Origin of the sequence: Shewanella sp. 4_MG-2023 (genome assembly GCF_030548015.1) — a bacterium.
Taxonomy (GTDB): Bacteria; Pseudomonadota; Gammaproteobacteria; order Enterobacterales; family Shewanellaceae; genus Shewanella.
This window is the reverse complement of sequence record NZ_JAUORL010000016.1, coordinates 1-57671: the sequence shown is the minus strand read 5'-3', so window position 1 is coordinate 57671 and position 57671 is coordinate 1. Positions and strand designations below refer to the sequence as shown.

The window sequence follows — 57671 nt, the reverse complement described above, 5'->3', positions numbered from 1 at the left end:
AATAACCTTTATCTGGCAATGTTCTTTTTGATGGTTTCAACAACACGAAGTTGAGCTAATGATTTAGCTAATTCAATTGTTGCAGCTTCATAATCAAAGTCAGCACCAGCATTAGCGATATTCGCTTCAGCCTTTTGCTTAGCTTCTAATGCAGCTTGCTCATCAATATCATCGGCACGCAAAGCGACGTCAGCAAGAACAGAGATTGAAGCAGGTTGTACTTCCAGGATTCCACCTGAAAGATACATCACTTCTTCACTACCATCTTGCTTGATCATGCGCGCCATGCCAGGTTTGATTCTAGTAAGTAATGGAGCATGGTTAGGCATAATGCCTAACTCACCCTCGGTGCCGCTCACTTCTAAGAAGCTTACTTCACCGCTGAACATGCTGTTTTCAGCACTTACTATATCAAGTTGGACTGTCATGGCTGCCATCAAGTTCTCCTAAAATACTAAGCTAATGCTCAGTTATTTTGCTTTGTTAGCTTTCTCGACAGCTTCGTCGATTGAACCAACCATGTAGAACGCTTGCTCAGGAATGTGATCGAACTCACCATTCAAGATACCCTTAAAGCCACGGATGGTGTCTTTAAGAGAAACGTATTTACCTGGAGAACCTGTAAATACTTCAGCAACGAAGAAAGGCTGTGAAAGATATTTTTCAATCTTACGAGCACGGAATACAGTTGTTTTATCTTCATCAGATAATTCATCCATACCTAGGATCGCAATAATATCTTTCAGCTCTTTGTAGCGCTGAAGTACAGTTTGAACGCCGTTCGCAACATCATAATGCTCTTGACCAACTACTAATGGATCTAATTGACGTGAAGTCGAATCCAATGGGTCAACCGCAGGGTAAATACCTAGCGATGCAATGTTACGAGACAGTACAACAGTCGCATCTAAGTGAGCGAAGGTTGTTGCTGGTGACGGATCGGTTAAGTCATCCGCAGGTACATATACCGCTTGTACAGAGGTAATAGAACCAGACTTAGTTGAAGTAATACGTTCTTGTAGAACACCCATTTCTTCAGCTAGTGTTGGTTGGTAACCTACTGCAGAAGGCATACGACCTAACAGTGCAGATACTTCAGTACCGGCTAAGGTATAACGGTAGATGTTATCAACAAATAACAGTACGTCACGACCTTCGTCACGGAATTTCTCAGCCATTGTCAAACCAGACAATGCAACACGTAAACGGTTACCTGGAGGCTCGTTCATTTGGCCATAAACCATGGCTACTTTGTCGAGTACGCCAGAATCTTTCATTTCGTAGTAGAAGTCGTTACCCTCACGAGTACGCTCACCAACACCAGCGAATACAGAAAGACCTGAGTGTGCTTTTGCGATGTTGTTGATTAATTCCATCATGTTGACGGTTTTACCAACACCAGCACCACCAAATAAACCAACTTTACCACCCTTAGCGAATGGACATACAAGGTCAATAACCTTGATACCAGTCTCTAAAAGTTCAGTTGAGCTTGATTGATCTTCATATGAAGGAGCTTCACGGTGAATTTCATAACGCTCTTCTTCACCAATTTCGCCACATTCATCAATAGGCTCGCCCAATACATTCATGATACGGCCAAGGGTTGCAACCCCTACCGGAACAGAAATTGGTGAACCTGAGTTTGCTACCTCTAGACCACGACGCAGACCATCAGAAGAACCCATAGCGATGGCACGAACAACACCACCACCTAGTTGTTGCTGAACTTCCAGCACCAAACCATTACAGTCGCCTTCACCTGTGATCTTCAGAGCGTCATATACCTGAGGTACAGCATCTTGTGGAAACTCTACGTCCACAACCGCGCCAATTACTTGGACAACAGTACCTGTGCTCATGATTAATCCTCTAAACTTGTTTTCGTTACCTAACCTAAACCGCTGCAGCACCTGCAACAATTTCCGACAATTCTTGCGTAATCGCAGCTTGTCGTGCCTTGTTGTAGACTAATTGCAGATCATTGATCAGTTCGCCAGCGTTGTCTGTTGCCGCCTTCATCGCTACCATTCTGGCAGCTTGCTCAGAGGCAATATTCTCAACAACACCTTGATAAACTTGAGACTCCACATAACGAGTCAGTAATACTTCCAAAATTTCTTTTGGATCTGGCTCGTAAATATAATCCCAAGGATACTTAGCTACTTCTTCTTCTGACTTAGGCAAAGGTAGCAGCTGCTCGATCACAGGAGTTTGAGTCATTGTGTTAACGAATTTGTTGAACACAATAAACAAACGATCCAATTTACCTTCGTTGTAAGCTTGTAGCATCACACGTACGGTACCGATTAAATCGGCTAATTTAGGCGCATCGCCTAAACCAGATGCATGGGCAGAGATTTCTCCACCAAAGCTTTTGAAGAACTGCACACTTCGTGCACCAATAGGACAAAATTCAACATCTGCCCCTTGGTCTTTCCAGCTCTTCACGTCTGACACAACCTTTTTGAAAAGGTTAACGTTCAAACCACCACAAAGGCCACGGTCGGTTGACACAACAATGTAACCAACCCGCTTGGCATCTCTCACTTCCAAATATGGATGTTTATATTCAAGAGTACCTTGCGCAACGTGACCGATCACCTGACGCATATGCTCTGCATATGGACGACTTGAAGCCATGCGTTCCTGCGCTTTACGCATTTTGCTGGCTGCAACCATTTCCATAGCAGAAGTGATCTTCTGAGTGTTTTTAACACTCGCGATCTTGGTTTTAATCTCTTTAGCGTTGGCCATCTTTACTCTCCAATTCTGGACCGGAGGTGTCTTACGACACCTCTATTCATTACCAGGTTTGGGTTTCAATGAACTTGTCCATGCCCGCTTTTAATTCACTTTCAATGTCTGCATTGTAGTTGCCAGTTGCATTGATAGTTTTAATAAGCTCAGCATGTTCGCTGTTCATATATGAAAGCAGAGCGGCTTCAAAGCTACCGATTTTACTTAATTCTACAGTCTTCAAGTAGCCTTTTTCAGCTGAGAAGATTGAGATAGCTTGATCAGCAACGCTCATTGGAGCATATTGCTTTTGCTTCATAAGTTCGGTAACACGCTCACCATGCTCAAGTTGAGCACGAGTTGCATCATCTAAGTCAGATGCAAATTGTGAGAACGCAGCAAGCTCTCGATACTGTGCTAACGCGGTACGAATACCACCAGACAGTTTCTTGATGATCTTAGTCTGAGCCGCACCACCAACACGAGAAACAGAAATACCTGGGTTAACAGCAGGACGTAGTCCTGAGTTAAACAAGTCAGTCTCAAGGAAGATCTGACCATCTGTAATAGAAATTACGTTGGTCGGTACGAATGCAGATACGTCACCAGCTTGGGTTTCAATAATAGGTAACGCAGTTAAAGAACCGGTTTGACCTTTTACTTCACCGTTAGTGAACTTTTCTACATAGTGCTCGTTTACACGTGAAGCACGCTCTAATAAACGAGAATGTAGATAGAATACATCACCTGGGTATGCTTCACGTCCTGGTGGACGCTTCAATAGTAGCGAGATCTGACGGTAAGCAACTGCTTGCTTAGATAGATCATCATATACGATTAAAGAATCTTCACCGCGGTCACGGAAGTATTCACCCATAGAACAACCTGAGTAAGGTGCTAAGTATTGTAATGCTGCAGCTTCAGAAGCTGTTGCAACTACAACGATAGTGTTAGCTAATGCACCGTGCTCTTCAAGCTTACGTACCACGTTAGCGATTGTAGAAGCTTTTTGCCCTACTGCTACGTATACACATTTAATGCCTGAATCTTTCTGGTTGATAATTGCATCAATAGCCATCGCTGTTTTACCAGTCTGACGGTCACCAATGATCAATTCACGTTGTCCACGACCGATTGGGATCATTGAATCAACGGCTTTATAACCAGTTTGGATAGGTTGATCTACTGACTGACGTTCAATAACACCAGGAGCAATTACTTCAACAGGAGAGAAACCATCGTTGTCGATAGGTCCTTTTCCGTCAATTGGCTCACCAAGAGTGTTAACAACGCGGCCTAATAAACCACGACCTACTGGTACTTCAAGAATACGACCAGTGGTCTTAACTTTTGCGCCTTCTGCTAAATTAGCATAAGGACCCATTACTACGGCACCGACAGAATCACGTTCTAAGTTCAACGCGATTGCAAAACGGCCACCAGGCAGTTCGATCATTTCACCTTGCATTACATCGGCTAGGCCATGAATGCGAATGATGCCGTCACTTACTGCAACGATTGTACCTTCGTTGCGAGCTTCACTAACGACGTCGAACTGCTCGATCCGCTGCTTAATCAGATCGCTGATTTCAGTGGAATTCAGTTGCATGCTCAAACTCCCAATTACGATTGTAGCTTATCAGACAAGCGCGATAAATTACCGCTAACAGAGCCGTCAATGACTAAGTCGCCTGATTTAATAATTACACCACCAATCAGTGATGCATCTACGCTACAATTCAGCTTTACTTTGCGTGCGAGACGTTTCTCAAGAGAAACACTAATTTGCGTTTGTTGCTCAGAGCTTAGCTCAGTCGCTGAAACAACATCGGCTTCAACTTCTTTTGCCCACTCATTGCGATATTCAGCAAAAAGTAGCGATACTGTAGGTAGTATCTCTAAACGACCGTTTTCGGCCATAACCTTCAAAAGGTTTTGACCTTGCGCGTTCACTTGATCACCACATATTTCTATGAATAATGATGCAAGCTTGGCACTCGCTAATGAGCCACCTAGCAACGGCTTAATTGATTCGTTTTCACTTACCAATGCCGCGAAGTTAAGCATTTCTGCCCAAGCTTCAATTGCTTTGTGCTCAACAGCGAAATCAAAAGCTGCCTTTGCATAAGGACGAGCAATGGTGCTTATTTCAGCCATAACTCCGCTTCCTTAATTAAATTTCAGCAACAAGTTTATTAACTATGTCACTGTGAGCTTCTGGGTCAATCGAACGTTGAAGAATCTTCTCTGCACCAGTGATGGCAAGAGTAGCAACTTGCTTACGCAAGTCATCTTTAACGCGATTACGTTCGTTTTCAATTTCAGCTTGACCTTGAGCAATGATTTTCGCACGCTCTGTATCAGCTTCCATTTTTGCTTCTTCAACTATTTGAGCTTTGCGCTTATTAGCTTGCTCAATAATTTCGTTAGCAGTCGCCTTCGCTTCTTTTAGTTGCTCATTTGCTTTCGCTTGAGCCAACTCTAGATCTTTTGCAGCACGTCCTGCATCAGCTAGTCCATCGGCAATTTTCTTCTGGCGTTCTTCGATAGCGTTCATCAATGGTGGCCATACAAACTTCATGCAAAACCACACGAAGAGAGCAAAAGAAATCGCTTGGCCTAGCAGGGTAGCGTTAATACTCATAACGACAACTCCTTACTAAGAGGGACGATTAACCAACAGCCTGTAACTGACCTACGAATGGGTTAGCGAATACGAAGAATAATGCAACACCAACTGCAATCATTGAGATCGCATCAAGTAGACCAGCTACGATGAACATTTTAGTTTGTAATGCTGGAGCTAGTTCTGGTTGACGAGCAGAAGCTTCTAAGAACTTGCCGCCTAAGATAGCAAAACCAATACCAGTACCTAGCGCTGCTAAGCCAATCATGATTGCAACAGCTATTGCTGTAAAGCTAATTACAGTTTCCATTTTATCTCCGATAAATAACTAATTTTATTAAATTAATGTTCTTCATGTGCCATGCTTAGATATACAATCGTAAGCATCATGAAGATAAACGCCTGCAGCACAATAACCAAAATATGGAAAATAGCCCAAGGCACTGATAGTGCAAACTGAGCCCACCAAGGCATCAGTGCTATCAGAATAAAGATCAACTCACCTGCATACAGGTTACCAAACAGACGAAGCGATAATGAAATCGGCTTCGCAACCAAGGTTACTGTTTCCAATACTAAGTTTACTGGAATTAGTGCCCAATGATTGAAAGGTTGTAAGGTCATTTCTTTTGTGAAACCACCAAATCCTTTAACTTTAATACTGTAAAAAACAATCAACGCAAACACGCTCAAAGCTAAGCCAAGAGTTACGTTTAAGTCAGTTGTTGGTACAATTTTAAGGTAAGGAACACCTAATAATCTGTTTGCGGCTTCAGGTACAAAGTCAACCGGAATTAAGTCCATTAAATTCATCAGGAAAACCCAGACAAAAATAGTCAGACCTAATGGTGCGATAACCGCGTTACGCCCATGGAATGAGTCTTTAACGATTTTATCAACACCTTCCACGCACATTTCAACGAAACATTGAAATTTGCCTGGAACGCCAGTTGTTGCTTTTCGTCCTACTTTGTAGAAAGCCCACAAAAATAGAACCCCAAGACCTACTGAAAACAAAAGTGAGTCAATGTGCCAAGTCCAAAACCCGGCATCTTGACATGCATAGTTAAAAGCGATTCCGCCATCGGCAGAACACATTTTCGCATTAGTCAGGTGATGCTGGATATACTCGGAAGCATTTAATGCTTCACCAGTTGTCGCCATGATTAATCTCACTTAATTTTGCTTGAAGTATAAAGGGGCCGTCCAAGGTATTAATAATGCCAACAGATAGCTGATGAATAACGGCATAAATGACGTATTTAACAGGCCAAATGCACAGGCAAATAACACTATGGTTAGCAGCAACTTTACCGCTTCCCCCAAGAAAAACGACCAAACGACTTTTCTTGATGCTCTAGCTCCCGCATGAGAGAAAGCAAGGGTTGCGAATACAAAATTAGGGAGTACAGCAATGAGACCTCCTGCTAAAGCAGAAAATCCGTACTGAGCTCCCCACAGAGCGAAAAAGAAAATTGAAGTTCCCCCAGCTATCGCCGCCTGTAGCAACACTATCCGATAGGCTGACCATAGGCCACGACGCGCTAAAACCTTACTCAATTTTTTATCTCCGCATTAATACTTAATTTTCCCTTAATTTATTAATGTATTTATTAACAAATCTATTGGGAAAAAAAAGCATGCAAAGTATACCTTTTCACACCTTGTTTGCAACTTTGATATGAGGTTTATCAGTGATATAAGCTGATATTTAACGTTTAATATTCTAAAAGTTAAAAATACGCCTTGTTGCTAAGTTACCTTTGAAATGATTTTGTTGAGGAATTTAGTGAATTTTACTGAGAATACCATCTAATTCAGCAAGATCTTGGTAGTTTATTACAATCTTACCTTTGCCTTTACTGCCATGATTAATGGCAACTTTTGCGCCTAATCGTTCAATTAACTGTTGCTCTAAGCGGCTTACATCATGGTCTTGAGTTACTTTTTCAGGCTCTTTAGCCGGATTTAGCGCTTTATTGACTAATCGTTCAGTTTCACGAACTGTCATTTCTTTAGATGCGACCAATCTAGCTAAGCTAGTTTGCTCCTCACCTTCAATGGCAAGCAAGGCTCTGGCATGACCCATATCAATATCGCCATATTCCAGTAAACGTTTTACAGGCTCATTTAAACTGTTTAAGCGTAATAAATTAGACACACTTGCTCTCGACTTTCCGACGGCATCAGCCGTTTGTTGATGAGTCAGTTCAAACTCTTCGAGTAAACGTTGTAATGCAATGGCTTCTTCCATGGCATTTAAGTCTTCACGTTGAATGTTCTCAATCAAAGCGATGGCAACGGCAGCTTCATCAGCAACCTGTTTAACGATACAAGGTACTTTGTTTAATTGAGCAATTTGAGCGGCTCTCCAGCGGCGTTCACCGGCAATAATCTCATACTTGGTATCATCAACCTTACGCACAACAATCGGTTGAATAACCCCTTGTGAGCGAATCGACTCAGCCAGTTCATCAAGTGCTTCAGGTGACATATCTTTACGAGGTTGATATTTACCTGATTGCAGTAAGTCGAGATCAAGCATCAGTAAACCGTCTTCAGTAACCACTTGTGGCTCACTGATTTCAGCTTTAGGTTGTGTAAGTTCAGCTTTGCGACTCGCAGCACTACTGTTACTCAATAATGCATCTAAGCCTTTTCCTAAACCGCGTTTTTTTAACGTCATTTTATTCCCTTACACTTAATACTTACTTAGATTCTGTTTGTTGCTCAGCACGGCGAATGATTTCACCAGCCAGTGCTAAATAAGCTTTCGCCCCTGCACTGGATTTATCGTAATACATTGCTGGCGCCCCAAAACTTGGCGCTTCAGCTAAACGGATATTACGGGGGATCACGGTGCGATACACTTTTTCACCAAAATGTTGTTTTAATTGATCAGACACGTCATTGGATAAACGATTTCGCGGATCGTACATGGTGCGTAAAATCCCTTCGATGCTAAGGCTAGGATTAACCATAGCCCCCAGTTTAGTGATGGTATCAATTAAGGCGGTCAAGCCTTCCAATGCATAATACTCACATTGCATTGGTACCAGTACCGAGTCAGCAGCTGACATAGCATTGACGGTCAACATATTTAATGAAGGCGGGCAATCAATAAAAATGTAATCGTAATCATCTTTAACAGCTGCAATGGCATTTTTTAAACGAATTTCTCGGGCAAAAAACTCCATTAATTTAATTTCGGCAGCAGTAACATCACCATTGGCTGCGATCAGATCGTATTTACCTGAGGTATTTTTGATCACTATGTCATCGAAGGGCTTTTCTTCGACTAATAATTCATAAGCGGTGTTTTCAACGTCGTATTTATCGACGCCACTGCCCATAGTGGCATTACCTTGTGGATCAAGATCAATTAACAACACTTTGCGCTTTGTGGCTGCAAGTGATGCTGCTAAATTTACACAAGTTGTTGTTTTTCCTACGCCACCTTTTTGATTGGCAACGGCAATTACTTTACCCACAAGTTCACCCTAATGACTGATTTACGATGTCCGATAATATAAATTATTAGCTATGGTTATTTTTTATTAACCAGCTTTAATAGATGTCTTTGTTCATCTAACTTTGGCACATTAAGCACTATCGTTTCTGCTATTTCAAAACCCTGAGGAATTGTCGCTAACTCCGTATCACTAAGCTGACCTTTTAGGGCGTAAAAAATACCATCTGCAGCAGGAAGGTGATGGCACCAGCTGAGCATATCTTCGATTGATGCAAAAGCGCGACTGATGACACCATCAAATTTTTGCTCAGGCTCATACGCTTCTACACGACTTTCAATTGAAGTGATGTTATTTATTTTTAATTCAAATTGAACCTGTTTTTGAAAACGGATCCGTTTGCCTAAACTATCGAGTAATACAAACTCTTTATCCGGATTTAAAATGGCTAATGGGATCCCTGGTAAACCAGGTCCAGTTCCGACATCAATAAAGCGTTGCCCCTTAAGATAAGGAGAAACCACCAAACTGTCCATCACATGTCGGATTAACATCTGTTCAGGATCTCTAACCGAGGTCAAGTTATAGGCTTTATTCCACTTATTCAGCATGGCAACAAAATCAACCAGTTGTTTTTGCTGTGTATCTGTGGCTGAAATATTTGTTTCAGCTAAATAGGTTTTAAGTTGAGTTGCTAGCACGCTGGGTGACCTCGAAAAGCAATGGGAATAATAAAATCATCGGGTATTATGAATGGCGAAAATGACTAAGGGAAGCCTCAAAGCTTCCCTTATTGGTCAAAAGACAACTTTTTGCTGGGATTTATGCGCTTTTACGCAATAAACCACGCTTTTTAAGATGAACCAGCAAGATTGAGATCGCTGCCGGCGTCATTCCTGAAATTCTTGATGCTTGACCAATGGTTTCAGGTTTATGCTCATTCATCTTAGCGATCACTTCATTTGAAAGGCCTGGAACTTCTTGATAATCAAGATCAAGCGGCAAGATTGTGGTTTCATTACGAATCGCTTTATCAATTTCACCTTGCTGTCTTTGAATATAACCAGAGTACTTCACTTGAATTTGAACTTGCTCTGCAGCACGTGGATCTTCAATCCCCGGTCCAAAACCTTCTAAACTCATTAATTTCTTATAATCCATTTCTGGACGACGAAGTAGATCTTCAAATGATGCTTCACGAGAAATTGGGGTATTAAGCTCTGGGTTTAATACATCAAGCAAAGGTGAATTATTATGAACCCAATTACTGCGTAAACGTTGCAACTCAGTTTCAATCGATTCCATTTTTTCACTGAATAATGCCCAGCGATGATCACCAACTAAACCTAATTCACGACCTTTTTCTGTCAAGCGCAAATCAGCATTGTCTTCACGTAGTAGCAAACGATATTCAGCACGACTGGTGAACATACGGTATGGCTCTTTGGTACCTAAGGTTGATAAGTCATCAACTAACACCCCTAGGTAAGCTTGATCACGGCGTGGGCACCAAGCCTCTTTGCCTTGAACTTGCAATGACGCATTCATACCAGCTAGCAATCCTTGAGCACCGGCTTCTTCATAACCGGTAGTACCGTTAATTTGTCCAGCAAAGAACAAACCATTGATATTTTTAGTTTCAAGTGAATTTTTTAAATCTCTTGGATCAAAATAATCATATTCAATAGCGTAACCAGGACGAATGATTTCAGCATTTTCCATGCCTTGAATCGATCGCACCAAATTCAATTGCACATCAAATGGCAAACTGGTTGAGATCCCATTTGGATAGATCTCATTGGTGGTTAAGCCTTCAGGCTCAATAAAGATCTGATGCGATGATTTATCTGCAAAGCGATTTATTTTATCTTCGATCGATGGACAATAACGTGGTCCAATACCTTCGATCACCCCTGAATACATTGGGCTACGATCCATACCTCCACGAATAATATCGTGAGTTTTTTCATTGGTATGAGTGATATAACAAGATACTTGCTCAGGGTGTTGACTAACATCACCAATAAACGACATAACTGGCAAAGGTGAATCACCTTTTTGCTCAGCCATCTTGGAAAAATCAATGCTATTAGCGTCAATTCGTGGTGGGGTACCGGTTTTTAAGCGGCCAACACGAATTGGCAATTCTTTTAGTCGATTTGCTAAGGCAATCGCTGGCGGATCACCTGCTCGGCCACCACTGTAGTTTTCTAAACCAATATGGATTTTACCACTAAGGAATGTGCCTGTAGTTAACACTACGCTTGGCGCTTCAAAAGCGAGTCCCATCTGAGTGACTACACCAATTACTGTATTATTTTCAACAACTAAGTCATCTACTGCTTGTTGGAAAATGCGTAAATTAGGCTGGTGTTGTAAAATCTGTTGGATTTTTTGACGGTAAAGCGCTCTGTCAGCTTGAGCTCGAGTCGCTCTGACTGCTGGGCCCTTACTGGAATTTAATGTTCGAAATTGGATACCTGCAAAATCTGTTGCAGTAGCCATTGCACCACCAAGAGCATCAATTTCTTTAACTAAATGACCTTTTCCAATACCACCGATGGCAGGGTTACAAGACATTTGACCTAAAGTATCAATGTTATGTGTTAACAATAATGTTTTTGCCCCCATTCTTGCGGCTGCTAGGGCAGCTTCAGTTCCGGCATGACCACCACCAACAACAATTACATCAAACCGTTCATGAAAATGCATTTTGTGACCTTGGATAAAAGTAAATTCGATATTGCAAAATTTAACTAGATTTCAAATCTAGGGCTTGCTTGAGCCGAGTATTTTAGCACTTGGTTTGCTTTTCGGGAATGATCAATTTTCTAGTTTCGATCTAACGGGCTTCGCTTAATAGATCTTAAGATCTTTAAATAGATCTTTTTATTACTATTACTATTAGGATCGCACTTTTCTGTGGGTAACTCATTTATTTGTTTATTTTCATAGGTTAACGACAAAACGATCCTGTGATCAATGAAGGATCAAACTCAATATAACTTGGGGATAGATCGGCTAGTTATCCACAGGGGTGATCTTCGAGTAGATCACCTTAAGATCTGTACAGCGTTATGATCGGTAAAAATAATAGCTTATCCACAAAGTTATGATCGTATTTTGCTTTTTGTGGATAAGATAGGTTGTTATTGTGGGTATAAATAAAGATGTTAACCAAGCTCTCTGGCTTTTTGGGGATCTAAATGGAGGATTGCCACTCTGAAAGCCAAGCTAGTGCCGGATCTTCTGGGACAGGATCCTTTTGAACATCAATTTGGATCTTATTCACAAACTGTTTTGCACCGAGCTGATCGAGTCTTGAAATTATTTTTTCAGGCCCAAGACAAAAAGTGTCGTAACTTGAGTCGCCAATTGCGCACAAAGCAAATTTTAACTCGCTTAGATCGCTATTTGAGGTCAATAATTGCTGATAAAAGGGTGCTAAATTGTCTGGAAGATCGCCTGCGCCATGAGTTGAACTGACAATGATCCACAGTGATTTAGGGTCAAGATCATCCAAGTTTGCGGCTAAATGAATGCAGGTTTGGTGGCCTATTTCGTTAAGCTGAGCCGCCATATCGTCGGCCACATATTCGGTTCCGCCTTGAGTTGAGCCCACTAAAATATCTATTTTTGCCATGTTTTATCCTAGATGATTACTGTTAAACACTACTTATAGGGTTAGTTTACGCCTATTTAGCATTGCACAAAGTGGTTTTTATCCGTATTTTCAATAATTACAATTAACAAAAAATTAACTTTTATTATGTCTCTGGTTTCAATTACGGCTCAAATGGCTGATTTAGCATGGGGGCCTCACATGCTGGTTTTACTGGTAGGTGGTGGGCTTTTCTTCCTGATTTATTCACGTTTTATTCCTTTTCGCTACATTGGCCACGCTATAAATATTGTCCGTGGTAAATATCCTGATAAAGGCGCTGTGGGGCATATTAGCCACGCAGGGGCGTTATCCAGTGCCATGGCCGGCACCGTTGGTATGGGTAATATTGGTAGTGTTGCAGTGGCTATTATGGTGGGTGGACCGGGGGCCATCTTTTGGATGTGGATTAGCGCTATTGTGGGAATGGCGACTAAATTTTTCACCTGTACCTTAGCTATTATGTATCGCGGCAAGGATGAAAATGGTGATGTGCAGGGGGGGCCCATGTACATAATCACTCAAGGTTTAAGCAAAAAATGGCACTTTTTAGCGGTATTTTTTTGTGTTGTTGGCCTTGTTGGTAATTTTCCGTTGTTTAATGCCAATCAATTAGTACAGATTATTCGTGAGTGGTTAATTGTTAAACCTGGCTATTTTCCCAGTGATCAATCCACCTTTTGGGTGGATTTAAGCTTAGGGATTGTGGTTATGCTGATCGTTGCCAGCGTGATATTAGGCGGGATTAAACGCATTGCTTCGGTGGCCACTAAAGTCGTGCCGTTAATGATCGTCATTTATATGGGCTGCGCTTTTTATGTTATTGCTGCCAATATTGCTGATATACCGAGTTATTTTAAGCTTATTATCACTGAAGCATTTTCACTTAATTCGGTTGGTGGTGGCATATTGGGCACCATGTTGATCGGTATCCGCCGAGCGGCTTTTTCAAATGAAGCGGGTATTGGCACTGAAGTAATGGCGCATGGTAGTGCCAAAACCAACGAACCAGTAAAAGAAGGCTTAGTGGCCATGCTGGGTCCTGCTATTGATACCTTATTAGTGTGCACTGCCACGGCAATGATCATTTTAATTTCGGGGGTGTGGCAAGGAACTGAAGCTGAGGGGGTTAATTTATCGGCTCAAGCCTTTGAAGTTACTATGCCGGGCGTGGGTCCGTATTTGCTGATCCTTTGCGTGGTATTTTTCAGTATCAGCACCATTTTTACTCAAGCATTTTATGGTGGTCAGTGCTTTGCATTTTTATTTGGTCGCAAAAGATTACGCCTATATCAATTATTTTTCTTGCTGGCGATACTGTTTGCTGCAACAGCAACCATTCAAGAAATCGTTAATATTATTGATGCTGCCTATGCCTTAATGGCGATTCCAACCATGACCTCTGCAATTTTATTAGCCCCTAAAGTCAGAGCCGCTTCTAAGAAGTACTTTGCAAAATTGGCGCAAAATAATTCATAAATGTGTCGTGAATTCTAAAATATATTCATTATAACGGATCAAAAAGGGAGTGATTATTCACTCCCTTTTTGTGTTCGGTCATAACAAATAATGACTTACTTTAATAAGTACTTTGCATGAAACCGAAGATGATCTTCAATAAAGCTACTGATAAAGAAATAACTGTGATCATAGCCTTCCTGCATGCGTAAGGTCAGCGGGTATTGCTGAGCTTTAGCGGCTTCAATTAAGCTTTCAGGTTTTAGTTGTTCAACTAGAAAGTTATCTTCAGTGCCTTGATCCACCAGCATAGGTACCTTAACCATCGAGTTTTTCATTAACTCGCTGCTGTCGTATTCAGCCCAGCTTGTTTGATCTGATCCTAAATAACCGTTAAAAGCCTTTTGCCCCCAAGGGCAATTTATCGGATTACAGATCGGACTAAATGCCGAAATAGATTGATATTGCTGCGGATTTTTAAGCCCGATGGTAATGGCGCCATGACCGCCCATAGAGTGGCCACTGATACTGCGCATGCTTGTCACTGGAAAATGCTGCTCAATAAAGGCTGGCAATTCTTTTACCACATAGTCATACATTTGATAGTGGGTATTAAAGGGTGCTTGGGTGGCATTAAGATAAAACCCTGCTCCTAATCCAAAATCATAGGCTGCAGATTCATCATCTGCGACATTTTCACCGCGCGGGCTGGTATCTGGAGCCACAATAGCAATGCCAAGCTCTGCTGCGACTCGTTGAACGCCTGATTTTTGCATCACGTTTTCGTCGGTGCAGGTGAGGCCTGACAACCAATATAGCACCGGCACTTTTTGTGATGCTGCTTGTGGCGGCAGATAAATGGCAAAGCGCATTTGGCAGTTTAACGTATCAGAGTGATGGCTATATTGTTTTAACCAGCCGCCGAACATTTTATTACTACTGATGTTTTCTAAAGTCATTTGATTGGTCACTTTTTATAAAAATGCCCTTAGCGTAAGGTTAAGGGCATGATATTTATCGAATACGGCAATAAGATTTACTTATCGAAGTGAATGACACTGCGGATACTTTCACCGCTGTGCATTAAATCAAAGGCATCATTAATCCCTTCAAGCCCCATAGTGTGAGTAATGAAATGGTCTAGTTTGAATTCGCCGTTGAGATATTGCTCAACAATACCGGGTAATTGACTGCGCCCTTTAACGCCACCAAATGCACTTCCTTTCCATACTCGACCAGTCACTAGTTGAAATGGTCGAGTAGATATTTCTTGGCCTGCGCCAGCAACACCAATAATCACCGATTCGCCCCAACCTTTATGACAACACTCTAACGCGCTGCGCATAACGTTGACGTTACCGATACATTCAAATGAGAAATCTACGCCGCCATCGGTCATTTCCACAATGACATCCTGAATCGGTTTGTCATAATTTTTTGGATTAATGCAATCAGTCGCACCCAGTTTGGTGGCGAGTTCAAATTTAGATTCATTTAAATCAATGCCGATAATGCGTGATGCTCCGGCCATGGTTGCGCCAATAATGGCTGATAAACCAATGCCGCCTAGACCGAAAATGGCCACAGTATCGCCTTTTTGGACTTTAGCTGTGTTCAATACCGCGCCCATACCGGTTGTTACACCACAACCGAGTAAACACACTTCTTCAAGTGGTGCGTCTTTATTGACTTTCGCTAATGAAATTTCTGGTAATACAGTATATTCAGAGAAGGTTGAACACCCCATGTAATGGAAAATAGGCTGGCCATCTTTATAAAAACGGGTAGTGCCATCAGGCATTAAGCCTTTGCCTTGGGTTTCACGAACTGCACTACAAAGGTTGGTTTTACCTGAAGTGCAGAATTTACATGTACCGCATTCTGCGGTGTATAACGGAATAACATGGTCGCCGACTTTGACACTGGTAACACCTTCACCAACCATCTCTACAATTCCGCCACCTTCATGACCTAAAATAGCCGGGAAAACACCTTCTGGATCATCGCCAGATAAGGTAAATGCATCGGTGTGGCAAACACCAGAAGCGATGATTTTCACCATGACTTCACCCGCTTTTGGATACATCACGTCGACTTCTTCAACCGATAATGGCTGTCCTGGTCCCCATGCAATAGCGGCCTTAGATTTCATAAATTGTGCTGACATTGTGTTTGTCCTTTTAACGTTAACCATAAAAGTGGATCTACTTAGTGTAGATGAGGCTCAGTAGATGATGGATCTATTGTATTTATTTTCTGTCAGTTGATAATGGGCTATAAATACAATTTACTTTTACGAGGTGGTAATAATGTTGCCATGGGAAGGGGTTTACGAATTTGTCGCGGTGGCTGAAACGGATAGCTTTACGGCAGCAGGTAAACGTTTAGCTATTTCGACCGCGCAAGTGAGCCGCCAAATTAGCCAAATTGAAAATAGGTTAAGCACAAAATTGTTTTATCGCACCACCCGTAAAGTGTCGTTAACTGAAGAAGGCCATATATTTTATCGCCATTGCCGCCAAGTTATCGATGGACTTGAAGAAGCTGAGCGGGCTATAAGTAGTTTGCAAAATAAACCCCAAGGGTTAATTAAGCTTACGGCACCAGTGACCTATGGTGAGTCATTTGTGATGCCGATTGTCACTGACTATATGCAGCAGCACCCTGATGTTGAAGTGATTTGTGAGTTAACTAACAGGCAGTTAGATTTAGTGGAAGGCGGCTATGATTTAGCGATTAGGTTAGGGCGTTTACCTGATTCGAGCATGATGGCAAAGCGCTTAACCAGCCGTGAGCAGTTTGTTTGCGCCGCCCCTGATTATATTAATCGTTTCGGCGCGCCTTATTCATTATCAGAATTAAGTCTGCATAATTGTTTAGTGGGCTCACAACCCCACTGGCATTTTAATGAAGGTGGCCAAGCAAGAAGTATTAAAGTGCAAGGGAATTTACAGTGCAGTAGTGGTATTAGCTTACTTAACGCCGCCATTAAAGGTTTGGGGATTGTGCAGCTACCGGGTTATTACGTGGCAGAGGCGATAGCTGCGGGCAAGCTTTCGGTTATTTTAGAATCTTATAAGCAGCAGCAAGAGGGGATTTGGGCTTTGTATCCTCACAATCGGCATTTGTCACCCAAAGTGAGGTTACTGGTGGATAAGCTCGCCGCTGAATTACCTTAACGAGCCGTATCATGGGTTATTTTAGTTGCTATAAGTTAGCCGTTATAAAGATTGTAAGTAACCATTAACTTGGGCTTTAGGGCGCTTTGAAATCTGGTTAATCAGCTCAAAAGTAATCGCTTTATGGGGCAGTTGCTGTTGCAGCAGCTGCAGTTGATGATTCCATAAATGTGCTGTCATGGTGGCATCGGCTAATGCGCGGTGAAACACGCCATCATTAGGCAGCTGATGATATTCAATTAAGGTGCCTAATTTATGGTTTGGCGCATCTTGGCTAATGCGGCGCGACAGTAATAATGAACAGGCAAATTGGCCAGAATATTGTTGCTGACAATGCTCAAACTCGGCATCTAAAAACTTCTTATCAAAGCTGGCGTTGTGGGCCACTAAGTTAAAGTCTTCAATAAAATCGGCAAAGCGAGTCATGACTGCTTCACAAGAATCTGCCTCTTTAAGCATGGCATTGGTGATGCCGGTGTAATTTTCAATAAAACTGTTTACCGATCTACCCGGATTCATTAATTCTTGAAAGCTATCGACGATCACGCCATCAATGAGTTTTACCGCACCAATTTCGATGGCGCGATCTGCATTATTAGGTGATAAGCCTGTGGTTTCGAAATCGAGCACGATAACCTTATTTGCCAATATCATGAGCGATCCTATTTACCAATACAGAATGAGCTAAAGATTTTACCCAGCAGATCATCTGAGGTGAACTTACCGGTAATTTCAGATAGCGCCATTTGGCACATACGTAATTCTTCTGCTAATAACTCGCCGGCTAAATACACTTCTAACTGCTCTTTACCCAGTTGTAAGTGACTGGCAGCTAAATCTAGGGCTTCTAAATGACGACGACGGGCAATAAAACCGCCTTCAAGGTTACTTTGATAACCCATTAATGATTTAAGGTGCTGTTTAAGCTCTTCAACCCCTAAGCCGGTTTTCGCTGAAATGCGATAAACGCTATAGCCGTGCTCATCAGTGGTCATTACTGGCTCACCGGTTAAGTCCGCTTTGTTACGAATAACTGTGACGCCGAGTTTTTTCGGTAAACGGTCAATAAAGTCAGGCCAAATATCGTGAGGATTTACATCGGTGGTAGTGGTGCCATCAACCATAAATAACACTCTATCGGCGGTTGCTATCTCATCCCACGCACGCTCAATACCAATTTTTTCAACGGTATCAGCGGTGTCACGTAAACCGGCGGTATCTATAATATGCAGTGGCATGCCATCAAGGTGAATATGCTCGCGCAGTACATCACGGGTAGTCCCTGCAATTTCAGTGACAATGGCAGACTCTTTACCTGCTAGGGCATTTAATAGGCTTGATTTACCGGCATTAGGACGACCAGCAATTACCACTTTCATGCCTTCACGAATAATTGAGCCTTGCTTGGCACTGGCTTGGACTAAGTCTAATTTGGCGATGATGTTATACAGTGAGTTAGCGATTTTACCGTCAGATAAAAAGTCGACTTCTTCATCAGGGAAATCAATGGCTGCTTCGACGTATAAGCGCAAATTAGTCACTTGCTCGACTAACTGATGTACTTCATCAGAAAACTCGCCCTGAAGTGAGTTTAACGCGCTCTTAGCCGCTTGTTCACTGGTGGCATCAATTAAATCGGCAATGGCTTCTGCTTGGGTTAAATCCAGCTTGTCGTTCATAAAGGCTTGCTCGCTAAATTCACCGGGCTTAGCGATACGAATGCCATCTACTTCCATCACGCGTTTGATCAGCATATCAAGCACAATTTGGCCGCCATGGCCTTGAAGCTCTAATACATCTTCACCGGTAAAGGAGTTTGGTCCTTTAAAAAACAGTGCGATTCCCTGATCAATGACCTCGCCTGACGCGTTTTTAAAATCACAGTAATCGGCATAACGGGTTTTAGGTAAATGGCCTAATACGCTATGTGCGACTTCCGTGGCTTTATCGCCTGAAATACGAATGATACCTACGCCGCCACGACCTGGTGCGGTTGCTTGTGCCACGATAGTGTCTGTCATTGAGGAAAACCTTGTTGAAATAGTAAAGGAAAAGGCGGCTTAATAGCCGCCTTTGTTGATTATATCAGTTTGAGCTATGACTTATTTTAAGCCTTTTTTCTCTAAACCTGCATAAATAATCTTTTGCTGGGTAATAGCGACTAAGTTACCTACTAACCAGTATAGAACTAGACCGGCTGGGAACCATAGGAAGAACACAGTAAAGATAACTGGCATCCACTGCATCATTTTCACTTGCATAGGATCCATAGTCGGTGCCATTGGTTGCATTTTTTGCATTAACCACATAGACACACCCATTAATAATGGTAATACATAGTAAGGATCTTGAACCGACAAATCGGTAATCCAAAGCATGAATGGCGCATGGCGTAATTCATAGCTTTCTAGTAATACCCAATACAAGGCGATGAAAATTGGCATTTGCAGCAAGATAGGAAGACAGCCACCCATAGGGTTAACTTTCTCTTTCTTATACAGCTCCATCATGGCTTGACCCATTTTCTGGCGGTCATCACCTAAGCGTTCTTTCATTTCTGTCAGTTTAGGCTGCAAGTTACGCATTTTAGCCATTGACGAGTATTGTGCTTTGGTTAGCGGGTATAAAAGACCACGCACGGTTAGGGTAATTAAAATAATCGCCACACCCCAGTTACCTACAAAGGATTGATAGAACATCAATAACCAGTGAATTGGGATAGCTAACCACCAAAGGAAACCATAATCTACAACAAGGTTTAATGTTTCAGAAATTTTAGATAAAGCTTCTTGGTTTTTAGGGCCAACATAGAATTGGGCACTAATGGTTTGCTGTGCACCAGGTGCAATATCATGTACCGCGCCGCGGAAACCAACATTGGCTTGGCCGCCAGCACTCATGCTGGTAAAAATAGTATTTGAATCAGCTGCAGGCGGCACCCAAGCTGATACAAAGTAGTGTTGTAGCATTGCTGCCCAACCACCTAGTGTCTGTTGGTTTAGGTTACTTTTTGCAATGTCATCAAAGTCATACTTTTCGTAACGAACATCGCTAGTCGAGTATGCTGCACCACGGTAAGTTGGCATCATCATGCTGCTTTCAGATGCTTGTACAGTTTGTTTTATTTGACCATACATTTGCATTTGCAGCGGTGCTGAAGTGGTGTTGTTTACATTGTAATCAACAGTCACATCAAATTGACCACGGGTGAAGGTAAATACTTTGGTATATGCTGCGCCATTAGCATCAACATAATTAAGCGGTACTGATAAAGAGTCTTGGCCATCGGCTAACACATAATTTTCAGATTCTGCTGAAAATTGAGCGCGACCATGGCGGCTGCTATCAATACCATCGCGGCCAATAAGACCACTTTGTGAGATGTAATTAAATGAACCATTTTGTTCAAGTATTACGAATGGGTCATCACTGTCTATTTCAACTTTATGATCAACTAATGCAGCATAAACAATATCACCGCCTACTGGGCTGATTTTAATGTCTAGTTGATCTGTTTTCACAGTAATTAAATTTTGTGTAGCAGGTAATTGAACAGGCATGCCTGCATCAGCCTCTGGTACATCGCTAACGTTTTGTGACGCAACATTAGTAGTCTGTGACGTTGTTTGGGCCGCTACTGGTTGCGGGGCTTTATCGTCTTGCCATGCTTGCCACATTAAAAAGCTGACAAAAAGCAGAGCGATAAGCATTAAATTACGTTGAGATTCCATAGCCTATTTGTTACACCTGTCGTTTTTAGGGGGGACGGGATCACTTCCGCCGGGATGTAAAGGATGACATTTTAGTATGCGTTTCGCCGCAAGCCAACAACCTTTCGCAGTTCCATGCGTTTTTATTGCATCAATTGCATAATAAGAGCATGTTGGATTGAATCTACAGCGGGGTCCCAGCATAGGGCTGATAAAGAGTTGGTAGCCACGAATAGCCTTTGTGGCTAACCATTGTAACGGCGACTGAGTTTGCGCCATAACTTCTCTATTAATTTATGTAGGTCTGCATTTTCCATATCAACCACGCCATTTCTTACCAAGACAACTATATCAAGGTCTGGAATATCATGCTGGTGTAAACGGAAATTAGTTCTTATCACTCGTTTAATGCGATTTCGGTCACTGGCATTTTTAACAAAACGTTTTGCGACAGTTAATCCAATACGAGGATGTTGCTCTGAATTTGGAATAGCAAGCAGAGTTATTTCAGCAGAAGATGCTTTGATGGGATTTGAAAATACAGATTTAAATTGCGCGGGAGTTAGCAAACGCAACTCCCGCGTAAAAGCATAGCTAGTCACTATGAATATCTACTGATTAAGCAGATAAACGAGCGCGACCTTTTGCACGACGACGTGCAATCACTTTACGGCCGCCTACAGTGGCCATACGTGCGCGGAAGCCGTGAGAACGCTTACGCTTCAGGTTGCTTGGTTGAAAAGTACGTTTACTCATTTTGGCAATCCGTATATTTAGTAGTTAATAAACCTTACATTCTTGAAATAAGACGCAAGGGCAAAAAAGAGGCCGAATTGTAATCACTTTAATCACTACCGTCAACTAGGAAAATGACTATATGAACAATTTTTACCAATTTAACTTTGATAAGTACCCTAAAAATCTACCACAGGATGTGGATAACTCTGTGTACCAACACAATATGTAGTGGATCTAAGATAGTTTTACTAGATCAAAGCCGCGCTATTATAGATCAATGTTGATCGGTTAATAAAGCAGGATCTATGAACAATTCATAATAAATAGATCGATTTTGATCTTCAAAGATCACAGATATCCACATACAATGATCAGCTTGGGGATAAAATTTTTTTTATCGATAGCGATCATTGAGATCTAACGATAGAATACCCCTCCTTCAACAAACGGTATTTAAGGATTTTTAGTGGCGGTTTCACTGTGGCAACAATGTATCGGCAGACTGCAAGACGAATTGTCTGCGCAGCAATTCAGTATGTGGATCCGTCCGCTGCAAGCTGAAATGGATGGTGATACCTTGGTACTTTATGCGCCGAATCGTTTTGTGCTCGATTGGGTTCGTGATAAGTATATCAATATCATTAATCAATTTTTCACTGAACAGTTAGGTGGCAATGCGCCTAAGCTGCGTTTTGATATTGGTAGTCGTCCGTCTGCAGCTAAACCTGCAGCACCAGTGATTGCTGAAATAAAGAAACCTCAAAATACCCATACTAAAGCGCGCGTTAGTACTTCGTTTAATACTCAAGCTGAACCGGTTGAGCATGCTAACCACCGCAGTAACATTAATCCGACTTACCAGTTTGATAATTTTGTTGAAGGTAAATCAAACCAACTGGGTAAAGCGGCTGCACTTCAAGTGGCTGAAAATCCAGGTGGCGCCTATAACCCACTATTTTTATATGGTGGTACTGGTTTAGGTAAAACCCATTTATTACACGCTGTTGGCAATGGGATCATCAAAAATAATCCCAATGCCAAAGTGGTTTACATGCATTCTGAGCGCTTTGTTCAGGACATGGTTAAAGCACTGCAAAATAACGCCATTGAAGATTTCAAACGTTACTACCGCAGTGTTGATGCATTATTTATTGATGACATTCAATTTTTTGCCAATAAAGATCGTTCTCAAGAAGAATTCTTCCATACCTTTAACGCATTACTTGAAGGTAACCATCAAGTCATTTTAACTTCGGATAAATATCCCAAGGAAATCGATGGTGTTGAAGATCGCTTAAAATCTCGCTTTGGTTGGGGCCTAACCGTTGCCATTGAACCGCCAGAACTTGAAACCCGTGTGGCGATCTTAATGCGTAAAGCACAAGAGAGCGGCATTAATCTGCCTGATGAAGTGGCATTTTTTATTGCTAAGCGTTTGCGCTCAAATGTGCGTGAATTAGAAGGCGCATTAAATCGCGTTATTGCTAATGCTAATTTTACCGGACGTCCAATTACCATTGATTTTGTCCGTGAAGCATTACGTGATTTACTGGCGTTACAAGAAAAGTTAGTCACCATTGATAATATTCAGAAAACCGTTGCTGAATATTACAAAATTAAAATGGCTGACATGTTATCTAAGCGCCGTTCGCGCAGTGTTGCCAGACCACGTCAAGTGGCAATGGCATTATCAAAAGAGTTAACTAACCAAAGCTTGCCTGAAATTGGTGACGCATTTGGTGGTCGTGATCATACTACTGTATTACATGCATGCAGAAAAATTGCTCAGTTACGTGAAGAAAGTCATGACATTAAAGAAGATTATGCTAACTTGATACGTACCTTATCTTCTTAATATCGGGAAATTGAGACGAATGAAATTTTCAATTGATAGGGATGCCCTATTAAAACCACTTCAGTTGGTTTGTGGCGCAGTAGAAAGACGCCATAACTTGCCAATTTTATCTAATCTACTTGTTGAAGTTAGTGAGGGCTCACTTAAACTTACAGGTACGGACTTAGAGGTTGAGCTTGTCGGTCAAGCTCCCATCCAAGGTGAAGTTGAAGTGGGACGCACCACAGTTCCGGCTAAAAAATTATTAGATATTGTTAAATCTCTTCCTGAGCAAGTTGAAATTAAAATTGAGCAGCAAGAGAACAAATGGTTATTACGCTCAGGCCGTAGTCGTTTTTCACTGGCGACCTTGCCAGCATCAGATTATCCCAATGTTGAAGCGTTTGAAGCTGAAATTGAATTTAGCTTAAAGCAGGGCACTTTGAAGTCGATTATTGACTCGACACAATTTTCAATGGCAAACCAAGATGTGCGTTATTATCTAAATGGCTTGTTATTTGAAACCGCAGGTAACACCTTAAAGGCCATTGCCACAGACGGTCATCGCTTAGCATTAAGTCATCGTCAAATAGAAACCAGCTTACCTGAGAAGCAAGTGATTGTGCCGCGTAAAGGCGTGGTTGAAATGGCGCGTTTACTTGAAAGTGAAGACAGTGATATTACCATTGCGATTGGTGATAGTGCGATTCGTGCGATTACTGCCAATGCGGTATTCACCAGTAAATTAGTCGATGGTCGTTTCCCTGATTATCGCCGCGTATTACCTAAAGGCGGCACCAAAATTGTGGTGGCTAGCCGTAATCAATTAAAACAAGCGTTAACCCGTGCTTCTATTTTGTCGAATGAGAAGTTCAGAGGTGTGCGTATTCAGCTTGAGCCGGGATTATTGCGCATTACCGCCAATAACCCGGAGCAAGAAGAAGCAGAAGAGATTATCGATGTTGAATACAACTCAGATAACCTAGAAATTGGCTTTAACGTCAGCTATCTATTGGACGTATTAAATAATTTAGCCAGTGATGATGTTAGAATAACCTTAATAGACGGTAACTCAAGCGCACTAATTGAAAACCACGCAGAAGAAGACTCTATGTACGTGGTTATGCCAATGCGCTTATAAGTAAATAGTCGCTTAAACTTGATTAAGCGCCGTTTAACTATAACGTTTTACCCCAAGAAGGTGCTACATTAAGGCACCTTCTTTCGTTTCACTCTTTTTAAATTAGGGTCTGTTTATTTTCCATGAGTTTAACCCGCCTCAATATCGAACATTTCCGAAATATTTTGTCAGCGACATTAGCGCCAAGTGATGGGCTTAATTTAATTTATGGTGAAAATGGCAGTGGTAAAACCAGCATTTTAGAAGCCATTTATTTTCTCGGTATGGGGCGTTCGTTTCGTAGCCATCTGTCCCAGCGGGTTATCAATATTGAGCAAGATCAACTGACCTTGTTTGCCAAGCTCGAAATGCCTAATGGCGAAGCTAAATTAGGCCTTAGACGGTTCCGCAATGGCGACATTGATGTTAAATTTAATGGCGATAACGTGAAGCGATTATCGGTATTAGCTGAGACGTTACCTATTCAAGTTATCACCCCTGAAAGTTTTTCTTTACTATTTGAAGGCCCAAAAGCACGCCGGCAGTTTATCGACTGGGGAGCTTTTCATGCTGACAGTCATTTTTATACGGCATGGGTGAATACCAGAAGAATTTTAAAGCAAAGAAATCAGCTTCTTAGAGATGGAGCCTCTTACACCAATATACAATTTTGGGATAAGGAATTGGTGCGTTATGCTGAGCAGGTTACTTCGATACGAAATCAATATGTGGACTCGTTAAATGAGCTACTTAAGGGTATAATCGAAGAGTTTTTACCACGGGTTGATATTAAGGTTTCCTTTACCCGTGGCTGGGATAGCAAAACGGAATTTGCCGAGTTACTTAAAGCTCAATATCACCGAGATTTAGCATCGGGAAATACCGGCAGTGGACCACATAAAGCGGATTTACGATTACGCGTTGGCAGCTTACCGGTACAGGATGCGTTATCCCGAGGACAGTTAAAATTATTAGTCTGTGCACTGCGCCTTGCACAGGGTAAATTGCTTCAAAAACAGCAAAACAAGCATAGTATTTACCTAGTGGATGATCTTCCATCTGAGTTAGATGCTCAGCATAGGCAACTATTACTAAAACAGTTAACCGAAACCGGTGCACAAATTTTTGTCACAGCGATTGATCCTGTTGCAATAGTCGATTCGCTGGCTAGCCCACCAAGTAAGATGTTTCATGTGGAACATGGGCAAGTCACGGTAGTTGAATAAAAACGAGAGAGAAATATGTCAGAGAATAGTTATGATTCTTCGAGTATTAAGGTTTTAAAAGGCCTTGATGCTGTTCGTAAGAGACCAGGGATGTACATCGGCGATACTGACGATGGTACAGGTCTTCATCACATGGTATTCGAAGTGGTCGATAACTCTATCGATGAAGCCTTAGCAGGCCACTGTAGTGACATTACTATCACCATTCATTCAGATGGCTCAGTATCAGTACAAGATGATGGCCGTGGTATTCCTGTAGAGGTTCATGAAGAAGAAGGTGTGTCCGCTGCCGAAGTTATTATGACGGTACTTCATGCCGGTGGTAAGTTTGATGATAACTCTTATAAAGTATCAGGTGGCTTACACGGTGTTGGTGTTTCGGTTGTAAACGCATTATCTGAAAAACTGCAAATGACCATTCGTCGTAACGGTAAAGTTTACGAGCAGTTTTATTCAATGGGTGTACCTGATACGCCAATCACCCCAGTGGGTGAATCAGAAAAAACCGGTACTTCAATCCGTTTCTGGCCAAGCAGTGAAACATTCTCAGATGTGCTATTCCACTTTGACATCTTGGCTAAACGTGTTCGTGAATTATCATTCTTGAACTCAGGTGTGGGTATCCGTTTAGTTGATGAACGTGATGGCCGTGATGAATTCTTTAAATACGAAGGCGGCATCAGTGCTTTCGTTGATTACCTTAACCTCAATAAAACGCCGGTGAATAAAGAGGTTTTCCACTTTACTCAAGAGCGTGAAGACGGCATTACCGTTGAAGTGGCAATGCAGTGGAATGACGGTTATCAAGAAAAGATTTTCTGTTTTACCAATAACATCCCACAACGTGATGGCGGTACTCACTTAGCGGGTTTCCGGGGTGCATTAACCCGTAACTTAAATAACTATATGGAGCGTGAAGGTTTCAATAAAAAAGGTAAAACCAATGCAACGGGTGATGATGCTCGTGAAGGGTTAACCGCGGTTATTTCAGTAAAAGTGCCAGATCCTAAATTCAGTTCACAAACTAAAGACAAGTTAGTGTCGAGTGAAGTGAAAGGTGCGGTTGAACAAACAATGGGTGAGCAATTAAATGATTACCTATTAGAAAACCCAACGTATGCAAAATTAATTGTTGGTAAAATCGTTGATGCGGCACGTGCTCGTGAAGCGGCGCGTAAAGCCCGTGAAATGACCCGTCGTAAAGGCGCATTAGATTTAGGTGGTTTGCCAGGTAAGCTTGCTGATTGCCAAGAGAAAGACCCTGGGCTTTCTGAAATATACATAGTGGAAGGGGACTCTGCTGGCGGATCAGCCAAGCAGGGACGTAACCGTAAAAACCAAGCTATTCTTCCGCTAAAAGGTAAAATTCTTAACGTTGAAAAAGCACGTTTCGATAAAATGTTATCTTCTCAAGAGGTCGCGACGCTGATCACTGCATTAGGTTGTGGTATTGGCCGTGATGATTATGATCCTGAGAAAACCCGTTATCACAACATCATCATCATGACCGATGCTGACGTCGATGGCTCGCACATTCGTACGCTGCTGTTGACTTTCTTCTTCCGTCAAATGCCAGAGTTGATTGAACGTGGTTACATCTATATTGCTCAACCACCTTTATTTAAAGTTAAAAAAGGTAAGCAAGAGCAGTACCTAAAAGATGAGCCAGCACTAACGGAATACTTAACCACTCAAGCGTTAGATGGTACTCATATTTACCCTTCTGCGGGTGCACCAGGTATGACAGGTGAGCCACTAGAGCGTTTAGTGAGCCAGTATCGTGAGGTTGAAGCGGTTATTGAGCGTTTAACTAAGCGTTACCCAACGGTTATTTGTAACCGTATGCTTTACCACCCAGCACTGAACAATGAAATGCTGGCTGACGAAGCACAAATGAAGCAGTGGTGTGATGCCTTTGTCGCTGACCTTATTGAGATTGAAACTGACGGCGTTATTTATAACATTGAACCACAATTAGATCCTGAGCGTCAGGTATACCTACCAAGCCTAACAATCCGTAAGCATGGTATTGATACTAACTACGTATTTAGTTACGACTTCTTCCAATCAAATGATTACCAACGTATTGCTAAGTTAGGCTCAGCATTAGACGGTATGATTGAAGAAGGCGGCTATGTTAAACGTGGCGAGCGTATGAAAGAAGTTGATAGCTTCTTAGAGGCGCTTGATTGGACTATGTCTGAAGCTAAACGTGGTTTGTACATCCAACGTTATAAAGGATTGGGTGAAATGAACCCTGAGCAATTGTGGGAAACTACAATGGATCCTGAAACTCGTCGTATGCTACAAGTCACCATTGAAGATGCCGTAGGCGCTGATCAATTGTTTACTTGTTTGATGGGCGATCAAGTTGAACCGCGTCGTGACTTCATTGAAACTAACGCGCTAAACGTTGCTAACTTAGACGTGTAGTCGAGTTTAAAATACATTAAATGGGTGCCTTAAGGCGCCCATTTTTTTATCGGTAATCTCTACAAACTCATCTTGTCACTGTTGTATATTTACCTGAAGTGTAGGTAATTTATTGTGTTTAAAAAGCTATTCAATAAGATTTTTAATTTAAGACCGGCCGTTGAGGTCAAACAAGCCAAAGCATTAAATGAGCAGCATTCATTGCTATCGGCTAACACCCAAGAGTCAAGCGCTACAGACTCGAAACTGTGCTCTAGTAACTCATATGTAAGGCAAACTAAATCATACTTAAGCAACTCAAGTGAAACACCAGAAGAGGCGCAACAAATAGATTTGTCGGCGCTGTTTTATAGTCTACTTTTTCCTATGAGTAGCCATAAAACTGGTGGCATGGCTAATAATCTTGAACGTAGCATATTAGCCGAAATCGACATCGCTTTTAGTGCACCTCAAGATATTGCTGCCAAGGTGTTAAAACTGCCAAGGCGCATAACCGAGCTTGACCATAAACTATCCCAAGATGAGATTGAAACCAAACAAGTACTGCAGTTAATTGAGCAAGATCCGGTACTGAGCGTCGAAGTATTAAAGTTATGCAACTCAAGTGCTTTTAAGCGTTCAGGCAAAGATATTACTAATCTACACCAAGCTATTGTGCAGTTAGGGCGAGCGCAATTACGTCAGTTTGTTCGCAGTTGTTTAGTGAAAGAAATGATTGATATTAAGCCGATTTACTTTAGGCGTTTTGGCGCTGAAATTTGGCGTCATTCAATGCAAGTGGCTTTTATTGCCAGTGACTTAGCTGAAGAAGATGCTGATACGGTGTTTTTACTGGGATTACTTCATGATGTTGGCAAAATCGCCATTTTCAAAATGCTGCTGGATGCCTTTGAAAAAGCCGAGCCGGGTGAACAGCCAAGTTCGGCATTGTTTAAGCAAGTGATGACCACTAAGTCGTTAGGGCTAAGTGCGTTACTGGCGAAGCATTGGCAGCTGCCAGCACAGTTTGAGTTTCAGCTAGCACAATTAGCTAATTCTGATTATCGTCCAACAGACATGATGGCATTGGCTGTATGGCGGGCAAATATCATCAGTGAGTGTTCTATGTTGCGGCAAAAAGATAAACTTGAACAAGATGATTTACAGCAGCTATTGCAGCAAGTCGGTTTGAATCAATCTGAGTTTGATGTTTTCCATCAAAAACTGATTAGCTTTTAATATTTGATTCGAAGTCTTCATTTAAAATTAATCATGAGGCTTTAAAAATCAGCCAATAAAAAACGCGCTTAACTGATGTTAAAGCGCGTTTTTTTTACAACTTAATAGGGTTAACTATTATTGTAGTAGTGAGATATCTGCAGCATGTAAGAATTGCTCACGCAGGCTATTTAGTAATGCTAAGCGGTTATTCTTAAGGGCTTCATCATCAGCCATTACCATGACACCTTCAAAGAAGGCATCAACGCTTTCACGCAGGTTCGCCAGTAATGCTAACGCTTCTTGGTAGTTTGCCGCAGCAAATAATGGCGCAAGCTGTGGTTGCAGTTCAGCTAACTTTTCAGCTAATGCTTTCTCAGCAGGTTCAACCAATAAACTGGCATCAATGCTAGTGGCAGTCTCGCCTTCAACTTTGGCTAGAATGTTAGAAACACGCTTGTTAGCTGCAGCTAAAGCAGAGGCTTGCTCTAACGTTCTGAAGTGCGCCACAGCTTTAATACGGCTTTCAAAGTCAGCCGGTGCAGTAGGCTTACGTGCCAGCACTGCAAGAATAACGTCAACGCTGACGCCTTGATCTTGATACCAAGAGCGGAAACGACCCATGAAGAATTCAAGCACTTGCTCAGACACATTGTCGTTAGTGAGGTTTTCACCGTGTAATTGTTTTGCTTTATCAATTAAATCAACTAAGTCTAATGGCAAGTTGTTTTCTAAACAAATACGTAAAATACCAATCGCTGCACGACGCAGTGCGAATGGATCTGCAGCACCCTTAGGGGCTTGGCCAATACCGAAAATACCCACTAAGGTATCAAGCTTTTCAGCTAGCGCGACACAGATTGAAATAGGTGCAGTAGGCACGGTATCGCCAGAGAACTTTGGCTTGTATTGCTCAGCTAAAGCAACCGCGACAGCTTCAGTTTCACCATTTAAGCGTGCATAGTGCATGCCCATAGTGCCTTGAAGATCAGTAAACTCCATCACCATATTGGTCATTAAGTCTGACTTAGACAGTAAACCTGCACGGCTCGCTTCTTCGCTGTTGGCATCAATGCTGGTGGCAATAAAACCGGCTATTGCAGAGATACGTTCAACACGTTGTTTAATCGTGCCTAATTGCTTTTGGAATACAACCGTTTCTAAGCTAGCAAGGCGCGCTTCTAATGACTCTTTCTTATCTGTTTCAAAGAAGAACTCAGCATCAGCTAAACGAGGACGAACTACTTTTTCGTTACCTGAAATAATCTGCTGTGGATCTTTAGATTCGATATTAGTCACGAAGATAAAGTTTGGTAGCAACTGGCCGGCTTTATCAAATACAGGGAAGTATTTCTGATCGCCTTTCATGGTGTAAACCAAGGCTTCAGCCGGTACGTCTAAAAACTTTTCTTCAAAGCTAGCAGTTAAGACGACAGGCCATTCAACTAAAGAGGTGACTTCTTCAAGTAAGTCATCTTCAAGTTCTGCTACACCGCCAATGTCTTTGGCTGCAGCTTCAGCGTTAGTCTTGATAATATCTTTACGACGTTGGTAATCAGCTAAAACCTTACCTTGCTGCTCAAGAGCGGCTAAGTAGTTGTCAGCATGATCTAACTCGAAGGTATCAACGCCCATAAAGCGGTGACCACGAATAGTACGTGCTGATTTGATACCTAACAATTCACCATCAACTAACTCATCACCTAATAGCATAGTAACGGTATGAACCGGACGGATAAATTGTGTGGTGTTACTTCCCCAGCGCATTGGCTTAGGAATTGGTAACTTATCTAATGCTTTTTGCGCCATGGCTGCGATCAGTGATTTAGTTTCTACGCCAACCACTTTAGCTTGGTGTAATAACCATTCGCCTTTATCTGTTTTCAAGCGCTCAGCTTGTTCCACAGTGATGCCGTTACCACGAGCCCAGCCCATAGCTGCTTTCGTTGGGTTGCCATCAGCATCAAATGCTTGGGCAACAGCAGGGCCACGTTTTTCAACGACCTTGTCAGCTTGAGCTACAGCAAGTTGTTCAATGCTAATAGCTAAACGGCGCGGCGCAGCGTACCAAGTGGCTTTTTCAAAGGCCAACTCAGCTTTGGTTAGCTCTTCGCTGAAGTTAGCTAAAAATGATTCAGCTAATTTACGTAATGCTTTTGGCGGTAATTCTTCAGTACCCACTTCAATGAGTAAGTTTTCAACATTCATTCTATTTACCTCTACTTACACATTGGGAAACCAAGCGCTTCACGGGCTTGGTAGTAAGACTCTGCAACACCTTTGGCCATAGTACGTACACGTAAAATATAACGTTGACGTTCAGTAACCGAAATCGCGTGGCGAGCATCAAGTAAGTTAAAGGCATGAGATGCTTTCATTACTTGTTCGTATGCAGGAAGAGGCAATGGCTTTTCAAGGTCAAGTAAATGCTGACAAGCGACTTCACAATCATCAAACTGCTTGAATAGTACTTCTACATTGGCGTGTTCAAAGTTATAGGTTGATTGCTCAACTTCGTTCTGATGGAAAATATCACCATACATCACTTTACCCATTGGACCGTCTGTCCATACTAGGTCATATACGCTATCAACTTCTTGGATATACATCGCAAGACGTTCAAGGCCGTAAGTGATTTCACCAGTTACAGGCTTACACTCTAAACCGCCCACTTGTTGGAAGTAGGTAAATTGCGATACTTCCATACCGTTTAACCAAACTTCCCAACCTAGACCCCAAGCACCCAATGTAGGTGATTCCCAGTTGTCTTCTACGAAGCGAACATCATGGACGCCCATATCTACGCCTAGTGCTTCTAAAGAGCCAAGGTATAGCTCTTGAATATTGCTAGGAGAAGGCTTAAGCACTACTTGAAATTGATAGTAGTGTTGTAGACGGTTAGGGTTTTCACCGTAACGGCCATCGGTAGGGCGACGACATGGCTGAACATAAGCACTACTCATAGGCTCTGGGCCTAATGAGCGCAAGAATGTCATTGGGTGGAATGTACCAGCGCCAACTTCCATGTCTAATGGTTGAACTATTGCGCAACCTTGCTGCGCCCAGAATTCCTGCAGGGTCATAATAAAGCCCTGGAATGTTTTTACGTCGTGTTTCGTCGTCATGTCCGCTTATCTACTGGTTAGGCTATAAATAGAAAATGGTTTTGATTATACCTTGTAGATAAAGGCTTATGTAGGTTATTTTTTAACGTAGAGATTAAAAATAGTAAAGGACTCAATAAATGGTTCAACAACGTTGTGGTTGGGTCAGTGATGACCCTATTTATCAAGACTATCATGACAATGTTTGGGGGCGGCCTGTTTATGATCCCATCGAGTTATTTGAAAAGCTTTGCTTGGATGGTCAGCAAGCAGGATTATCTTGGATCACCATTTTAAAGAAGCAACACAATTACCAAGCTTTGTTTGCCAATTTTGATCCAAAAGTGATTGCCACATTCGATGATGCCAAAGTCGAAGAATTACTATTAAACCCTGGAATTATCAGGAACCGTCTAAAGGTTAATTCTATTATTCGAAATGCCAAAGCCTATTTAGCCTTTGTTGAGCAGGGTAATGATTTTTCTGAATTTCTTTGGCAGTTTGTTGGCGGTAAGCCTGTCGTAAATCATTATTTAACTTCGGCGGATTTACCTGCTCAAACAGCAGAATCTGAGGCCATGTCTAAAGCACTTAAAAAGCTTGGGTTTAACTTTGTAGGGCCAACTATTTGTTATGCTTTTATGCAAGCGGTAGGTATGGTTAATGACCATACAACAGATTGTTTTTGTTATGGAAGCGATTTTGTTTAACGCAGTTTTTTAGCAAATAAAAAAAGGATGTTCCACGTGGAACATCCTTTTCTTTTTTTGCTAAATCATTTTCGATTAGCCTAAGCTTGTTGCCTCAGTATTAATCTTTTTTCTCAAAGAAAAATGGTTTACGGCTAACTTCTTCGCCATTCAATTGATTCATGGTTTCTGAATCAAATAACTTACCATTGACCATGGTGTAAGACACTTTATCAGTCACACGAATATCAGTTAATGGGTCGCCGTCAATCACAATAATATCAGCTAGTTTACCGGCTTTAATTGAGCCTATTTGATGATCCATACCGAAGGTGGTTGCAGGGTTTATGGTTGCTGTTTTCAGCACATCCATTTTGCTCATACCACCTTGAGCAAACATCCACATTTCCCAGTGCGCCGCTAAACCTTCACGTTGACCATGAGCACCAATATTGGGTTTGATGCCAATATCATTTAGCTCATTGGCAACCCGTGCCACATTGAAGTGATTGTAATGTTCATCCGGTGCAGTTGTTCTTCTCATTGAGCGGGCATTAAGAATATCAGACGGAACATACATGCTTAAGCGAGGGTGTGCCCAAACATCAGTTTTATCGTACCAGTAATGCTCGCCAGAAATACCGCCATATGCGACAACCAGTGTTGGGGTATAACCGACTTTGGTTTGACTCCAGAACTGTTTAATATCGCTATAGATAGAACCAACGGGTAATGAGTGTTCGACAGTGGTATGGCCATCAGCAATCATCGACAAGTTATGCTGCAGCAAACTACCACCTTCAGGAACCACCATCATTTCTAATTCACGGGCAGCCTGAATCACTTGTTGGCGTTGGTTACGACGTGGTTGGTTGTAACTTTTCACGCTGAAAGCGCCTACCTTTTTAAGACGCTCTAAATGGAATTTTGCATCATCCAGTGAATCTACATGGGATGTGTAACCTGGTGCATTAGCGCCGTATAAAATAGTTCCGGTTGAGAATATGCGCGGACCCACAATATTACCGGCTTTTTGTTGCTCTGATGCTGCAAAAATCTCAGTGGTGTCATTTGACGGATCATGTATTGCAGTCACGCCCAATGACAGTGCTGAGTATAATTGCCAGTTTTGCTGTGGCGTGATTTCATCATCTGCTTGGCTACCATGAGCATGGGCATCAAATAAACCTGGCATTAAAGTTTTACCTTTAATGTCGATGATTTGTGCATCAGTTGGAATGGTTAAGTTAGCATCGCCAACATTGACAATTTTATTATCTTTAACGATGACAACACCATTATCAATAACTTGGTCATTTTCCATGGTAATGATTTTGCCACCAACAAATGCGATTGTTCCACGTGGAACATCTGCTTTTTTAGTGAAACCAATAGCAGTAACTTCAGGCTTAGCTTCCTCATCGCTGTTGTAGTCAGTATCCACTTTGGCTTGATAAAGGTCTGGGCCTAAAGTCCAATAAATTTCTTCATTGTTACTGTTCCAGCTAATGCTTTCACCTGCGCGGGCACTTAATTGCATTACTGGTAAGTTTTTCGCTTTCGGGCTGATTTTGATGGTTTCGCCATGCTTGGCAAAAGGGGTGACATAAACTCTAAAGCGTTCAGCAAAGGCAAGGTGCTCACCATTTGGTGACACTCTAAATTCGGTAGCATGTTCGCTAGTGTAGTGAGTGCGTTTTTCAAAGCCGTCTAAACTGATTGATGCCAGTTCTGGGGTTTTACCGTGATCCATAAAAAAGACACGATTATTATCAGCGCCAAATTGTGGCTGATAACCGCTAGCTGAAACTTTGATATTTTGCTTATTCTTTAGATCAACTTTATATAAACCCGGTTCTTGGGACCAAGTTCTAGGAGTGACATATCCGCCTTTCGCTTTACGGTAGACAACGGTTTTACCATCTGGTGAAAAGGTTGGTTCGACATATTTACCTGGCAGTGATGTCAGTTGTTTACTGCGACCACCTTTGCTACTCACAATACTGACGGTGCCTTGGTCTTGATCATTCCAAGTGGTAAAGACGATATTCTTGCCGTCCCGTGACCATTGCGGGAATAGTTCATTAACGTCATCATCAAGTCTAGTTAAACGCTTTTGTTTACCATCTTCAATATCACGGATCCAAAGTTTGCCTAATGCTTCAAAAACCACTTTTTCACCGTTAGGTGAGACTTGTGCCATACGCAGCATTTTTACGTCGAAATTATCCTTATCTAGATTTTGAGTGAAGCGTACTGATGGTTGCACCTCTAATTCAGTTTTAACGCTGAAAGGAATATTCTCAACAGACTTGTCTTCAAGGGTTAATTTATTAATTTTACCTTTGGCCCAAAAAACAATTTGTTCATTGTCTTGGGTCCAAGACATGGTCGGATACACACCATGAATTGCCCATGTTTCTTGCATATCACGATCTAAATCACCATAAAGCTTAGTTTGCGCCCCTGATTTTAAATCGAGTAAATACAGCGAAGATTGGAAGCCATCACGTTTGATATAAGCTAACTTGGTGCCATCAGGGCTAGGTGTTGGGCGAATGGCGCCGCCAGTGCCTTCAAGTAATACTTCTATATCACCAGACTGAGTATCGTAGCGCTTAATTTTATAAATACCTTTTACTGAATCTTTTGAGTAGTGAAAGGTTTTGCCTGGGGTAGCATCTTGGCTGAAATAAATATATCTGCCATCAGGTGAATAGGCAGGCTCGCCTAAATCTTTTTGTTCGTTCGGACGCTCAGTTAATTTTACCCCTTCGCCGCCAGCGACGTGATACATCCACACTTCACCAGCACCTAAACTGCGACTACCGGTAAAATGTTTGCGGGCCACTAAGTATTGTGAGTCAGGGCTCCAAGCTGGGCTATTGAGCAAGCGGAAGGTTTCACTGGTTACAGGATGTGGGTTCGAACCGTCAGCATTCATTACCCAAATATTATCACCGCCATCTTCATCTGAGGTGAAGGCAATATATTTGCCATCTGGGCTATATACCGGCTGCATTTGCCAAGCGATGCCAGAAGCGAGTTTTTTTGCCTCGCCACCTTTTATTGGCATTTGATAAATATCACCGAGTAAGTCAAACACTATGGTCTTACCGTCAGGGGAAACGCTGACATTCATCCATGTGCCTTCGGTGACATCAATAGAGAGTTTTTCTAGCGGCGCGTTCGCAGGCGCATTAACTTGCCATTTTTCTGTTTCTTTAGAAGCATCATCAGAGGCATTAGCAGCAAGAGAAACACTTGCTAAGCTTAACGCTATCGCAGTGTAGAGAGGTTTTATTTTTGAAGTTAGCATGCACAGTCCATTTGTTGTCATTATTGTTATAGGTCGCGTTAACACTTTTATGTTTCTTAGTGTTATTGGCGAGTTACAAATCTGATGACATTTATCGCATATATTAGCCAATAACTAAATAGATATTCTGTTTCAAATAATGACAGCTATCGGGTGACTGCTAGGCTGTAGAATAATTATTTGCAGCTCAGCGATATGAAGCTGGGTGTTTAGCTATTTCAATCTGATAAATTGCTGTATGTTGGTTAAATTGTGGGGGGCTTTGAACTGAGTTTTAATTAAGTCGTATAAAAATACGTGAGTATGTATCTAATTTTGCAAGTTTGTTTAGTGTAATAAAGCACTGAATAGTTATTCATTTTGCTCAGTGCAACTGTCATTAAAGATAAAACTCAATAGGCACACTTATATGGTTATTATTGAAACCTGATCATCAATTTGGATCAGGCCTTCAGTTATCACTTTACAGGTTACGCCACCACGCCAATCTGGGGTGAGGGCTTTTTCAAGACCTTGCTGTGACTGCTCCATTTTTTTACATGGGTCGGTTTCACCGGTAATCAGTAAGCTAACATCATTACCAAGTTTAATGACTTTACCAACATCTGCGGCGCTAAACTTATAGCCATCAATTAATATATTGGCTCTTCGGGTTAACCAGTCTAAATCGGCATTAATTTCATTACAGGCTAATTGCCACTGTTGCTGCGACATGGCGGTCACTTGCCGTTTTCCGGGTTTTCCAAAAATATCGTTTTCAACGCCTTTTAATAAACTTACCTTGGCACAAAATACTGGCTTCATCGGCCCTTTTTTAGCAGTTTTGTAAGCAATAGCGTGTAACGAAATCATGATTAGAGGCCTTTTTTAATCAGGTATTTGTATGGTGTTTGGTTAGTATCACTTGCTAGAAGAGTATGATCCATAAACTCACAAAAGCTTGGAATATCACGGGTGGTTGCTGGATCATCAGCAGTAATTAATAGGCTTTCACCTTCTGCCATTTTACGCACAGTTTTACGGATCATCATTACAGGTTCTGGGCAACGTAAACCAAGCGCATCTAAGTGGTGGTCTGCGGCAGTAAAATCTTTAGTCATATCAATTCTTCTTACTCAACAATTGCGCTAATTTTACTCTGGTTAAAGTTTGATGCAACACTGATGCTAGCTTTATTAGTAAAGCGTGATGTTATGCTCACCGAAATATGATGTTCCACGTGAAACATTGCTTTAAAAGCAGGGATAAAAAAACCGAGCTAGATAGCTCGGTTTTTAATTTTGATGCTACTAATGTAGCTGTAATAGTAAATTAGATTTAGCTATCAACGCGCTCAAAGATAGTTGCAATGCCTTGGCCTAAACCAATACACATAGTGGCTAAACCATATTTAGCATCTTTTGCTTCCATCAAGTTAATCAGTGTTGTTGAGATACGCGTACCTGAACAACCTAATGGATGACCTAATGCAATCGCGCCACCATTTAAGTTAACTTTTTCGTCAACAACATCAGTTAAACCAAGATCTTTAACACATGGTAATGATTGCGCAGCGAATGCTTCATTCAATTCAATCACGTCCATATCATCTATGTTTAATCCAGCGCGAGCTAAGGCTTTGTTAGTTGCAGGAACTGGGCCGTAACCCATAATTGCTGCATCACAACCAGCAACCGCCATAGAGCGGATACGAGCACGAATCGGTAAACCTAATTCGCGAGCCTTTTCTTCTTCCATCACTAACATAGCTGAAGCGCCGTCAGAAAGTGCAGAAGAGGTACCCGCTGTTACTGTGCCGTTAGCTGGGTCAAACGCTGGGCGTAGACCTGATAAAGACTCTAATGACGTCTCTGGACGAATAACTTCATCGTGAGTCACTTTAATTAACGCGCCGTTTGCATCGTGTCCTTCGATAGGAACGATTTCATTATCAAAACGACCTTCAACAGTAGCTGCATGAGCGCGTTGATGAGAACGTACAGCAAAAGCGTCTTGTTGTTCACGAGTAATACCGTGCATTTTGCCTAGCATTTCAGCGGTTAAGCCCATCATGCCAGATGCTTTTGCCACGTTAGCAGCAAGACCTGGGTGGAAGTCTACACCATGGTTCATTGGTACATGACCCATGTGCTCAACACCACCAACGATAAAGGTATCGCCTTGGCCAGTCATAATTGCGCGGGCTGCTTGATGCAAGGCATCCATTGATGAACCACATAAGCGGTTAACCGTTACGGCGCCAGCTGATTTTGGAATGCCAGCTAAAAGCGCCGCGTTACGAGCAATGTTGAAACCTTGCTCAAGAGTTTGTTGCACACAACCCCAGATAACATCTTCGATATCTGTTGGATTAAGTTTTGGATTACGTGCTAATAATGATTTCATTAGCTCTGCAGATAAAGTTTCTGCACGTACATTTCTAAATACTCCAGCCTTAGAGCGGCCCATCGGAGTACGAATGCAGTCGACGATTACAGCGTTTTTCATGATGTTATTCCTTTACTGCTAATTAGGCTGGGTAGTAAGTACCGTTATTGGCTGCAAGCTCACGCATTGCATCAGTCACTTGATATAAACCACCTAAGTGAGCAAACTTGTCAGCAAGTGCAACAAAGTTAGCAACACCCATGGTATCTAGGTAACGGAATACACCGCCTCTAAATGGTGGAAAACCAATACCGTAAACCAGACCCATATCGCCTTCAGCAGGAGAAGCAATAATGCCTTCTTCTAAACAACGAACCGTTTCGATAATCATTGGGATCATACAACGAGCGATAACTTCATCTGCTTCGAATTCTTTTAGCTCACCAAATTCTTTACCTAACAATTCATAGCTTGTTGGATCTAAATCTTTCTTTGGCTTACCGCGACGGTCAACAGAGTAAGAGTAGAACCCTTTAGTATTCTTCTGACCAAAGCGCTCACTTTCAAACATGATGTCGATAGCATCTTTGCCATTTTTACCCATGCGGTCAGGGAAACCTTCAGCCATAACTGCTTGTGCATGATGACCTGTATCTAGACCAACAACGTCAAGTAAGTATGCTGGGCCCATTGGCCAACCGAATTGCTTTTCCATTACTTTATCGATTTTGGCAAAATCAGCACCGTCAGCCAGTAAACCACTGAAGCCGGCAAAGTAAGGGAACAATACGCGGTTAACAAAGAAACCTGGGCAATCGTTAACAACGATAGGAGTTTTACCCATTTTGCTGGCGTATGCCACAACAGAAGCAATCGTTTCTTCTGAGCTGTTTTCGCCACGAATGACTTCAACTAATGGCATTTTATGTACTGGGTTAAAGAAGTGCATGCCGCAGAAGCGCTCTGGCTTCTTCATGCTCTTCGCTAATAAGTTGATTGAGATAGTAGAGGTGTTTGATGCAATGATGGCATCATCTGCAACATAACCTTCAACTTCAGCTAATACAGACGCTTTAACTTTAGGATGCTCAACTACAGCTTCAACGATAACGTCAGCATCTTTAATGGGGGCATAATCTAACGCTGGAGTGATGTTGTTTAAAACTGCTGCCATTTTAGCTGGGGTAGAACGGCCACGCTTAACTTGCGCTGTCAGTAATTTAGCCGCTTCGCCTAAACCTAAATCTAATGCAGGTTGGGCGATGTCTTTCATGACAATCGGTGTACCTTTACTTGCACTTTGGTAAGCGATACCGCCACCCATGATGCCAGCGCCTAATACTGCAGCGCTGTTTACTTTCTTAGCCAGTTTACCGGCTTTCTTAGCTTTACCTTTAACGAACTGGTCGTTTAAGAAAATGCCAATTAATGCAGTGGCAACTTCAGTTTTCGCTAATTTGATGAAAGCTTTATTTTCTACTTTTAGCGCTTCTGCGCGATCAAGTGTTGCAGCTTGTTCAATAACGTTAACTGCCATCATAGGTGCAGGGTAATGTTTACCTGCAACTTTAAAGACCATGCCTTTAGCCGTTGCAAACGACATCATGGCTTCAAGCTTTGGCAATGTAAGTGGTTTAAGTTTACGTGCGCGGCGAGACTGCCAATCTAACTTTTCGTTGATGGCATCTTTTAGCATTTGTAGAGCAGCAGCTTCTAAATTTTCAGGTGCAACAACCGCATCAATAGCGCCAACTTTTAAAGCAGCCTCTGGGCGTTGATCTTTACCTGTGGTGATCCATTCTAGTGCGTTGTCAGCACCAATCACACGAGGTAAGCGCACAGTACCACCAAAACCTGGGATTAAACCAAGCTTGGTTTCTGGCAAGCCTATACGGGCGTTGGTGTCAGCGATGCGTAAGTCAGTCGCAAGGATAGCTTCACAACCGCCACCTAATGCAAAACCATTTACAGCAGAAGCTGTTGGGAATGGTAAGTCTTCAAGTTTATCAAATACTGCGCTGGCTTGTTCGACCCAAGATAATAAGGTGGCATCATCTTGCTCAAATAAACCTAAAAATTCTGTGATATCAGCGCCAACGATAAAGGTACTTTTACCAGAGGTAACCAGTAGGCCTTGTATGTTGGTGTTTTGCTTGATGCTTTCTAATGCAGCATCTAATGAAGAAAGAGTTTCTTTATCGAATTTATTTACCGAACCTGGTGCGTTAAAGCACAGCTTGGCAATATTATCCTCTAATAACTCAACTTGAATCGTAGGACTTTGGTAGATCATTGCTTGCTTCCTTTTTGCTAAAAGCGACTTCTACATCACAATCACTGTGTTGTTATCTAGCTTTGTTTTCACAGCAGCGACGGCCATCATTTGACCAGTTGCCAAACAGTGTGCGACGAAATGAAATAAAATACAACACCCAATTTAAACGTCCGTTTAAATAATTGGCAGCTAGAGTCAATTTTGCCCTTTGTGATACACTTCACAAGTTCTTTCATAACAAAAAATCATTACAGGGACTGAAATAATGGATCAGCTTGCTCATTTTTATCATGCACACATTGCAGAACTAAATCGCCGTGTTGCCGAAATAACACAAAGTGAACAGCTTGATGGGGTAGTTATTCATTCAGGCCAGGCTCATCGCCAGTTTCTTGATGATTTAAGTTACCCATTTAAAGTTAATCCACAGTTTAAAGCCTGGTTACCTGTGCTTGATAACCCCAATTGTTGGGTTGTCGCTAACGGAGTTGATAAACCGCAGCTGATATTTTATCGCCCGGTGGATTTTTGGCATAAAGTCAGTGATGAGCCCAATGATTTTTGGGCTGAACATTTTGAGATTAAATTGCTGACTAAAGCAGACCAAGTGGCGCAATTATTACCGGCTGATTTATCGCACTGGGCATATATTGGTGAGCATATTGATGTGGCTGAAGTGCTCGGCATCAGTTGCTGTAATCCTGATGCGGTAATGAATTACCTGCATTATCACCGCGCCGATAAAACCCAGTACGAACTGGAATGTTTGCGCCGCGCTAACCAAACTGCAATAAAAGGCCACTTAGCGGCTAAGAATGCTTTTTATAATGGTGGCAGCGAGTTTGAAATTCAGCAGCAGTATTTATCCGCCATTGGCCAAACTGAAAACGAAGTACCCTATGGCAATATTGTTGCCCTTAACCAAAATGCGGCGATATTGCATTACACCGTATTAGAGCATCAAATCCCGTCACCACGGTTATCATTCTTAATCGATGCGGGCGCTAACTATAATGGTTATGCATCTGACATTACCCGTACTTACTCTTTTGAGAAAAATAGTTTCTACGAGTTGATTGTGGAGATGAACAAGTTGCAGTTGTCACTAGTCGATATGATGAAGCCTGGGGTTAAATACCCTGATTTACACTTACGTTTTCATGCAAAACTGGCTAATTTGATGTTGGACTTTAATTTGGCAACAGGTGATGCTCAAGGCTTGGTCGAGCAGGGGATTACCAGTGTTTTCTGCCCCCATGGTTTAGGCCACATGCTGGGGTTACAAGTACACGATATGGGCGGCTTTTTAGGTGATGAAGCAGGCACCCATATTCCGACACCAGCTGGGCATCCATTTTTACGTTGCACCCGTGAAATCGCCGCTAACCAAGTTTTTACTATTGAACCGGGGATATATATTATCGACTCATTACTGGCAGGACTAAAAGCCGATCGGCGACAATCGCAAATAAATTGGGATAAAGTCGACGAATTAAGACCTTTTGGCGGCATTCGAATTGAAGATAATGTTATTGTGCACCAAGATAGAAACGAAAACATGACCCGAGAGCTAGGTCTCATTGACTGAACAATACCAAATACCCAATCAAACACTCACCATCGAAGAAGATATCAAGCACAGTCGATTTATCACTGTGCTGTTTCACTGTAGTAGTGAATTAGAGTTGAAGTGTGCGCTTACTAATATGAGGCTGGAATACCCGGGCGCTAACCATTATTGCTATGCTTTTGTGGCGTCCGATCCGCAAAATAGTATTGCCATTGGCAGCAGCGACGATGGCGAGCCTGCAGGCAGTGCTGGTCGGCCGATGTTAGCAACGTTACAAGGTTCAAATATTGGTGAGATTGGCGCTATTGTAGTGCGCTACTTTGGCGGCACTAAGTTAGGCGTGGGTGGCTTAGTGCGGGCTTACTCATCGGGGATCAAGTCTGGTTTAACCGAACTTGAGACCAAAACTAAATATATTCGCTATAGTACTAAGCTGAGTTGCAGTTACCCGCAACTTAATCAAATTGAATATTTGGTTAATCAATTTGATGGTGTTATCAGCAATAAAGTCTTTACTGATGTTATCGAAATTGAATTTGAAATTGCCAAAGCATTTCATGATGACTTTAATCGTGAGCTGGCCACCCAAACCCAAGGTCAGCTTAAGGCAAAGTTTAACGTTTGATGAGTGTAAAAAGTATGCCAAAATACAAAGTCATAACGATAATAAGCTCAATTGTTAATCGCTGATCTTTAAAGATGTGATTAGCTGAGGTGTTATGGCTTATTAGCGCGCCCGAGTCTTGGGCGGCATTAACAACGATGCTCTCAAATTAGTGCAAAATAAAACCTATGCGATATAAACACAGTGCAATATAAAACAATTATTAGAATCACTGGCCTGCTGATGGGATTATTTTCTATCACTATGCTGCCACCTGCATTAGTCGCCATTTTTTATAAAGATGGCGGCGGTACTGCATTTATACAGGCGTTTTGCGTCAGTTTATTTTTAGGTTTTTTACTTTGGTATCCAAACCGGGCTCAAAAAGGCGATTTGCGCACCCGCGAAGGCTTTTTGATTGTGGTGATGTTTTGGACGGTACTGGGCTCCATCGGGGCACTACCATTTATCTTTTCTACCGAGCCCGACTTAAGTTGGACAGACAGCTTCTTTGAATCCTTTTCAGCGTTGACTACCACAGGGGCCACCGTGATTGTCGGCCTCGATGATTTACCCAAAGCGATATTGTTTTATCGACATCTGCTGCAGTGGATGGGTGGCATGGGGATCATTGTGCTCGCGGTAGCCATTTTGCCGCTGTTAGGTATTGGTGGTATGCAGCTCTATAAAGCTGAAATACCCGGGCCGGTAAAAGACAGTAAGATGAAACCGCGAATTGCCGAGACCGCCAAGGCGCTTTGGTATATCTACTTATTATTAACTGTGGCTTGTGCGACAGCATTTTATTTTGCTGGCATGAGCGCCTTTGATGCTATTTGTCATTCATTCTCGACCATTGCTATTGGTGGTTTCTCAACTCATGATGCCAGTATTGGCTATTTTAATAGCCCGCTGATCAATGTTATTTGTGCGGTGTTTTTACTGATTGCGGCTGTTAACTTTAGCCTGCATTTCGCCGCGTTCAGTTGGCGGGGGATTAATTTTAAAGTCTATTTTCGTGATGCTGAATTTAAAGCCTTAATTGGTATTCAATTGGTATTAACCGCTATTTGTTTCGCGACTTTATATAATGCTGGCATATATGATTCGCCAGAGCAGACCTTAGATTATGCTTTTTTCCAGGTGGTGTCGATATCCACTACGGCTGGTTTTGGCACCGAAAGTTTTAACTCTTGGCCATTGTTTTTGCCTATATTATTAATCTTTTCTAGTTTTATTGGTGGTTGTGCTGGCTCTACCGGGGGCGGCATGAAAGTGATCCGCTTTGTGCTCTTGTTGCTACAAGGCTCTCGTGAAATGAAGCGTTTAATACACCCTAAGGCCATGTATTCGATTCGAATTGGTAAGTCTGCTTTGCCTGATCGTGTCATTGATGCGGTATGGGGATTTTTCTCTGCGTATGCCTTAGTGTTTGTCATTTGTATGGTGCTATTAATGGCAATGGAAATGGACGCCATTACCGCCTTTAGTGCAACAGCTGCCAGTATTAATAATCTAGGCCCAGGCTTAGGAGAGGTGGCCAGTAACTATGCCAGCGTGACTGATGGGGCTAAATGGGTGTTGGTACTGGCCATGCTATTTGGCCGTTTAGAGGTGTTTACCTTGTTAGTGTTATTTACGCCGACTTTTTGGAAAAACTAATGAGCTAGCTATTTTCAATGGGTATTTAGCGCTTATTACTGTTGAGGAAATCGTCGATTAAAAGGAAGAGATATGCTTAAAAGCATCATGATATATTCGACAGTCGATGGACAAACTTTGTCTATTTGTAACAAGCTTAAGTTGATGCTAGAAGAGGCTGGCGAACAGGTGACTTTGGTTTCTCTTGTTGAAGCAAAGTCGTTACCACTCACGGACTTTGACAAGGTACTCATAGGCGCCAGCATTCGTTATGGCAAACATCGACCTGAGCTTTATGAGTTCATACAGGCAAACCTGAGCAGCTTGTCCTCAATGAGAAGCGCATTTTTTACGGTAAATGTTGTTGCTCGAAAGCCCCTTAAAAATACCCCTGAAACCAATCCGTATATGCAAAAGTTTCTGCAATTATCTCAATGGCAGCCTAACTTATTAGGCGTGTTTGCAGGGAAGATAGATTACCCGAAGTATCGCACCATGGATAGAGTGATGATCCGCTTTATCATGTGGATGACCAAAGGGCCAACAGATATCACAGGTACTTATGAGTTTACCGATTGGAATAAAGTCGATGAGTTTGCCAATGACTTTATTCAGCTTAATAGTCGTTAAGGCTTATTAAGCTGCGCAATATAAACGATGCAAAATTGAGATAACTTCAGTCACTTCAGCATTTTTTAGGGTGTAATACACGTTCTGTGAGCTTTTACGAGTATTGACTAAATCTTGGGCTCGAATGACTGCAAGGTGTTGAGATAATGCTGATTGGCTTAATGGCACCGTTTCATTTAATTCAGTGACACTGCGTTCTTTTTCCAGCAGTAAACACAAAATCATCAATCGATAAGGATTAGCAATCGCTTTTAGCCATTTGGCTGCCATCTCGGCATTACCTAGCATCGACTCTACATCAATATTTTTAGACATTTATTTACCTATTACTGATTTAATACTCAGATTCATCATACTGCTGGCGAACTTAGATCTCAATTTTATCATCTAATTATATGAGACGTTTCTAATTTGTGATCAAAGAGCACGATTATAATAGCCTTTTTTGTAACAATGGCTGCTTATTCAAGCAACAATCGGTGTTGAAATGGCAAAAACTTTAGTTATTTATTATTCAAGAGGTGGGCATACTGCACAAATTAGTCGTGCAATTGCAGAGCAGATTGTCCATAACGGTCATCAGTGTGATGTGGTCAATATTCTTGATAATAACCATGCTGACATTGATTGGGCAAGCTATGATGTTATTGCGTTAGGGGCTTGTGTTTTATATGGTTCTTATCATAAGTCGGTATTTGAATTTGTTAATCGTTACCAACAACAGCTGAGCAGCAAGCCCAATAGCTTTTTCTGTGTCAACGTTGTGGCACGTAAGCCTGAAAAACGCATTCCAGAAAATAATAAATACCTACAAAAGTTTATTGAGCTTTCACCTTGGCAGCCACAAGATGTCAAAATCATTGCAGGTAAAGTGAATTACCCATCGTGGACTTGGTATGACAGCTTGGCGATTCGCTTAATTATGAAAATGACTGACGGCCCGACTGATCCTAAGAGCGTGATTGATTACACTGATTGGGAAGATGTGAAAGTGTATGCCGATCATGTAGTCAGCCTTGGGGTTACAGCGGTCGCGAGCTAGCTCTTTGAGTTAGCTTGTTACGTTAGTACTTCAAGCTAGTGCGTCTAATTAGTACTTCCAAAATTTGGGGGCGAACAGTACCGCCACGGTAATGATTTCTAATCGCCCCAATAACATTCCAAAAGCCAGCGCCCATTTAGCGGTATCCGGTAAGCTGGCAAAATTACCCGCAGGCCCAATAACAGGCCCAAGACCTGGGCCGACATTAGTTACCGCAGTAATGGCGCCTGAAATACTGGTTACAGGATCTAAGCCTGTGAGCACCAAGGTCACCGCAAGTAATATAATCACAATCAAAAACAGCATGATAAAGGCCATAATTGAGCGAATAATATCATTATCAATGACGCGATGATTATAGCGCTTACTGACTACAGCTTGAGGATGGACTTGTTGAGTTAATTGCTGGAGCATGACTTTAAGTGAAATCTGAAAGCGAAATATTTTAATCCCACCAGAGGTCGAGCCGGAGCAGCTACCAGCAAACATCAGAAATAAAAAACTGATACTGGCAAAAGCGCCCCATGCCTGATAATCGGTTAAGCCATAGCCAGTCGTTGTAACCACTGAGATGACGTTAAACCCAGATAGGCGCATGGCGTCGAGCAGTGCTATATCTGATTTGAACCAAAGCCAAAAGCCAAGGGTTACCGACACCAAGATGATAAATTTTATAAAGCCTTTAACTTGTTCGTCATTCCATATCTTTAAGGTTTTTTGCTGAATGCTTTGTACAAACATCAGCAGCGGCAAGCCTCCTGCAGCCATAAACACAATTGCGACCCAATGGGCTGCTGGAGTAAAAGCTGACATTGAGCTATCAGACGTTGAATAGCCGCCAGTAGACAGTGTGGTCATGGCATGATTAATGGCTTCAAACCAATGCATCCCCGACAAGTGGTAGGCCAAGGCACATAACACGGTAAGCACAACATAGACCTCAAAAAGGTATTTGGCCATGTGTTGGGTCCGTGGAGTGGTTTTGTCGCTCCAGTCTGACGACTCGGTGCGAAACAGGCGCATACCACCGACATTGAGAAAAGGCAGAATGGCTACCGCCATGACAATAAAACCGATCCCACCAAGCCATTGTAATAGGGATCGCCAAATTAAAATGCTGTGGTCCATGTCGTCTAAGCCTGACAGCACAGTTGAGCCTGTGGTGGTGATGCCGGACATGGTTTCGAAAAAGGCGTCGGTATAGTTAATACCGTGGTAAAGGGTGAAAGGTAAGGCGGCAAATAAACTGACTACCAGCCAAGTCATGCTGGTGAGAAAAAACATATCGCGGATATTAAGGTTAACGTCGCTGTTGCGGCCTGCTTGAATACATAAAATCGCAACGAGGCCGCTAAACAAACCGGACATCATAAATGCGCCGATAGTTTCTTCATGATAAAACAGCGCAAAAGCCATTGGCACCAGCATGAAGCCAGTGAGAATAGATAAAAAAGCGCCAATGACAAACAGTAGCGGTTTTAAATTCAGCATAGTGCCATTAATGGTGACGCTAGAAGAAAAACGCGCTCGGTTGGAACAGCTTTTCTACATCGCCAATGAACTTTTTATTTACTAAAAATAGAATCACATGATCTCCTTCTTCAATGACGGTTTTATCATGACCCATAATCACTTCATCATTTCTAACGATAGCGCCAATGGTCGTTCCTGGGGGTAATTTTATGTCGCTGATTTGCTTGCCGACCACTTTTGAGGTGGAAGAACTGCCATGGGCAATGGCTTCGATAGCTTCAGCTGCGCCGCGACGTAATGAGTAAACATTACAAATATCGCCTTGGCGGATATGGGTCAGTAAGGCTGAAATGGTGGTTTGCTGCGGCGAAATTGCAATATCGATATTGGCTTCTTGGACAATATCCACATAGGCTTCACGTTGAATAAGCACCATGACTTTTTTGGCGCCCATTCGCTTAGCTAATAGCGCCGACATAATGTTAGCTTCGTCATCATTGGTGACAGCTATAAACACATCTGTTTGGTCAATGTGCTCTTCTTGCAGTAACTCTTGATCCGATGCATCACCGTTAAATACTGTGCAGTTTTCTAACCTTTCTGACAGGCTTTCTGCGCGCTCTAAACTGTGTTCAATGAGTTTGACTGAGTGCTTTTTTTGTAATCTTTTTGCAAGGCCATAACCAATATTACCACCACCGGCGATCATGATATTACGGTAAGAATTATCCAGCTTTTGCATTTCACTCATCACCGCTCGCACATGGCGGGTGTCGGCAACGAAAAACACTTCATCATCGGCTTCGATAATGGTGGTACCGCGGGGCATAATCGCTTTGCCTTTACGGAAAATAGCCGCGACCCGGGTATCAATATTCGGCATATGTTCACGCAGCGTTGCCAGCGCGTTACCCACTAATGGCCCACCATAATAAGCCTTAATGGCCACTAGGCTTAATTTGCCTTTAGCAAACTCGAGTACTTGCAGTGCGCCAGGGTATTGCACTAAACGTTCAATATAGGCGGTAACAAGTTGCTCTGGGGCAATCAATTCATCAATAACAAAGCCACCACGTAATTTGGTGTCACTGTTTTTAACTTCGGTATTGATGAACAATTTGTCGCGCTGCTCAAGGTAAGCTTCTGAGCGGATCCGGGCTATTTTGGTTGGGGTGCCAAATAAGCTGTATGCAATATGGCATGCAGCCATATTGCATTCATCACTATTGGTGACTGCAATTAGCATATCGGCATCTTCTGCGCCGGCCCTTTTTAAGGTGCTCGGGTGAGCACCATGGCCGATGACGGTTTGCAAATCGAATTTATCTTGTAAGTATTTAACTCTGGCGCGGTTATTATCCACTAAGGTGATGTCGTTATTTTCACCGACGAGGTTTTCAGCCAGTGTGCCGCCAACTTGGCCTGCGCCCAAAATAATAATTTTCATTGCTGTGCGGGTATCCCTACTAAACGAGCTTAAAGCGCTTTAACTAAACGTGCGTAGTAAAAGCCATCACAATTGTTTTGGCCTGGTAGCAATTGCCAACCAATATCATCAGCAGATGATTGTTGGGCGATTGGTACTAATGTCGCATCGCTTGTTCTTTGTAAAAATTGCTCTATTTGCTGGCTGTTTTCTTCTGGCAAAATTGAGCAAGTGGCATAAAGCATGGTGCCGCCGGGTTTCAGCCATTTCCAGCAATGATCAATGATTTGTTGTTGCAGTAAAGCCAGTTCATCAATATCACTGTTTTTACGTAGCCACTTAATGTCAGGGTGGCGACGAATGACACCGGTTGCAGAGCAAGGGGCATCTAATAAGATCCGGTCAAACTTTTCACCTTGCCACCAAGTATCAATATTGGCTGCATCACCATGAATAACTTGCGCTTTTAATTGTAATCTGTCCAGATTTTGTTGCACACGCTCTAAGCGTTTGTCATCAAAATCTACCGCGACTAGACTAATGTTTGGCGCAGTTTCTATTAGATGGCAGGTTTTTCCGCCGGGTGCAGCACAGGCATCAAGAACCAGTTCATTAGTTTCTGGTGCTAATAGCGTTGCTGCCCACTGCGCGGCCCCATCTTGTACTGAGGCTGAGCCTTCAGCAAAACCGGGTAATCGCATTACATCTGTTGGACTAGCAAGTAAAATCGCATCATCACTCGCACCGGCACTGGCTTCTACTTCTTGTTCAGCAAGTAGCGCTAAGTATTGCTCACGGGTTTGTGATAGCTGATTGTTGCGCAGCCACATTGGTGGGCGTTGATGGCTTTGCTCAATAACTTGTTGCCATTGATCTGGGTAGGCCGATTTTAGGCGTTTAATAAACCAAGCAGGAGTATTGTATTTCAGGGTGTCGTTGTCAGTATTTAGTGGTGCTTCTTTACGTTGAATATTACGAAGAACACCATTAACCACTTTAACTAAACCATCAAATTTCATTTGGCGGCAGGCTTCAGCGGTTTCTGAAATGGCCGCATGAGCAGGAATTCGAGTGAAGTAAAGCTGATAACAACCCACCAATAATAATTGGTGCAATATACGCTGCTTACCTTTAAAGGGTTTGCTTAAGCAGTCACTGACACATTTATCCAGTTGTGGCAGTTGACGCATTACGCCATAACAAAGTTCTGCTAATAGGGCTTTGTCTTTACCATTTTCGAGATGTTGTTGTTGATCTGGCAAGGCCACCGATAGTGAAATGCCTTTCTCAAGTACATTGAAAATGGCTTTGGCTGCGAGCGCTCTAACATTCATTATGGCTGTGCCTCATTGTCTTCTTTCGCGACTGGGTTAAAGTTTACCCCTGGGGCAAACCAGTCTGCGCGTGAGTTAAGAATATCTGCGACAGGCATTTGCTTTTTACCCGGTAATTGCATGACTTGTAGCTGCAAAGAGCCTTCGCCTGTAGCGACGGTGACACCTTGCTTATTGCTGTCTAGTACGGTACCAGGTGTGGCATTAGTGCCATTACTATCAACAGCATTATTGTAACTCGCTTGCCATACCTTGATGGTATTGCCTTGGTGGCTAAAATGACTAGCTGGCCAAGGGTTAAAGGCGCGAATTTCTTGCCATAATTGTTTCGCAGGCTTAGTCCAATCTATTTGAGCTTCTTCTTTAGATAACTTTTCAGCATAGTTAGCTAAAGATTCATCTTGTTGTTCAGCAACGAGGGTGCCTTTGCTTAAACCTTCAAGCGCTTCTATTAACGCTGGCGGTCCTTGTTCGGCTAATTTGCTATACAAGGTTGCAGAAGTGTCGGTGTCTTCAATTTTAAGCGACGTTTTAAGTAACATGTCACCAGTATCTAAACCGATATCCATTTGCATAATCGTGACGCCAGTTTCGCTGTCACCAGCCCAAAGCGCGCGCTGGATTGGCGCGGCGCCACGCCAGCGAGGCAATATAGAACCGTGTACATTAATACAACCCAGTTTTGGCGTATCTAATACTATCTTTGGCAGGATTAATCCGTATGCAACGACGACCATAATGTCAGCGTTTAAGGCAGCAAGCTCTGCTTGGGCATCCTCTTTGCGTAATGATGGCGGCTGATATACAGGGATATCGTTGGCAACAGCAAGCTGCTTTACCGGGCTTGCTTGCAGTTTTTTGCCACGGCCCGCAGGTCTATCTGGCTGCGAATACACCGCAATCACATTGTGGTCGGAATTAATAAGTGCCTGCAAATGTAAAGCGGCAAAGTCTGGCGTGCCAGCAAAGATAATATTTAACGGTTTCAAATGGAGTCCTATGCTTCTTTTGCTTCTAAACGGGCTTCTTTCTCAAGTTTAGTCTTGATACGGTCACGTTTCATTTTTGACAAGTAATCGACGAACAACTTGCCTTTTAAATGATCCATTTCGTGCTGTAGACAGATGGCAAATAGCTCATCCGCTTCAACCGTAAACTCTTTACCGTGACGATCTTGGGCTTTTAAGGTAACAAATTCAGCACGATCAACTTTAGCGTAAATGCCCGGAACCGAAAGACAGCCTTCTTCATTAGTGAACTCGCCGCTTTTGCTGACAATCTCAGGATTAATGAAAATGGCCGGACGCTCAACTTCATCCTGCAGGTCCATCACAATTAATTGTTGATGGAAATCTACCTGAGTAGCCGCAAGTCCAATGCCTTTTTCCTCGTACATTGTTTCAAGCATGTTATCTATTTGGGTTTGCAAAACCTCACCAAAATCGGTGACAGGCTTAGCAACTGTGCGTAATCTTTCATCTGGAAAACGTAAAACTTTTAATAATGGCATATATAAACTCTTAACAAGTCTGTCAAATTTCAGCCAGTTAGCTATACTGGCTTGGTTAATGGGTTAATTTTAATCCTTACTGACTATCAATAACAGCAAAAGCTCTAATAAAGAGCTAAACACATGGAATGAACCATGAAACGGATATTTTTACTCGCGTTTTTGACACTAAGTACCATAGCCTCAACCTTGGTTTTGGCTGATAAATTAACATTAAAGTCTGGTCACCCCGATTCATATATCGTTAAAAAAGGCGATACGCTGTGGGATATATCAGCCTTTTTCTTAGACGATCCTTGGCGTTGGCCTAAATTATGGGGCGCAAATCCACAGATTGCGAACCCGCATTTAATTTATCCTGGCGATCGACTCACCTTAGTGTTTATCGATGGACAACCACGGTTAGTATTAAAGCAGCATATCAAAAAAGGCCCTGAAGGGCGCATTAGCGACAAAGGTGGTCCAATCCCTGCTATTGATTTATCACTGATCCAGCCTTATTTGGTGCAAAACCGAATCGTAGACCCAGAATGGCTTGATGGCTTGCCAATGATCCTTGCTGGTGAAAGTCCATCTCGTCATCATACAGTAGGAGATGTGGTTTATATTAATGCCAATTTACCTGTTGGTGAAAAGCTGGCGGTATACCAAGAAGGTAGAGAGTTTTTTGATAAAGAAAATAGCGAGTTACTAGGGCAAGAAATTATTTTGACTGCCAGTGGTCGAGTGATTGAATCTGGCGACATTTCAAAAGTGCAATTACTGAGTAACTTACGCGAATCGAAAGCCGGTTTTAAAGTTGCACCGGTAGAAGATGAAGCGCTGATGTCAGCTTACTTTATTCCTAAAGCGGCGCCAGAGTCTGTGCCTGCTAACGTGTTAGCCATTGAGAAAGATATTCGTGAAGTTGGCAAGCTAGATATCGTTTATCTTGATAAAGGGGCTGTTGATGGTATCGACACCGGTCATGTGTTTGGTATTTATCGCAATGGTGAAACCATTGTCATCAATAGTGACGGCATGCCGGTATCAACCATTGATCGTAGTGCTTACGACAACTTAAAAGCCAAAATATCTGACGATAATGCTATTACCATGCCTGATATTTTCCATGGCAAGTTAATGGTGTTTAAAGTTTTCGAAAAGACCAGTATGGCGATTATTATTGCCAATGAACGTCCTGTGCGAGTTGACGATAAGTTAGTCACCCCTAAGACGACTGAGTTAAAAGGCGAGTAATCGATAATAAACTGGTCGACTGGCTAGTTGTTTGTGCAGTATCCGGGCTAGGACCCGCCCGGATTCAACAATTATTAACTCAAATGGATGTTGAGGAATTACGGCAACGTTTAGAGTTTGAAAAGCAGTCTTTGCCATTATCGGCAAAGCTGCTGTCTCAATGCCAAATTGATTTTGATAAAGTTGATTTGGCCATTGAGTGGCTTAATCTATCCCCGCAACATCACATTGTTACTTTGTCAGACCCTGACTATCCCGCATTACTGCAACAAATATCAGATCCTCCCGGAGTGTTATTTATTAAAGGCCAACTCGAAGCCTTGCTACGACCTTCAATTGGCATGGTGGGGAGTCGCAATGCATCCGTTGGTGGTTTGAATATGGCAAAGGCGTTAGCCACAGAGATGGTTCAGATGGGCTTTTCAATAACCAGCGGTATGGCGGCTGGGATTGATGGTGCAGCCCATAAAGGAGCAGTAGACAGTAATGGCGTAACCCTTGCGGTATTAGGTACTGGTGTTGAATGTATTTACCCTAAACGCCATAGCAATTTGTATCACCAAATCCAGCATCAAGGTTGTGTACTGAGTGAGTTTTGGCCGCAGGTTGGCCCCTATGCAGGTAACTTTCCTCGGCGAAATCGCATTATTAGTGGTTTATCACTGGGCACGATTGTTGTGGAGGCAACGCGCAAAAGTGGCTCGTTGATCAGTGCGCGCTTGGCGATGGAGCAAAATCGAGAAGTGTTTGCAGTGCCCGGCTCGGTGCTCGGTGGCTATAACCAAGGTTGCCATGACTTGTTAAAAAATGGCGCTAAATTGGTAGAATGTGCAACAGATGTTGTTGAAGAATTGTCCGCATTGACGCAGTTTCACCTTGAAAATGTCGCTAATCGTCACCATATAGCAGATAATACAACAAATTTGCCATTTTCTGCGCTGTTAGCTAGTGTAGGTTATGAGGCTACTAGTTTAGATGCAGTAGTCGAGCATAGTGGAAAGTCGATAGATCTGGTGTTAGTTGAAATGCTTGAACTTGAATTACAGGGCCAGGTGGCACAAGTGCCTGGTGGTTACGTCAGATTAGAGAGGAGATAACCATGTTTGATATCCTCATGTACCTTTTTGAAAACTATGTTCATAGCGAAGTAGAGCTATTAGTTGACGAAGATGAGCTTACCAAAGAGTTAACCCGAGCAGGTTTTCATCAAGCAGATATTTTGAAAGCCCTGTCTTGGCTAGAAAGATTGGCTGATTTACAAGAAGGTGATAAACCTTACTTGTGCAATCATGCCCAGCAGTCATTCCGTATTTATACCAAAGATGAAATGGATAAATTGGATGTTGAGTGCCGTGGGTTTTTATTGTTTCTTGAACAAATCCAAGTGCTCAGTGTTGAAACCCGTGAAATGGTCATCGAACGGGTGATGGCGCTAGATGAAACCACCCTAATCTTGGAAGATTTAAAGTGGGTGGTGTTGATGGTGTTATTTAATGTACCAGGCAACGAGTCTGCTTATGAGCAAATGGAAGATCTTATTTTTGAACAGCCTGATGGGCGGTTACATTCTTAAGTCTTTAAACCTATTGTCATGAGTTAACTAAATAAGGAGGCTAGGCCTCCTTTTTTGATCGTCAGCTTGGCTATTTTGTCATCCCTGTGTAACCTGAATAGGGTGACACCTTTATGTAATATTGAGAGTAAAATGTCTAAAATCGATCAGCAATTGTTTACTGTGCACGAGCATGCTTTGGAGAAAGAGTTTGAACTCTGCCCAAAGTGTGGCTGTGAGTTGTCAGTTAAAAATAGTAAACATGGTGGATTCATAGGCTGTAATAATTATCCTACTTGTGACTTTACGCGGCCTCTAGTTCAACATGAGTCCATTGAAACTCAAGTGATAGAAGGCTCTGAATGCCCAGAGTGTGGCAATGAGCTGGCAGTTAAGTCTGGCCGTTTTGGTATTTTTATTGGCTGTACTCACTATCCTGAATGTACTCACATTGAAAAACACGATCACGATGAAAATGCAGAGGTTATCAACTGCCCCCATTGTAAAAAAGGCCATTTAGAATCTCGTACCAGTCGCTTTGGTAAAACCTTTTTTGCCTGTAATACTTACCCTAAATGTAAGTACTTAGTGAATTTTCCGCCCCATAATGAATCTTGCCCTGAATGTAATTTTGGTATTTTAGTTGAGCGTAAGGGCGCAGCTGGAAGCCGTTTAGAATGCCCGCAGAAATCATGTAAATATAAGCGTCCAATATAACTTTTTTGACTCTATTCGCCTTATATCAGTATTTGTTCATATCCTTATTATCTGTATAATTTATCGATAATTTATAAGATTAAAGGGTATTTCATGCAATTGTTGCATCCAACAGATGTTACTGAAGTGTTTGAGCAAGGAGAGGTGTTTGCTTATCCCACTGAAGCCGTTTATGGCCTTGGCTGCGATCCTGATAACCTATCAGCTATTCAAAAGTTACTTGAAATCAAACAACGTCCTTGGCAAAAGGGCGTTATCCTAGTTGCCAGCGACTATAAACAACTGCAGCCCTATATTGATGAATCACAACTCACAGAGGCACAACTTGCCTTTGCCTTTAGTAAGTGGCCAGGGCCTTTTACCTTTGTGATGCCAATTAAGTCAGAGGTTAGCCAATTATTATGTGGCGAGTTTGATTCCATTGCGGTGCGAGTTTCGGCTCATCCAGTGGTAAAAGCATTATGTGACGCCACTAATAAAGCCATTGTTTCAACTAGTGCTAATTTAGCCGGTCATGCGCCCGCACTGACCATAGCAGAAATTCAAGATACTTTTTCCACTACTGTTGCGGCTGTGATAACTGGTGATCTTGGTGCTCAGCGCCAGCCTTCAACCATTATCGATGCTCGTAGCGGCAAAATATTACGTAACGGACAGTAATTTAATAAAAATAATCGAATAAACAATAAGGAATTTGATATGGCAATGCCTGATGCCGCAGTCGTAAAGCAGTACCTGTTATCCCTACAAGCCAATATCTGTGCTGGTTTAGAAGCGTTAGATGGAAAGGCCAGCTTTCAAGCGGAATCGTGGGAGCGCGCCGAAGGTGGTGGTGGCACCAGTAAGGTGATGACCGCAGGCCATGTATTTGAACAAGCTGGTGTTAACTTCTCCCATGTGATGGGCGCAGCAATGCCGGCATCAGCCACCGCGCATCGTCCAGAGCTAGCTGGACGTAGCTTTGAAGCTATGGGCGTGTCATTGGTTATCCATCCTAAAAATCCTTTTATTCCTACAACTCATGCGAATGTGCGCTTTTTTATTGCCCATAAAGATGGCGCTGATCCCGTATGGTGGTTTGGTGGCGGGTTTGATTTAACTCCTTACTATCCATTTGAAGAAGATGTGGTTTCATGGCATCAAACCTCGGCCGATATTTGCGCCCCATTTGGTGATGAGGTTTATCCCAAATATAAAAAGTGGTGTGATGAATACTTCTTTTTGCCTCATCGTAATGAAACCCGTGGGGTCGGTGGATTATTCTTTGATGATCTCAATGAGCCTGGTTTTGATAAGAGTTTTGAGTTTATGCAAGCCGTGGGTAATGGTTTCTTAACGGCTTATTCGCCGATTGTTGAGCGTAATAAAGATCTTGAATATAACGATGATGAGCGCCAGTTCCAACTGTACCGTCGAGGCCGTTATGTTGAGTTTAATTTGGTTTATGACCGTGGCACTTTATTTGGCTTACAAACCGGTGGTCGCACTGAGTCTATTTTGATGTCTATGCCGCCCTTGGTTCGCTGGGAGTATGGCTTTACCCCAGAAGAAGGCTCCCAAGAGGCGGAGCTATACGAGCGCTACCTTAAACCACAAGATTGGTTGAAGCTGGAAAGCTAGCTTTAAATGAGTCGGTATAATTTAGTCGACAGGTTGGTGGCGGTGCGGAATCGATTCTAATGTCTATGCTTCATCATTAGTTCGCTGGGAATATGGCTTTACCCCAGAAGAAGGCTCCCAAGAGGCGGAGCTATACGAGCGCTACCTTAAACCACAAGATTGGTTGAA

Annotated in this window: 54 protein-coding genes; 19 read left to right on the top strand and 35 right to left on the bottom strand. The window is 42.4% G+C overall.

The window, feature by feature from the left end; translation table 11 throughout:
* Positions 1-8 precede the first annotated feature (8 nt).
* The 14 genes from Q4546_RS10775 to mioC form a co-directional block, all read right to left on the bottom strand.
* The gene (locus Q4546_RS10775) at positions 9-437 is read right to left on the bottom strand and encodes a F0F1 ATP synthase subunit epsilon (protein WP_076541813.1); all 429 of its coding nucleotides are present in this window, start codon (positions 435-437) and stop codon (positions 9-11) included.
* A gap of 33 nt (positions 438-470) precedes the next feature.
* The gene (atpD, locus tag Q4546_RS10770; protein WP_102436380.1) at positions 471-1862 is read right to left on the bottom strand and encodes a F0F1 ATP synthase subunit beta; all 1392 of its coding nucleotides are present in this window, start codon (positions 1860-1862) and stop codon (positions 471-473) included.
* A 34-nt stretch (positions 1863-1896) separates the two neighbouring features.
* Positions 1897-2757, bottom strand: a complete 861-nt coding sequence (gene atpG / locus Q4546_RS10765; protein ID WP_102436382.1) for a F0F1 ATP synthase subunit gamma — start codon at positions 2755-2757, stop codon at positions 1897-1899.
* A 49-nt stretch (positions 2758-2806) separates the two neighbouring features.
* Positions 2807-4348 (bottom strand): F0F1 ATP synthase subunit alpha, encoded by a 1542-nt coding sequence (gene atpA, locus Q4546_RS10760; protein ID WP_102436384.1) that lies wholly within the window; start codon positions 4346-4348, stop codon positions 2807-2809.
* Positions 4349-4362: 14 nt separating this feature from the next.
* The gene (atpH, locus tag Q4546_RS10755) at positions 4363-4896 is read right to left on the bottom strand and encodes a F0F1 ATP synthase subunit delta (RefSeq protein ID WP_102436386.1); all 534 of its coding nucleotides are present in this window, start codon (positions 4894-4896) and stop codon (positions 4363-4365) included.
* 16 nt (positions 4897-4912) lie between these two features.
* Positions 4913-5383: a F0F1 ATP synthase subunit B gene (gene atpF, locus Q4546_RS10750; protein WP_076541804.1), complete on the bottom strand. Its 471-nt coding sequence runs from the start codon at positions 5381-5383 to the stop codon at positions 4913-4915.
* Between the two features lie 28 nt (positions 5384-5411).
* Positions 5412-5675, bottom strand: a complete 264-nt coding sequence (gene atpE, locus Q4546_RS10745; RefSeq protein ID WP_076541802.1) for a F0F1 ATP synthase subunit C — start codon at positions 5673-5675, stop codon at positions 5412-5414.
* A gap of 32 nt (positions 5676-5707) precedes the next feature.
* Complete coding sequence (gene atpB, locus Q4546_RS10740) at positions 5708-6529, bottom strand: F0F1 ATP synthase subunit A (protein WP_076541877.1); 822 nt, start codon at positions 6527-6529, stop codon at positions 5708-5710.
* A 12-nt stretch (positions 6530-6541) separates the two neighbouring features.
* Positions 6542-6925: an ATP synthase subunit I gene (locus Q4546_RS10735; RefSeq protein WP_102436388.1), complete on the bottom strand. Its 384-nt coding sequence runs from the start codon at positions 6923-6925 to the stop codon at positions 6542-6544.
* 226 nt (positions 6926-7151) lie between these two features.
* Complete coding sequence (locus Q4546_RS10730) at positions 7152-8051, bottom strand: ParB/RepB/Spo0J family partition protein (protein ID WP_102520266.1); 900 nt, start codon at positions 8049-8051, stop codon at positions 7152-7154.
* Positions 8052-8073: 22 nt separating this feature from the next.
* Positions 8074-8856, bottom strand: a complete 783-nt coding sequence (locus Q4546_RS10725; RefSeq protein ID WP_076541796.1) for a ParA family protein — start codon at positions 8854-8856, stop codon at positions 8074-8076.
* A gap of 56 nt (positions 8857-8912) precedes the next feature.
* On the bottom strand, positions 8913-9536 hold the full coding sequence (rsmG, locus tag Q4546_RS10720) for a 16S rRNA (guanine(527)-N(7))-methyltransferase RsmG (protein ID WP_102436392.1): 624 nt from the start codon (positions 9534-9536) through the stop codon (positions 8913-8915).
* A 121-nt stretch (positions 9537-9657) separates the two neighbouring features.
* Complete coding sequence (gene mnmG / locus Q4546_RS10715) at positions 9658-11547, bottom strand: tRNA uridine-5-carboxymethylaminomethyl(34) synthesis enzyme MnmG (RefSeq protein WP_303446256.1); 1890 nt, start codon at positions 11545-11547, stop codon at positions 9658-9660.
* Between the two features lie 490 nt (positions 11548-12037).
* Positions 12038-12478: an FMN-binding protein MioC gene (gene mioC, locus Q4546_RS10710; RefSeq protein ID WP_102436396.1), complete on the bottom strand. Its 441-nt coding sequence runs from the start codon at positions 12476-12478 to the stop codon at positions 12038-12040.
* 180 nt (positions 12479-12658) lie between these two features.
* Between mioC and Q4546_RS10705 the strand changes: the two genes are divergently transcribed.
* Positions 12659-13975 carry a sodium:alanine symporter family protein gene (locus Q4546_RS10705; protein WP_241903457.1) on the top strand — a complete coding sequence of 439 codons (1317 nt, stop codon included), beginning with the start codon at positions 12659-12661 and terminating at the stop codon, positions 13973-13975.
* 95 nt (positions 13976-14070) lie between these two features.
* Here the strand turns inward: Q4546_RS10705 and fghA are convergent, their stop codons facing one another.
* The gene (fghA, locus tag Q4546_RS10700) at positions 14071-14913 is read right to left on the bottom strand and encodes an S-formylglutathione hydrolase (RefSeq protein ID WP_303446255.1); all 843 of its coding nucleotides are present in this window, start codon (positions 14911-14913) and stop codon (positions 14071-14073) included.
* A 77-nt stretch (positions 14914-14990) separates the two neighbouring features.
* The gene (locus Q4546_RS10695; RefSeq protein WP_102520270.1) at positions 14991-16121 is read right to left on the bottom strand and encodes an S-(hydroxymethyl)glutathione dehydrogenase/class III alcohol dehydrogenase; all 1131 of its coding nucleotides are present in this window, start codon (positions 16119-16121) and stop codon (positions 14991-14993) included.
* Between the two features lie 142 nt (positions 16122-16263).
* On the opposite strand from Q4546_RS10695, the gene Q4546_RS10690 reads away from it, so the two are divergent.
* Positions 16264-17133: a LysR substrate-binding domain-containing protein gene (locus Q4546_RS10690; protein WP_102520271.1), complete on the top strand. Its 870-nt coding sequence runs from the start codon at positions 16264-16266 to the stop codon at positions 17131-17133.
* Between the two features lie 42 nt (positions 17134-17175).
* Here Q4546_RS10690 and Q4546_RS10685 read toward each other — a convergent pair whose 3' ends face one another.
* The 6 genes from Q4546_RS10685 to rpmH form a co-directional block, all read right to left on the bottom strand.
* Positions 17176-17787 carry a PolC-type DNA polymerase III gene (locus Q4546_RS10685; RefSeq protein WP_303446254.1) on the bottom strand — a complete coding sequence of 204 codons (612 nt, stop codon included), beginning with the start codon at positions 17785-17787 and terminating at the stop codon, positions 17176-17178.
* 8 nt (positions 17788-17795) lie between these two features.
* Entirely contained in the window at positions 17796-19154 is a 1359-nt protein-coding gene (gene mnmE, locus Q4546_RS10680) for a tRNA uridine-5-carboxymethylaminomethyl(34) synthesis GTPase MnmE (protein ID WP_102531911.1), read from the bottom strand.
* Between the two features lie 81 nt (positions 19155-19235).
* Entirely contained in the window at positions 19236-20864 is a 1629-nt protein-coding gene (gene yidC / locus Q4546_RS10675; RefSeq protein ID WP_102436410.1) for a membrane protein insertase YidC, read from the bottom strand.
* A gap of 3 nt (positions 20865-20867) precedes the next feature.
* The gene (gene yidD, locus Q4546_RS10670) at positions 20868-21122 is read right to left on the bottom strand and encodes a membrane protein insertion efficiency factor YidD (RefSeq protein WP_076541774.1); all 255 of its coding nucleotides are present in this window, start codon (positions 21120-21122) and stop codon (positions 20868-20870) included.
* Positions 21089-21445 carry a ribonuclease P protein component gene (gene rnpA / locus Q4546_RS10665; RefSeq protein ID WP_076541772.1) on the bottom strand — a complete coding sequence of 119 codons (357 nt, stop codon included), beginning with the start codon at positions 21443-21445 and terminating at the stop codon, positions 21089-21091. The genes yidD and rnpA overlap by 34 nt, the downstream gene beginning before the upstream one ends.
* Before the next feature lie 16 nt (positions 21446-21461).
* Entirely contained in the window at positions 21462-21599 is a 138-nt protein-coding gene (gene rpmH / locus Q4546_RS10660; protein WP_011867659.1) for a 50S ribosomal protein L34, read from the bottom strand.
* 448 nt (positions 21600-22047) lie between these two features.
* Between rpmH and dnaA the strand changes: the two genes are divergently transcribed.
* The 5 genes from dnaA to Q4546_RS10635 all read left to right on the top strand — a co-directional run bounded on the left by dnaA (position 22048) and on the right by Q4546_RS10635 (position 29412).
* On the top strand, positions 22048-23436 hold the full coding sequence (gene dnaA, locus Q4546_RS10655; protein WP_076541770.1) for a chromosomal replication initiator protein DnaA: 1389 nt from the start codon (positions 22048-22050) through the stop codon (positions 23434-23436).
* A gap of 19 nt (positions 23437-23455) precedes the next feature.
* Positions 23456-24556 (top strand): DNA polymerase III subunit beta, encoded by a 1101-nt coding sequence (dnaN, locus tag Q4546_RS10650; RefSeq protein WP_102436412.1) that lies wholly within the window; start codon positions 23456-23458, stop codon positions 24554-24556.
* 122 nt (positions 24557-24678) lie between these two features.
* Positions 24679-25761, top strand: a complete 1083-nt coding sequence (recF, locus tag Q4546_RS10645; RefSeq protein ID WP_303446253.1) for a DNA replication/repair protein RecF — start codon at positions 24679-24681, stop codon at positions 25759-25761.
* A gap of 15 nt (positions 25762-25776) precedes the next feature.
* Complete coding sequence (gene gyrB, locus Q4546_RS10640) at positions 25777-28194, top strand: DNA topoisomerase (ATP-hydrolyzing) subunit B (RefSeq protein WP_102436416.1); 2418 nt, start codon at positions 25777-25779, stop codon at positions 28192-28194.
* A gap of 114 nt (positions 28195-28308) precedes the next feature.
* Entirely contained in the window at positions 28309-29412 is a 1104-nt protein-coding gene (locus Q4546_RS10635; protein WP_102520273.1) for an HDOD domain-containing protein, read from the top strand.
* Positions 29413-29529: 117 nt separating this feature from the next.
* On the opposite strand, the gene glyS is transcribed toward Q4546_RS10635, so the two are convergent.
* The gene (gene glyS / locus Q4546_RS10630; RefSeq protein WP_303446252.1) at positions 29530-31599 is read right to left on the bottom strand and encodes a glycine--tRNA ligase subunit beta; all 2070 of its coding nucleotides are present in this window, start codon (positions 31597-31599) and stop codon (positions 29530-29532) included.
* Between the two features lie 11 nt (positions 31600-31610).
* Positions 31611-32516 (bottom strand): glycine--tRNA ligase subunit alpha, encoded by a 906-nt coding sequence (glyQ, locus tag Q4546_RS10625; RefSeq protein WP_102436422.1) that lies wholly within the window; start codon positions 32514-32516, stop codon positions 31611-31613.
* 119 nt (positions 32517-32635) lie between these two features.
* On the opposite strand from glyQ, the gene Q4546_RS10620 reads away from it, so the two are divergent.
* Complete coding sequence (locus tag Q4546_RS10620; RefSeq protein WP_102436424.1) at positions 32636-33205, top strand: DNA-3-methyladenine glycosylase I; 570 nt, start codon at positions 32636-32638, stop codon at positions 33203-33205.
* Between the two features lie 100 nt (positions 33206-33305).
* Here the strand turns inward: Q4546_RS10620 and Q4546_RS10615 are convergent, their stop codons facing one another.
* The 5 genes from Q4546_RS10615 to fadB form a co-directional block, all read right to left on the bottom strand.
* A complete protein-coding gene (locus Q4546_RS10615) occupies positions 33306-36503 on the bottom strand; it encodes an amidohydrolase family protein (RefSeq protein WP_303446251.1) in 3198 nt (1065 codons plus the stop codon).
* A gap of 405 nt (positions 36504-36908) precedes the next feature.
* Positions 36909-37355: an MOSC domain-containing protein gene (locus tag Q4546_RS10610; protein ID WP_303446250.1), complete on the bottom strand. Its 447-nt coding sequence runs from the start codon at positions 37353-37355 to the stop codon at positions 36909-36911.
* 2 nt (positions 37356-37357) lie between these two features.
* Entirely contained in the window at positions 37358-37603 is a 246-nt protein-coding gene (gene tusA / locus Q4546_RS10605) for a sulfurtransferase TusA (RefSeq protein WP_102436430.1), read from the bottom strand.
* Between the two features lie 217 nt (positions 37604-37820).
* On the bottom strand, positions 37821-38990 hold the full coding sequence (gene fadA / locus Q4546_RS10600; RefSeq protein ID WP_102475870.1) for an acetyl-CoA C-acyltransferase FadA: 1170 nt from the start codon (positions 38988-38990) through the stop codon (positions 37821-37823).
* 22 nt (positions 38991-39012) lie between these two features.
* The gene (gene fadB, locus Q4546_RS10595; RefSeq protein ID WP_102520276.1) at positions 39013-41163 is read right to left on the bottom strand and encodes a fatty acid oxidation complex subunit alpha FadB; all 2151 of its coding nucleotides are present in this window, start codon (positions 41161-41163) and stop codon (positions 39013-39015) included.
* Between the two features lie 247 nt (positions 41164-41410).
* On the opposite strand from fadB, the gene pepQ reads away from it, so the two are divergent.
* The 4 genes from pepQ (at position 41411) to hemG (Q4546_RS10575) (ending at position 45590) form a co-directional block, all read left to right on the top strand.
* Entirely contained in the window at positions 41411-42733 is a 1323-nt protein-coding gene (gene pepQ / locus Q4546_RS10590; protein WP_303446249.1) for a Xaa-Pro dipeptidase, read from the top strand.
* A complete protein-coding gene (locus tag Q4546_RS10585) occupies positions 42726-43340 on the top strand; it encodes a YigZ family protein (protein ID WP_102436438.1) in 615 nt (204 codons plus the stop codon). Before pepQ ends, Q4546_RS10585 begins: the two co-directional genes overlap by 8 nt.
* Positions 43341-43523: 183 nt before the next feature.
* The gene (locus tag Q4546_RS10580; protein WP_102436440.1) at positions 43524-44981 is read left to right on the top strand and encodes a TrkH family potassium uptake protein; all 1458 of its coding nucleotides are present in this window, start codon (positions 43524-43526) and stop codon (positions 44979-44981) included.
* Positions 44982-45053: 72 nt separating this feature from the next.
* Positions 45054-45590, top strand: a complete 537-nt coding sequence (gene hemG / locus Q4546_RS10575) for a menaquinone-dependent protoporphyrinogen IX dehydrogenase (protein ID WP_303446248.1) — start codon at positions 45054-45056, stop codon at positions 45588-45590.
* Between the two features lie 6 nt (positions 45591-45596).
* Here the strand turns inward: hemG (Q4546_RS10575) and Q4546_RS10570 are convergent, their stop codons facing one another.
* Positions 45597-45905 (bottom strand): metalloregulator ArsR/SmtB family transcription factor, encoded by a 309-nt coding sequence (locus tag Q4546_RS10570; RefSeq protein WP_076541734.1) that lies wholly within the window; start codon positions 45903-45905, stop codon positions 45597-45599.
* A 172-nt stretch (positions 45906-46077) separates the two neighbouring features.
* Here Q4546_RS10570 and hemG (Q4546_RS10565) point away from each other — a divergent pair, with 172 nt between their 5' ends.
* On the top strand, positions 46078-46632 hold the full coding sequence (hemG, locus tag Q4546_RS10565) for a menaquinone-dependent protoporphyrinogen IX dehydrogenase (RefSeq protein ID WP_102436444.1): 555 nt from the start codon (positions 46078-46080) through the stop codon (positions 46630-46632).
* A gap of 48 nt (positions 46633-46680) precedes the next feature.
* Here the strand turns inward: hemG (Q4546_RS10565) and Q4546_RS10560 are convergent, their stop codons facing one another.
* From Q4546_RS10560 to def, 5 genes are read right to left on the bottom strand one after another with little or no spacing between them, the layout of a single operon-like run.
* Complete coding sequence (locus Q4546_RS10560; protein ID WP_303446247.1) at positions 46681-48123, bottom strand: TrkH family potassium uptake protein; 1443 nt, start codon at positions 48121-48123, stop codon at positions 46681-46683.
* Positions 48124-48142: 19 nt separating this feature from the next.
* Positions 48143-49552, bottom strand: a complete 1410-nt coding sequence (trkA, locus tag Q4546_RS10555; RefSeq protein WP_076541730.1) for a Trk system potassium transporter TrkA — start codon at positions 49550-49552, stop codon at positions 48143-48145.
* 29 nt (positions 49553-49581) lie between these two features.
* Entirely contained in the window at positions 49582-50865 is a 1284-nt protein-coding gene (rsmB, locus tag Q4546_RS10550; protein ID WP_102475874.1) for a 16S rRNA (cytosine(967)-C(5))-methyltransferase RsmB, read from the bottom strand.
* A complete protein-coding gene (gene fmt / locus Q4546_RS10545) occupies positions 50865-51854 on the bottom strand; it encodes a methionyl-tRNA formyltransferase (protein ID WP_102475875.1) in 990 nt (329 codons plus the stop codon). Before fmt ends, rsmB begins: the two co-directional genes overlap by 1 nt.
* 8 nt (positions 51855-51862) lie before the next feature.
* Complete coding sequence (def, locus tag Q4546_RS10540) at positions 51863-52375, bottom strand: peptide deformylase (protein ID WP_303446246.1); 513 nt, start codon at positions 52373-52375, stop codon at positions 51863-51865.
* A 135-nt stretch (positions 52376-52510) separates the two neighbouring features.
* Here def and Q4546_RS10535 point away from each other — a divergent pair, with 135 nt between their 5' ends.
* The 6 genes from Q4546_RS10535 to hemF all read left to right on the top strand — a co-directional run bounded on the left by Q4546_RS10535 (position 52511) and on the right by hemF (position 57503).
* The gene (locus Q4546_RS10535) at positions 52511-53614 is read left to right on the top strand and encodes a LysM peptidoglycan-binding domain-containing protein (RefSeq protein ID WP_198589321.1); all 1104 of its coding nucleotides are present in this window, start codon (positions 52511-52513) and stop codon (positions 53612-53614) included.
* Positions 53615-53697: 83 nt separating this feature from the next.
* The gene (gene dprA / locus Q4546_RS10530) at positions 53698-54711 is read left to right on the top strand and encodes a DNA-processing protein DprA (protein ID WP_102436454.1); all 1014 of its coding nucleotides are present in this window, start codon (positions 53698-53700) and stop codon (positions 54709-54711) included.
* A gap of 2 nt (positions 54712-54713) precedes the next feature.
* Positions 54714-55187 (top strand): DUF494 family protein, encoded by a 474-nt coding sequence (locus tag Q4546_RS10525; RefSeq protein WP_076541718.1) that lies wholly within the window; start codon positions 54714-54716, stop codon positions 55185-55187.
* A 132-nt stretch (positions 55188-55319) separates the two neighbouring features.
* Positions 55320-55883: a type I DNA topoisomerase gene (locus Q4546_RS10520; protein ID WP_102436456.1), complete on the top strand. Its 564-nt coding sequence runs from the start codon at positions 55320-55322 to the stop codon at positions 55881-55883.
* 93 nt (positions 55884-55976) lie between these two features.
* Positions 55977-56543 carry an L-threonylcarbamoyladenylate synthase gene (locus Q4546_RS10515; protein ID WP_102436458.1) on the top strand — a complete coding sequence of 189 codons (567 nt, stop codon included), beginning with the start codon at positions 55977-55979 and terminating at the stop codon, positions 56541-56543.
* A 39-nt stretch (positions 56544-56582) separates the two neighbouring features.
* Positions 56583-57503, top strand: coding sequence for an oxygen-dependent coproporphyrinogen oxidase (gene hemF / locus Q4546_RS10510; protein ID WP_102475877.1), 921 nt, complete (start codon positions 56583-56585; stop codon positions 57501-57503).
* Positions 57504-57671 lie beyond the last annotated feature (168 nt).

Bases quoted from the DNA above. Each gene is read 5' to 3' on its own strand.
- Q4546_RS10775 (WP_076541813.1), bottom strand. From the start codon at position 437: ATGGCAGCCATGACAGTCCAACTTGATATAGTAAGTGCTGAAAACAGC.
- atpD (WP_102436380.1), bottom strand. From the start codon at position 1,862: ATGAGCACAGGTACTGTTGTCCAAGTAATTGGCGCGGTTGTGGACGTA.
- atpG (WP_102436382.1), bottom strand. From the start codon at position 2,757: ATGGCCAACGCTAAAGAGATTAAAACCAAGATCGCGAGTGTTAAAAAC.
- atpA (WP_102436384.1), bottom strand. From the start codon at position 4,348: ATGCAACTGAATTCCACTGAAATCAGCGATCTGATTAAGCAGCGGATC.
- atpH (WP_102436386.1), bottom strand. From the start codon at position 4,896: ATGGCTGAAATAAGCACCATTGCTCGTCCTTATGCAAAGGCAGCTTTT.
- atpF (WP_076541804.1), bottom strand. From the start codon at position 5,383: ATGAGTATTAACGCTACCCTGCTAGGCCAAGCGATTTCTTTTGCTCTC.
- atpE (WP_076541802.1), bottom strand. From the start codon at position 5,675: ATGGAAACTGTAATTAGCTTTACAGCAATAGCTGTTGCAATCATGATT.
- atpB (WP_076541877.1), bottom strand. From the start codon at position 6,529: ATGGCGACAACTGGTGAAGCATTAAATGCTTCCGAGTATATCCAGCAT.
- Q4546_RS10730 (WP_102520266.1), bottom strand. From the start codon at position 8,051: ATGACGTTAAAAAAACGCGGTTTAGGAAAAGGCTTAGATGCATTATTG.
- mnmG (WP_303446256.1), bottom strand. From the start codon at position 11,547: ATGCATTTTCATGAACGGTTTGATGTAATTGTTGTTGGTGGTGGTCAT.
- mioC (WP_102436396.1), bottom strand. From the start codon at position 12,478: ATGGCAAAAATAGATATTTTAGTGGGCTCAACTCAAGGCGGAACCGAA.
- Q4546_RS10705 (WP_241903457.1), top strand. From the start codon at position 12,659: ATGCTGGTTTTACTGGTAGGTGGTGGGCTTTTCTTCCTGATTTATTCA.
- fghA (WP_303446255.1), bottom strand. From the start codon at position 14,913: ATGACTTTAGAAAACATCAGTAGTAATAAAATGTTCGGCGGCTGGTTA.
- Q4546_RS10695 (WP_102520270.1), bottom strand. From the start codon at position 16,121: ATGTCAGCACAATTTATGAAATCTAAGGCCGCTATTGCATGGGGACCA.
- Q4546_RS10690 (WP_102520271.1), top strand. From the start codon at position 16,264: ATGTTGCCATGGGAAGGGGTTTACGAATTTGTCGCGGTGGCTGAAACG.
- Q4546_RS10685 (WP_303446254.1), bottom strand. From the start codon at position 17,787: ATGATATTGGCAAATAAGGTTATCGTGCTCGATTTCGAAACCACAGGC.
- mnmE (WP_102531911.1), bottom strand. From the start codon at position 19,154: ATGACAGACACTATCGTGGCACAAGCAACCGCACCAGGTCGTGGCGGC.
- yidC (WP_102436410.1), bottom strand. From the start codon at position 20,864: ATGGAATCTCAACGTAATTTAATGCTTATCGCTCTGCTTTTTGTCAGC.
- yidD (WP_076541774.1), bottom strand. From the start codon at position 21,122: ATGGCGCAAACTCAGTCGCCGTTACAATGGTTAGCCACAAAGGCTATT.
- rpmH (WP_011867659.1), bottom strand. From the start codon at position 21,599: ATGAGTAAACGTACTTTTCAACCAAGCAACCTGAAGCGTAAGCGTTCT.
- dnaN (WP_102436412.1), top strand. From the start codon at position 23,456: ATGAAATTTTCAATTGATAGGGATGCCCTATTAAAACCACTTCAGTTG.
- recF (WP_303446253.1), top strand. From the start codon at position 24,679: ATGAGTTTAACCCGCCTCAATATCGAACATTTCCGAAATATTTTGTCA.
- gyrB (WP_102436416.1), top strand. From the start codon at position 25,777: ATGTCAGAGAATAGTTATGATTCTTCGAGTATTAAGGTTTTAAAAGGC.
- glyS (WP_303446252.1), bottom strand. From the start codon at position 31,599: ATGAATGTTGAAAACTTACTCATTGAAGTGGGTACTGAAGAATTACCG.
- glyQ (WP_102436422.1), bottom strand. From the start codon at position 32,516: ATGACGACGAAACACGACGTAAAAACATTCCAGGGCTTTATTATGACC.
- Q4546_RS10620 (WP_102436424.1), top strand. From the start codon at position 32,636: ATGGTTCAACAACGTTGTGGTTGGGTCAGTGATGACCCTATTTATCAA.
- Q4546_RS10615 (WP_303446251.1), bottom strand. From the start codon at position 36,503: ATGCTAACTTCAAAAATAAAACCTCTCTACACTGCGATAGCGTTAAGC.
- Q4546_RS10610 (WP_303446250.1), bottom strand. From the start codon at position 37,355: ATGATTTCGTTACACGCTATTGCTTACAAAACTGCTAAAAAAGGGCCG.
- tusA (WP_102436430.1), bottom strand. From the start codon at position 37,603: ATGACTAAAGATTTTACTGCCGCAGACCACCACTTAGATGCGCTTGGT.
- fadA (WP_102475870.1), bottom strand. From the start codon at position 38,990: ATGAAAAACGCTGTAATCGTCGACTGCATTCGTACTCCGATGGGCCGC.
- fadB (WP_102520276.1), bottom strand. From the start codon at position 41,163: ATGATCTACCAAAGTCCTACGATTCAAGTTGAGTTATTAGAGGATAAT.
- pepQ (WP_303446249.1), top strand. From the start codon at position 41,411: ATGGATCAGCTTGCTCATTTTTATCATGCACACATTGCAGAACTAAAT.
- hemG (WP_303446248.1), top strand. From the start codon at position 45,054: ATGCTTAAAAGCATCATGATATATTCGACAGTCGATGGACAAACTTTG.
- Q4546_RS10570 (WP_076541734.1), bottom strand. From the start codon at position 45,905: ATGTCTAAAAATATTGATGTAGAGTCGATGCTAGGTAATGCCGAGATG.
- hemG (WP_102436444.1), top strand. From the start codon at position 46,078: ATGGCAAAAACTTTAGTTATTTATTATTCAAGAGGTGGGCATACTGCA.
- Q4546_RS10560 (WP_303446247.1), bottom strand. From the start codon at position 48,123: ATGCTGAATTTAAAACCGCTACTGTTTGTCATTGGCGCTTTTTTATCT.
- trkA (WP_076541730.1), bottom strand. From the start codon at position 49,552: ATGAAAATTATTATTTTGGGCGCAGGCCAAGTTGGCGGCACACTGGCT.
- rsmB (WP_102475874.1), bottom strand. From the start codon at position 50,865: ATGAATGTTAGAGCGCTCGCAGCCAAAGCCATTTTCAATGTACTTGAG.
- def (WP_303446246.1), bottom strand. From the start codon at position 52,375: ATGCCATTATTAAAAGTTTTACGTTTTCCAGATGAAAGATTACGCACA.
- Q4546_RS10535 (WP_198589321.1), top strand. From the start codon at position 52,511: ATGAAACGGATATTTTTACTCGCGTTTTTGACACTAAGTACCATAGCC.
- dprA (WP_102436454.1), top strand. From the start codon at position 53,698: ATGGATGTTGAGGAATTACGGCAACGTTTAGAGTTTGAAAAGCAGTCT.
- Q4546_RS10525 (WP_076541718.1), top strand. From the start codon at position 54,714: ATGTTTGATATCCTCATGTACCTTTTTGAAAACTATGTTCATAGCGAA.
- Q4546_RS10520 (WP_102436456.1), top strand. From the start codon at position 55,320: ATGTCTAAAATCGATCAGCAATTGTTTACTGTGCACGAGCATGCTTTG.
- Q4546_RS10515 (WP_102436458.1), top strand. From the start codon at position 55,977: ATGCAATTGTTGCATCCAACAGATGTTACTGAAGTGTTTGAGCAAGGA.
- hemF (WP_102475877.1), top strand. From the start codon at position 56,583: ATGGCAATGCCTGATGCCGCAGTCGTAAAGCAGTACCTGTTATCCCTA.